The organism is Streptomyces sp. NPDC019443, from assembly GCF_044389785.1.
In the GTDB taxonomy this organism is placed as follows: Bacteria; Actinomycetota; Actinomycetes; order Streptomycetales; family Streptomycetaceae; genus Streptomyces.
The window spans coordinates 682,869-735,040 of the sequence record NZ_JBIRYJ010000003.1 but is presented as its reverse complement, the minus strand read 5'-3'; the positions used below and the strand labels follow the sequence as shown (position 1 = coordinate 735,040).

General features: G+C 69.7%; 55 protein-coding genes and 2 pseudogenes (1 of these 57 only partly in view). 26 read left to right on the top strand and 31 right to left on the bottom strand.

Annotated elements, in window-relative coordinates:
- Together ACH492_RS13720 and ACH492_RS13715 are read left to right on the top strand one after the other, a co-directional pair.
- Window positions 1–694, top strand: a pseudogene (locus tag ACH492_RS13720) (hypothetical protein); the annotation flags it as partial.
- A gap of 145 nt (window positions 695–839) precedes the next feature.
- Window positions 840–1,511, top strand: a complete 672-nt coding sequence (locus ACH492_RS13715) for a class F sortase (RefSeq protein ID WP_398985985.1) — start codon at window positions 840–842, stop codon at window positions 1,509–1,511.
- Window positions 1,512–1,533: 22 nt separating this feature from the next.
- Here the strand turns inward: ACH492_RS13715 and ACH492_RS13710 are convergent, their stop codons facing one another.
- Complete coding sequence (locus tag ACH492_RS13710; protein WP_398985983.1) at window positions 1,534–2,889, bottom strand: glutamine synthetase family protein; 1,356 nt, start codon at window positions 2,887–2,889, stop codon at window positions 1,534–1,536.
- A gap of 293 nt (window positions 2,890–3,182) precedes the next feature.
- Between ACH492_RS13710 and ACH492_RS13705 the strand changes: the two genes are divergently transcribed.
- Both ACH492_RS13705 and ACH492_RS13700 read left to right on the top strand, forming a co-directional pair.
- A complete protein-coding gene (locus ACH492_RS13705) occupies window positions 3,183–3,755 on the top strand; it encodes a MarR family winged helix-turn-helix transcriptional regulator (RefSeq protein WP_398985981.1) in 573 nt (190 codons plus the stop codon).
- 29 nt (window positions 3,756–3,784) lie between these two features.
- A pseudogene (locus ACH492_RS13700) lies at window positions 3,785–4,015 on the top strand (acetoacetate decarboxylase); the annotation flags it as partial.
- 217 nt (window positions 4,016–4,232) lie between these two features.
- Here the strand turns inward: ACH492_RS13700 and ACH492_RS13695 are convergent.
- Together ACH492_RS13695 and ACH492_RS13690 are read right to left on the bottom strand one after the other, a co-directional pair.
- Window positions 4,233–6,734 (bottom strand): SpoIIE family protein phosphatase, encoded by a 2,502-nt coding sequence (locus tag ACH492_RS13695; RefSeq protein WP_398985979.1) that lies wholly within the window; start codon window positions 6,732–6,734, stop codon window positions 4,233–4,235.
- Window positions 6,735–6,846: 112 nt separating this feature from the next.
- Entirely contained in the window at window positions 6,847–6,972 is a 126-nt protein-coding gene (locus tag ACH492_RS13690) for a hypothetical protein (protein ID WP_398985977.1), read from the bottom strand.
- Window positions 6,973–7,359: 387 nt separating this feature from the next.
- On the opposite strand from ACH492_RS13690, the gene ACH492_RS13685 reads away from it, so the two are divergent.
- The gene (locus ACH492_RS13685) at window positions 7,360–8,811 is read left to right on the top strand and encodes an APC family permease (RefSeq protein WP_398985975.1); all 1,452 of its coding nucleotides are present in this window, start codon (window positions 7,360–7,362) and stop codon (window positions 8,809–8,811) included.
- A gap of 43 nt (window positions 8,812–8,854) precedes the next feature.
- Here the strand turns inward: ACH492_RS13685 and ACH492_RS13680 are convergent, their stop codons facing one another.
- Together ACH492_RS13680 and ACH492_RS13675 are read right to left on the bottom strand one after the other, a co-directional pair.
- Window positions 8,855–9,535, bottom strand: coding sequence for an HAD family hydrolase (locus tag ACH492_RS13680; RefSeq protein WP_398985973.1), 681 nt, complete (start codon window positions 9,533–9,535; stop codon window positions 8,855–8,857).
- Window positions 9,536–9,560: 25 nt separating this feature from the next.
- The gene (locus tag ACH492_RS13675; protein ID WP_356229641.1) at window positions 9,561–10,043 is read right to left on the bottom strand and encodes an Lrp/AsnC family transcriptional regulator; all 483 of its coding nucleotides are present in this window, start codon (window positions 10,041–10,043) and stop codon (window positions 9,561–9,563) included.
- Window positions 10,044–10,229: 186 nt separating this feature from the next.
- On the opposite strand from ACH492_RS13675, the gene ACH492_RS13670 reads away from it, so the two are divergent.
- The 5 genes from ACH492_RS13670 to ACH492_RS13650 all read left to right on the top strand — a co-directional run bounded on the left by ACH492_RS13670 (window position 10,230) and on the right by ACH492_RS13650 (window position 17,787).
- A complete protein-coding gene (locus ACH492_RS13670) occupies window positions 10,230–11,915 on the top strand; it encodes a response regulator transcription factor (protein WP_398985970.1) in 1,686 nt (561 codons plus the stop codon).
- 143 nt (window positions 11,916–12,058) lie between these two features.
- Entirely contained in the window at window positions 12,059–13,444 is a 1,386-nt protein-coding gene (locus ACH492_RS13665) for an FAD-binding oxidoreductase (RefSeq protein ID WP_398985968.1), read from the top strand.
- A gap of 433 nt (window positions 13,445–13,877) precedes the next feature.
- On the top strand, window positions 13,878–15,380 hold the full coding sequence (locus ACH492_RS13660) for an FUSC family protein (RefSeq protein WP_398986227.1): 1,503 nt from the start codon (window positions 13,878–13,880) through the stop codon (window positions 15,378–15,380).
- 131 nt (window positions 15,381–15,511) lie between these two features.
- Window positions 15,512–16,663: a nitric oxide synthase oxygenase gene (locus ACH492_RS13655; protein ID WP_398985966.1), complete on the top strand. Its 1,152-nt coding sequence runs from the start codon at window positions 15,512–15,514 to the stop codon at window positions 16,661–16,663.
- 74 nt (window positions 16,664–16,737) lie between these two features.
- Window positions 16,738–17,787 (top strand): lactonase family protein, encoded by a 1,050-nt coding sequence (locus ACH492_RS13650; RefSeq protein ID WP_398985964.1) that lies wholly within the window; start codon window positions 16,738–16,740, stop codon window positions 17,785–17,787.
- 86 nt (window positions 17,788–17,873) lie between these two features.
- Here ACH492_RS13650 and ACH492_RS13645 read toward each other — a convergent pair whose 3' ends face one another.
- From ACH492_RS13645 to ACH492_RS13615, 7 genes are all read right to left on the bottom strand, one after another.
- Entirely contained in the window at window positions 17,874–18,794 is a 921-nt protein-coding gene (locus ACH492_RS13645; RefSeq protein WP_398985962.1) for a sirohydrochlorin chelatase, read from the bottom strand.
- A gap of 95 nt (window positions 18,795–18,889) precedes the next feature.
- The gene (locus tag ACH492_RS13640) at window positions 18,890–19,882 is read right to left on the bottom strand and encodes an N-acetylglucosamine kinase (protein ID WP_398985960.1); all 993 of its coding nucleotides are present in this window, start codon (window positions 19,880–19,882) and stop codon (window positions 18,890–18,892) included.
- Window positions 19,879–20,556: a uracil-DNA glycosylase gene (locus ACH492_RS13635; protein ID WP_398985958.1), complete on the bottom strand. Its 678-nt coding sequence runs from the start codon at window positions 20,554–20,556 to the stop codon at window positions 19,879–19,881. The genes ACH492_RS13640 and ACH492_RS13635 overlap by 4 nt, the downstream gene beginning before the upstream one ends.
- Complete coding sequence (locus ACH492_RS13630) at window positions 20,538–22,484, bottom strand: recombinase family protein (RefSeq protein WP_398985956.1); 1,947 nt, start codon at window positions 22,482–22,484, stop codon at window positions 20,538–20,540. Before ACH492_RS13630 ends, ACH492_RS13635 begins: the two co-directional genes overlap by 19 nt.
- Before the next feature lie 363 nt (window positions 22,485–22,847).
- Entirely contained in the window at window positions 22,848–23,180 is a 333-nt protein-coding gene (locus tag ACH492_RS13625) for a hypothetical protein (protein WP_398985954.1), read from the bottom strand.
- 213 nt (window positions 23,181–23,393) lie between these two features.
- Window positions 23,394–23,588: a WhiB family transcriptional regulator gene (locus ACH492_RS13620; protein WP_398985952.1), complete on the bottom strand. Its 195-nt coding sequence runs from the start codon at window positions 23,586–23,588 to the stop codon at window positions 23,394–23,396.
- A gap of 5 nt (window positions 23,589–23,593) precedes the next feature.
- A complete protein-coding gene (locus ACH492_RS13615; protein WP_398986225.1) occupies window positions 23,594–23,827 on the bottom strand; it encodes an HNH endonuclease in 234 nt (77 codons plus the stop codon).
- Here ACH492_RS13615 and ACH492_RS13610 point away from each other — a divergent pair.
- Complete coding sequence (locus ACH492_RS13610; RefSeq protein WP_398986241.1) at window positions 23,747–23,992, top strand: hypothetical protein; 246 nt, start codon at window positions 23,747–23,749, stop codon at window positions 23,990–23,992. The two genes, ACH492_RS13615 and ACH492_RS13610, sit on opposite strands and share 81 nt — an antisense overlap.
- Before the next feature lie 11 nt (window positions 23,993–24,003).
- Here the strand turns inward: ACH492_RS13610 and ACH492_RS13605 are convergent, their stop codons facing one another.
- From ACH492_RS13605 to ACH492_RS13575, 7 genes are all read right to left on the bottom strand, one after another.
- Complete coding sequence (locus ACH492_RS13605; RefSeq protein ID WP_398985950.1) at window positions 24,004–24,186, bottom strand: hypothetical protein; 183 nt, start codon at window positions 24,184–24,186, stop codon at window positions 24,004–24,006.
- Complete coding sequence (locus tag ACH492_RS13600) at window positions 24,183–24,425, bottom strand: hypothetical protein (RefSeq protein WP_398985948.1); 243 nt, start codon at window positions 24,423–24,425, stop codon at window positions 24,183–24,185. The genes ACH492_RS13605 and ACH492_RS13600 overlap by 4 nt, the downstream gene beginning before the upstream one ends.
- 150 nt (window positions 24,426–24,575) lie before the next feature.
- Window positions 24,576–25,661, bottom strand: coding sequence for a WD40/YVTN/BNR-like repeat-containing protein (locus ACH492_RS13595; protein WP_398985947.1), 1,086 nt, complete (start codon window positions 25,659–25,661; stop codon window positions 24,576–24,578).
- A 177-nt stretch (window positions 25,662–25,838) separates the two neighbouring features.
- The gene (locus tag ACH492_RS13590) at window positions 25,839–26,594 is read right to left on the bottom strand and encodes an SDR family NAD(P)-dependent oxidoreductase (RefSeq protein WP_398985946.1); all 756 of its coding nucleotides are present in this window, start codon (window positions 26,592–26,594) and stop codon (window positions 25,839–25,841) included.
- A gap of 92 nt (window positions 26,595–26,686) precedes the next feature.
- A complete protein-coding gene (locus ACH492_RS13585; RefSeq protein ID WP_398985944.1) occupies window positions 26,687–27,766 on the bottom strand; it encodes an NADH:flavin oxidoreductase/NADH oxidase in 1,080 nt (359 codons plus the stop codon).
- A gap of 106 nt (window positions 27,767–27,872) precedes the next feature.
- Complete coding sequence (gene ddaH / locus ACH492_RS13580) at window positions 27,873–28,685, bottom strand: dimethylargininase (RefSeq protein ID WP_398985942.1); 813 nt, start codon at window positions 28,683–28,685, stop codon at window positions 27,873–27,875.
- 127 nt (window positions 28,686–28,812) lie between these two features.
- Window positions 28,813–29,304 (bottom strand): Lrp/AsnC family transcriptional regulator, encoded by a 492-nt coding sequence (locus ACH492_RS13575; protein ID WP_307664921.1) that lies wholly within the window; start codon window positions 29,302–29,304, stop codon window positions 28,813–28,815.
- 197 nt (window positions 29,305–29,501) lie between these two features.
- Between ACH492_RS13575 and ACH492_RS13570 the strand changes: the two genes are divergently transcribed.
- Entirely contained in the window at window positions 29,502–29,852 is a 351-nt protein-coding gene (locus tag ACH492_RS13570; RefSeq protein ID WP_398985939.1) for an ArsR/SmtB family transcription factor, read from the top strand.
- 26 nt (window positions 29,853–29,878) lie between these two features.
- Here the strand turns inward: ACH492_RS13570 and ACH492_RS13565 are convergent, their stop codons facing one another.
- Window positions 29,879–31,234 carry an FAD-dependent oxidoreductase gene (locus tag ACH492_RS13565; protein ID WP_398985937.1) on the bottom strand — a complete coding sequence of 452 codons (1,356 nt, stop codon included), beginning with the start codon at window positions 31,232–31,234 and terminating at the stop codon, window positions 29,879–29,881.
- A 140-nt stretch (window positions 31,235–31,374) separates the two neighbouring features.
- On the opposite strand from ACH492_RS13565, the gene ACH492_RS13560 reads away from it, so the two are divergent.
- Window positions 31,375–32,085, top strand: coding sequence for a DUF6214 family protein (locus ACH492_RS13560; protein WP_398985935.1), 711 nt, complete (start codon window positions 31,375–31,377; stop codon window positions 32,083–32,085).
- Here the strand turns inward: ACH492_RS13560 and ACH492_RS13555 are convergent.
- The gene (locus tag ACH492_RS13555) at window positions 32,063–32,728 is read right to left on the bottom strand and encodes a DUF305 domain-containing protein (protein WP_398985933.1); all 666 of its coding nucleotides are present in this window, start codon (window positions 32,726–32,728) and stop codon (window positions 32,063–32,065) included. The two genes, ACH492_RS13560 and ACH492_RS13555, sit on opposite strands and share 23 nt — an antisense overlap.
- A gap of 176 nt (window positions 32,729–32,904) precedes the next feature.
- On the opposite strand from ACH492_RS13555, the gene ACH492_RS13550 reads away from it, so the two are divergent.
- A complete protein-coding gene (locus ACH492_RS13550) occupies window positions 32,905–34,410 on the top strand; it encodes an LVIVD repeat-containing protein (protein ID WP_398985931.1) in 1,506 nt (501 codons plus the stop codon).
- Here ACH492_RS13550 and ACH492_RS13545 read toward each other — a convergent pair.
- The 6 genes from ACH492_RS13545 to ACH492_RS13520 form a co-directional block, all read right to left on the bottom strand.
- A complete protein-coding gene (locus ACH492_RS13545) occupies window positions 34,392–35,039 on the bottom strand; it encodes a TetR/AcrR family transcriptional regulator (protein ID WP_398985929.1) in 648 nt (215 codons plus the stop codon). The two genes, ACH492_RS13550 and ACH492_RS13545, sit on opposite strands and share 19 nt — an antisense overlap.
- Before the next feature lie 171 nt (window positions 35,040–35,210).
- The gene (locus ACH492_RS13540) at window positions 35,211–35,906 is read right to left on the bottom strand and encodes an HAD family hydrolase (RefSeq protein ID WP_398985927.1); all 696 of its coding nucleotides are present in this window, start codon (window positions 35,904–35,906) and stop codon (window positions 35,211–35,213) included.
- Window positions 35,907–35,925: 19 nt separating this feature from the next.
- Window positions 35,926–36,612: a phosphatase PAP2 family protein gene (locus tag ACH492_RS13535; protein ID WP_398985925.1), complete on the bottom strand. Its 687-nt coding sequence runs from the start codon at window positions 36,610–36,612 to the stop codon at window positions 35,926–35,928.
- A gap of 34 nt (window positions 36,613–36,646) precedes the next feature.
- Window positions 36,647–37,582, bottom strand: a complete 936-nt coding sequence (locus ACH492_RS13530) for a M56 family metallopeptidase (RefSeq protein ID WP_398985923.1) — start codon at window positions 37,580–37,582, stop codon at window positions 36,647–36,649.
- A 95-nt stretch (window positions 37,583–37,677) separates the two neighbouring features.
- Window positions 37,678–38,223 (bottom strand): DUF5134 domain-containing protein, encoded by a 546-nt coding sequence (locus ACH492_RS13525; protein WP_398985921.1) that lies wholly within the window; start codon window positions 38,221–38,223, stop codon window positions 37,678–37,680.
- 138 nt (window positions 38,224–38,361) lie between these two features.
- Window positions 38,362–38,748 carry a VOC family protein gene (locus ACH492_RS13520; RefSeq protein WP_398985919.1) on the bottom strand — a complete coding sequence of 129 codons (387 nt, stop codon included), beginning with the start codon at window positions 38,746–38,748 and terminating at the stop codon, window positions 38,362–38,364.
- A gap of 74 nt (window positions 38,749–38,822) precedes the next feature.
- Between ACH492_RS13520 and ACH492_RS13515 the strand changes: the two genes are divergently transcribed.
- Window positions 38,823–39,374: a GNAT family N-acetyltransferase gene (locus tag ACH492_RS13515; RefSeq protein ID WP_398985917.1), complete on the top strand. Its 552-nt coding sequence runs from the start codon at window positions 38,823–38,825 to the stop codon at window positions 39,372–39,374.
- 24 nt (window positions 39,375–39,398) lie between these two features.
- On the opposite strand, the gene ACH492_RS13510 is transcribed toward ACH492_RS13515, so the two are convergent.
- Window positions 39,399–40,049, bottom strand: a complete 651-nt coding sequence (locus ACH492_RS13510) for a glycerophosphodiester phosphodiesterase (protein ID WP_398986223.1) — start codon at window positions 40,047–40,049, stop codon at window positions 39,399–39,401.
- A 103-nt stretch (window positions 40,050–40,152) separates the two neighbouring features.
- Window positions 40,153–40,278, bottom strand: a complete 126-nt coding sequence (locus ACH492_RS13505) for a hypothetical protein (RefSeq protein WP_307664934.1) — start codon at window positions 40,276–40,278, stop codon at window positions 40,153–40,155.
- A gap of 291 nt (window positions 40,279–40,569) precedes the next feature.
- On the opposite strand from ACH492_RS13505, the gene ACH492_RS13500 reads away from it, so the two are divergent.
- The 5 genes from ACH492_RS13500 (at window position 40,570) to ACH492_RS13480 (ending at window position 45,185) form a co-directional block, all read left to right on the top strand.
- The gene (locus ACH492_RS13500) at window positions 40,570–41,967 is read left to right on the top strand and encodes a DUF6421 family protein (RefSeq protein WP_398985915.1); all 1,398 of its coding nucleotides are present in this window, start codon (window positions 40,570–40,572) and stop codon (window positions 41,965–41,967) included.
- 26 nt (window positions 41,968–41,993) lie between these two features.
- A complete protein-coding gene (locus ACH492_RS13495) occupies window positions 41,994–42,749 on the top strand; it encodes an SDR family NAD(P)-dependent oxidoreductase (RefSeq protein ID WP_398985913.1) in 756 nt (251 codons plus the stop codon).
- Window positions 42,728–43,807 (top strand): threonine aldolase family protein, encoded by a 1,080-nt coding sequence (locus ACH492_RS13490; RefSeq protein ID WP_398985911.1) that lies wholly within the window; start codon window positions 42,728–42,730, stop codon window positions 43,805–43,807. The genes ACH492_RS13495 and ACH492_RS13490 overlap by 22 nt, the downstream gene beginning before the upstream one ends.
- Before the next feature lie 78 nt (window positions 43,808–43,885).
- Entirely contained in the window at window positions 43,886–44,464 is a 579-nt protein-coding gene (locus ACH492_RS13485) for a transglutaminase family protein (protein ID WP_398985909.1), read from the top strand.
- Between the two features lie 13 nt (window positions 44,465–44,477).
- The gene (locus ACH492_RS13480) at window positions 44,478–45,185 is read left to right on the top strand and encodes a B3/4 domain-containing protein (RefSeq protein WP_398985907.1); all 708 of its coding nucleotides are present in this window, start codon (window positions 44,478–44,480) and stop codon (window positions 45,183–45,185) included.
- Window positions 45,186–45,189: 4 nt separating this feature from the next.
- Here the strand turns inward: ACH492_RS13480 and ACH492_RS13475 are convergent, their stop codons facing one another.
- Both ACH492_RS13475 and ACH492_RS13470 read right to left on the bottom strand, forming a co-directional pair.
- Window positions 45,190–45,912 carry a lysophospholipid acyltransferase family protein gene (locus ACH492_RS13475; protein WP_398985905.1) on the bottom strand — a complete coding sequence of 241 codons (723 nt, stop codon included), beginning with the start codon at window positions 45,910–45,912 and terminating at the stop codon, window positions 45,190–45,192.
- Window positions 45,913–46,072: 160 nt separating this feature from the next.
- Complete coding sequence (locus ACH492_RS13470; protein WP_398985903.1) at window positions 46,073–46,489, bottom strand: DUF4395 domain-containing protein; 417 nt, start codon at window positions 46,487–46,489, stop codon at window positions 46,073–46,075.
- Between the two features lie 75 nt (window positions 46,490–46,564).
- On the opposite strand from ACH492_RS13470, the gene ACH492_RS13465 reads away from it, so the two are divergent.
- From ACH492_RS13465 to ACH492_RS13440, 6 genes are all read left to right on the top strand, one after another.
- Window positions 46,565–46,978 carry a TlpA family protein disulfide reductase gene (locus tag ACH492_RS13465; RefSeq protein WP_398985901.1) on the top strand — a complete coding sequence of 138 codons (414 nt, stop codon included), beginning with the start codon at window positions 46,565–46,567 and terminating at the stop codon, window positions 46,976–46,978.
- Between the two features lie 199 nt (window positions 46,979–47,177).
- The gene (locus ACH492_RS13460) at window positions 47,178–47,684 is read left to right on the top strand and encodes a flavin reductase family protein (RefSeq protein WP_398985899.1); all 507 of its coding nucleotides are present in this window, start codon (window positions 47,178–47,180) and stop codon (window positions 47,682–47,684) included.
- A gap of 209 nt (window positions 47,685–47,893) precedes the next feature.
- On the top strand, window positions 47,894–48,679 hold the full coding sequence (locus tag ACH492_RS13455) for an electron transfer flavoprotein subunit beta/FixA family protein (RefSeq protein WP_307664943.1): 786 nt from the start codon (window positions 47,894–47,896) through the stop codon (window positions 48,677–48,679).
- A gap of 58 nt (window positions 48,680–48,737) precedes the next feature.
- Window positions 48,738–49,700: an electron transfer flavoprotein subunit alpha/FixB family protein gene (locus tag ACH492_RS13450; RefSeq protein WP_398985897.1), complete on the top strand. Its 963-nt coding sequence runs from the start codon at window positions 48,738–48,740 to the stop codon at window positions 49,698–49,700.
- A gap of 152 nt (window positions 49,701–49,852) precedes the next feature.
- Window positions 49,853–51,151, top strand: coding sequence for a DUF6986 family protein (locus tag ACH492_RS13445; protein ID WP_398985895.1), 1,299 nt, complete (start codon window positions 49,853–49,855; stop codon window positions 51,149–51,151).
- 72 nt (window positions 51,152–51,223) lie between these two features.
- Window positions 51,224–52,172: the 5' portion of a serine/threonine-protein kinase gene (locus tag ACH492_RS13440; protein ID WP_398985893.1), read on the top strand. It continues 779 nt past the right edge of the window; 949 of the gene's 1,728 nt are visible here — the first part of the coding sequence; its start codon is at window positions 51,224–51,226; the stop codon falls past the right edge of the window.

Here is a 52,172-nt window from a genome sequence, read left to right as displayed (position 1 = left end):
CGACCACGACAAGCCGAACGGTGGCGTTCACACCGGTGGCGGCGCCCTGGCCATGACTCCTGCCGAGGGCGACGAGGACAGCTACGGCGACAAGTCCGAGAAGAGTGACAAGTCCGAGAAGGACGAGAAGTCTGACAAGGAAGAGAAGTCCGAGAAGGGCGACAAGTCTGAGAAGGACGAGAAGTCTGACAAGGGCGACTACGACAAGTCCGAGAAGGGCGACCACGACAAGGGCGACCACGACAAGGGCGACCACGACAAGGGCGACCACGACAAGGGCGACTACGACAAGGGCGACCACGACAAGCCGAACGGTGGCGTTCACACCGGTGGCGGCGCCCTGGCCATGACTCCTGCCGAGGGCGACGAGGACAGCTACGGCGACAAGTCTGAGAAGGGCGACAAGTCCGAGAAGGACGAGAAGTCTGACAAGGACGAGAAGTCTGACAAGGATGAGAAGTCCGACAAGGGCGACTACGACAAGGGCGACAAGGGCGACTACGACAAGTCCTGGAAGGGCGACCACGACAAGGGCGACCACGACAAGCCGAACGGTGGCGTTCACACCGGTGGCGGTGCCCTGGCCATGTCCGGCGGGAGCCTGGGTGCCGGTGCGGTGCTGATGCTCGGTGGTCTCGGCGCAGGGGCGTACAAGCTGCGCCGCCGCAACTCGTCGGGTACTTCGGTGGCCTGATGGGGTCGAACCTGTAGCAGTTCGCTTGCCGTCGCGGCCGCCGCCCCTCCCGGGCGGTGGCCGCGGCGATTGCCCTTCCCGCACCGCACTGTTCCATCGCCTGTCCGCGCCCCACTGACGCCTCGTACGCGAAAGGCACGCTCGCATGACCGCCCAGCAGCCTCCCGGTATCGCCCTTGCCTCCCGTCCCATCGGCCGTGCCCTGCTGTGGCCCGCTCTGGCGGTTGTGCTGGGTTTCCTCCTTATCTACAACTCCGTCGGCGCCTCGATGGGACTCAAGCCGCCGGCCCGCGCTGCGGTCTCCGCCCCCGCCGCACCCGGGGCTGTAGCCCCTGCCGACGATCTGGTGCTGCCCCGGTCCGCCCCGAAGCGGATCTCGATCATGGAGATCGCCGTCGACGCGCCCTTCACGGCGTTGTCCATCGGCCCCTCCGGACAGCTGGACGCGCCACCCGCAGACGACAACAACCTCGTCGGCTGGTTCGAGGGGGGTGTCACACCCGGCGAGCGCGGCACCTCAGTCATCGCGGGCCACGTCGACACCAAGACCGGCCCGGCCGTATTCCTGCAGCTCAGCCTGCTCAAGGCTGGAAGCAAGGTCGACATCACCCGCGAAGACGGCACCGTCGCCACGTTCAAAGTCGACTCCGTCGAAACCTTCAGCAAGGCGCGCTTCCCCAATGAGCGGGTCTACGCCGACACCCCCTCCCCGCAGCTGCGTCTGATCACCTGCGGAGGCGACTACGACAAGAAGGCGAAGGACTACACGGACAACGTGGTGGTGTTCGCCCACCTCGACTCCACCAAACGCGCCTGAACCGCTGCCCCGGAACATCGCTTCAGAGCAGCTGGGCGTACTCGCGGAACTCCCAGTCGGTGACATGCCGCCCGAAGCGGGCCAGCTCGTCGCGCTTGAAGATCAGGAAGGCGTCGACAAAGGGTTTGCCGAGCACTTCGGTGAGTTCGTGGTCGCTTTCGAGAGCGTCGAGCGCTTCGCCGAGACTTGTCGGCAGCTTGGGGGCGCCGGCCGGATCGTAGCCGTAGCCGCCGGTCGGGGTGGGCGGCTCGGCCCCGGACCGGATGCCCAACTGGACGGCGGCGACCAGGCCGGCGATGGCGAGGTAGGGGTTGGCGGTGGCGTCGCCGAGGCGCATTTCCAGGCGGGCGGCACTGCCGCGCTCGGGCGGGATTCGCACCATGGCGCCGCGGTGGTCCAGGCCCCAGTCGATCAGCCAGGGCGCGGTGGTGTCGGGGCCGAAGCGCTTGTAGGAGTTGATCGTGGGGTTGAACAGTGCTGCGAGTGCGGGGGCGTGGGCGAGCGGACCGGCGATGGCGTGGCGGGCTGTGTCGGACAGTCCGAAGGGCTGTCCGGGCGCGTCGAAGACGTTGCGCCTGTCCGGGTCGACCAAGGAGATGTGCAGGTGGAAGCCGGAACCGCCGCCGTCATTGAGGGGTTTCGCCATGAAGGTCGCCAACCGGCCCTCGGCGCGGGCGAGTTCCTTGACCGCGGCCTTGAAGCGGAAGGCACGGTCGGCGGCGTCCAGCGCCTCGGAGTGGTCGAGGTTGATCTCGAACTGCCCGCCGTCGTACTCCCTGTTGCCGCCGCTGACGCCGATGCCGAGGCCGTGCAGGTGGCGCAGCGTCCGCAACAGGTGTCCGTCCGGGTCGCCCTTGCGCCCGACGGTGTAGACATTGCCGGGGGTGGCGGCGTAGCGACGCCAGCCGGTGGGGGAGTCCGGGGCCGGGTCGAGCAGGACGTACTCCAGTTCGGGGCCGATGACAGCCGTGAGCCCGCTCTCGGCCAGCTGTCCGGTGACCCGGCGCAGCAGGTCGCGGGGGGATTCTGGGGCGGGCAGGCCGGTCTCGGGGTCGCGGGCGTCGCCGATGCACCAGGCCACCCCGGGTTCCCAGGGCAGCGGGACAAGGGTGCTCAGGTCGGGTCGTACGGCAACGTCGGGCATTCCGGCGTCCAGCCCGCCAGGGACGTCGGAGTGGTCGCCCAGAGCGCCGGTGTGGTAGATCGCGCGGCAGAAGGCCAGGCCGTGGCCGGTCGCGTTGGGCAGGTGGTGGAGCAGGATGTCCCGGCCGCGGTCGGAGCCCATGAGGTCGGGGTAGGTGATGCGCACGACGTCGATGCCCTGGGCGGCGAGCGCCTCGATCTTCTGCTGGATCTGTCCGGACTGATCAGTGCTCACCGTCGGTCTCCTGGGGGTACGGGCAAGGCATGGCGGTACGTGTGGAAACCCGTATCACCATGGTGCACATGCGATCTGTGCCTTGGGCGCACTGTGGAAGCCGCAGATACTTGTTTGAAGCCAAATGACTTGGGCGGGATGACATCGCCACAAGAGCCCGCCTGCAATTCGCCTGTGCATCGAGGGGGATCGGCTCCTGCGGAGCCCGCGTGAAGGCGGGGTGGGAGCGTAATATTTGGGGGCAAACGAACGAAGTGGGGCGGCGCGCTGCCAGCCGCGACCGAGGGGAGCCTGTGTCCGGCCATCGATCCATCATCGAGACCGAGAAGGCCGTCGAGGCGAAGCTCGGCGACTTCCGGCTGCAGCGGGAACAGATGGCGGCCGTCGCCGGCATTCACCGTGCGGCAGCCGCCGTCCGGCAGCACCTGGAGAACTCGGTGCTGCGCCCCGCCGAGCTGACCTGGACCGGGTTCGTGGTGCTCTGGGTGCTGTGGATCTGGGACGAGACGGAGACCCGCCATGTGGCCGAGGAGGCGGGAATCACCAAAGGCACCCTCACTGGCGTCGCCCGGACGCTGGAGTCGCGTGGCTTGGTTTCTCGAGCGCCCTGTCCCGAGGACGGCCGACGGGTACTGCTCTCGCTGACCCAGGAGGGGGAGGCGCTCATGGAGCGGCTCTTCCCGGTGTTCAGTGAGGAGGAGGCCTTCGTGGCCTCGCCGCTCAGCGCCGAGGAGTGCCTGCGACTCGCGGACGGGCTGCGGGCCATCGTCGCCCAGCTCGAGGAGCGCGGGGAGGAGCGGCGCCAGGAGTTGCTGGGCGGGGCGAAGCCCGCGCCGAGGCGCTCCGGCCGGCGGCCTCGGACCTGAACCTCCATTGGCTTCTCGGCGCCTTTGGGTACATCTGGGTGCGAGGCCTTCGCCGTCGCGCGCGGCTTCCACCAGGACTGCCCGAAGAAGCTCGGCTCGATCCACATGACGCGTCCCCATCCGTACGGGCCCGCGCCGCGGATCGAGGCCGGTTCGTCCTTCGGGGCCACTCTCGCCGCCGCCGGCGGCCGGCCGAGGCGGTTGTGACACTTCGGGAGCCGACCGTGGGCAACGGCTTCGTGAACGGCCATCCGATGGCCACCGGTACCTCCGGCGCCGGGTAGCGGCAGCCGGGTCCGCCGACGGACGCGGAATCCGGCCTCGGGGATCAAGGGAACCGTGGTTGGCGCTGAGATTGATCACGGTCGTGGGCTGAGCGTCATGGCGTCCGGGCGGGGTCGGGGGACGTCGGCGTTCTGGAGTGCGGCGAAGCCGGCGTGGGCCTGGTCGACAGCTTCGGGCCACCGGAGTGGCCGCTCACCCGGGTGAGCCCCGCAGGTCCGTTGTGAAGGCACCGTCGCCGTCGGGGAAGGGCTGCTCGGCCCAGATGGTCTTGCCACGGTCGTGGTGGCGGGTGCCCCAGAGCTGGGCGACCTGCGCGACCATGAACAGCCCGCGTCCTCCTTCGTCGGTGTCAAGTGCGCGCCGCACGTGGGGGGAGGTGCTGCTGCCGTCGGAGACCTCGCAGATCAGGTTGCGGTCGCGGATCAGCCGCAACTGGATCGGCGGAGTGCCGTAGTGGATGGCGTTGGTGACCAGTTCGCTGACCACCAGCTCTGTGGTGAACTCCAGCTCCTCCAGGCCCCAGTCGGCCAGCTTGCGGGCCGCGAGCGTGCGGGCCCGGCCCACCACCTCGGGTTCGGGCGGCAGTTCCCAGGTCACGTGGTGGTCCGGATCCAGCTCACGTACACGTACCGCCAGGAGTGCCACGTCGTCGTGCGGGCGGTACGGCATCAGCCGGCCGATCACCACGTCGCAGACATCATCGAGTCCGTGTCCGGGACGGGACAGACCGGCAAGCGGGGCGAGTTGGGCGTCGGACAATGCCTCGCGCAGTCGTCCGACACCCACATCGATGCTCTGATCCCGCGACTTCACCAGACCGTCGGAGTACAGGACGAGCAGATCCCCGTCGGTCAGAGTTACCTCGCCGCTCTCGAACGGCGCTCCGCCGAGCCCGAGGGGAGGTCCGCCGGGCAGATCGAGAACCTCGACCTTGCCGTCAGCCGTCGCCAGAGCGGGCGGCCGATGACCCGCCCGTGCCACCACGCACAGCCGTGAGATCGGATCGAAGACCGCGAACACACAGGTCGTGCCCGCGGCCGTGCCCGTCAGCCCATCAGCGTACTCGTCCTGGAACCGGCTGACCTGGTCGTCGAGATGCGTGAGCAACTCCTCGGGTGACAGATCGAGGTCCGCGAGTGTCCGTACGGCGGTACGCAACCGCCCCATGGTCACCGCCGAGTGCAGGCCGTGCCCCTTCACATCCCCTACCACCAGCGCTACCCGCGCGCCCGACAGCGGGATCACGTCGAACCAGGCACCCCCCGGCACCGTATGGCTACTCGCCGGAAGGTAGCGGGACACCGCCTCCACGGCGCCGAGCACCGGCATTCGATGGGGCAGCAGACTGCGTTGGAGCGCCAAAGCCGTCGTCCGCTCCCGGGTGTACCGGCGCGCGTTGTCGATGCAGACGGCAGCACGCGCCACGATTTCCTCGGCCAGCAGCACATCGTCCGTCTCGAACCCGTGGGCGCGCCTGCAGCGGATGAAGACCACCGCGCCGAGTACGGCACCGCGTGCGGACATCGGCACCAGCAGCCAGGAGTGGACTCCGTGTTCATGGATCAGCGCGGCACGCCGGGGATCGACCGGGGTGAGCTCGGTGGCCAGTTGCTCCCCTGTCAGCAGGAGGGGCTCGCCGCTCGTCATGGCTCCGGCGAACAGGGATCCCACTCCCGAAGCGAAAGGGTCGACATCGCCGGTCGCGACCACCGGGTCCGCCGACGCCCCGGCGGGTGGGGAGCTCGCCGCACGGCGCAGCGGCACGGCCTCGCCAACGGGTTCGGCTACCGGGTCCTCGCCGCCGAAGACCGGGTCCAGCAGGTTGACGTAGGCGTGGTCGGCGAACTGCGGGACGGCCACATCAACGAGTTCCTGCGCGGTCCGCAGCACGTCCAGGGTGCTGCCGATGCGCGTACTCGCATCGTTCACCAGCGCCAACCGCTCCCGTGCCCTGGCCCGTTCCGTCGTATCGGCCACCGCGTGCGCCAGCGCGATCACCTCCCCGGACCGGCTCCGGAGCGGAAGGATGGACTCGGACCAGACGTGCTCACGGTCGGGGTCGTCGGGTGTGCGGCCACGCACCTCCGTCTGGATCTGAGCCTCACCGCTCTCCAGTACCTGCCGCTGCCGGGCCTCGAGAGCCGCCATGTCCAACAGCCCGGGAGGCGCCACCTCGGACATCGTGCGTCCGGTGAACTCCGTGGCCACGAATCCCCCGGCGCGACGCTGCGCATCGTTCTGCGCCACGAAGCGCAACTGCTTGTCGAAGACATCGATGAGGAAGGGCGATTCGGTGAACAGTCCCCTCAGGAGCGCGTCGCCGAGTTCGTGCCGTCGCGTTGCCTCGGCATCCGTCACCCTGATCAGCCACTGCCGGTCACCGGGTGTGGACTCCAGGGGACGTGCCTGCAACGCGACCTCGACTCCGTGCCCGCTCCGGTGCCGCAGGACCGCCTGCCCCAGCTGGATGACTTCATCCAGCCCACACCGCGCTACGAGTCCGGCAGCGTCCGAGCGGTTGTGCAGCAGATCAGTCCCACGCCACCCCTGGACCTCCTGGGCCGTGTAGCCGAGCAGGCGCTCCGCCCCCGGGCTCCAGCTCATCAGCACACCATGCACATCCAGGACGGCATAGGCCTCGTCGTCCGGTTCCGACAGCACGCCGGAAGCGTCGTGGAATACGGGGTCGTGCATTGCTCCGCCCCACTTCTTGATCTGTGGCAGGCGCTCACTGCTCCGGGTCCTGGCGTAATTATCTCTTTGGTCAACTTCTGGTGCAGCCTGCTCGAAACGGGCGAGCCCGTAGCTACCGGCGGCGTGCTTCCCCGATGAGGGCCTCGAAGAGCGCTCGGCTCGTCGCGTCGGTGGCGGCGATGTCCTCGGGATGCCACTGGACGGTGACGAGCCAGCCGGGCGAGCCGGGCCGCTCCACCGCCTCGACGGTGACGCGTCCGCCACTCGGGCGGTGACGGTGAGGCCGCGGCCCAGCCGGTCCACGCACTGGTGGCAGGAGACGTCGACCTTGTCGTCGGTGAGACCGGCGAGCAGCGTGCCGGGCTGGATGTGTGTCCTCGGCGGCGTAGCGCAGTGCGCCGGCGACGCCGGGAAACGGGCCGGGAGGGCTTTCAGCGGGCGGCGCGTCACACGCCTACACCGCTGTCGGCCGATACACCGCTGTCGGCCGACGAACCCGCCACGCGGGAGGCCTGACCCGCCATATTCCGGTTGGCCTCCTGGTAAGGGTGTGACCAGGCCACTCCCTCTGTCAGCGCCGTTCCGTCACCGCCCGGCCGCGGGGCCACTCCCCATGGAGCGATTGATGTCGCGCCGCATCGCACGATCATCACCCGGTACCGAAGCCCAGCCCGGCAGACCGCCCGGCTCACTGTCGCTCGTCGACGTGGTCGCTCAGTCCGTCGGCTTCATGGGCCCCGCCTTCGCGGTGTCCTTTCTGCTGCCGATGCTCGTCGGCGTCACCACCGCCACCGGCAAGGGCGCCGGCGGTGCCGCGCCGCTCGCCGTACTCCTGGGCACCGTCGGGATGCTCGGCGTCGGCTGGATCGTCTCCGCCTACGCGCGCCGGACCCGGACAGCCGGCTCGCTGTACGACTACGTCACCTCAGGTCTCGGCACCCGCGTCGGCGCCGCCGCGGGCTATGTCTACTACCTGGGCGTCCTCGTCCTGGGGGCGGGCATCGCCGTCCTCATCGGCGGCACGCTGCACGACTTCCTCAAGACCGAGTTCGGCGTCGCCGCCCTGCCCGTCTGGGCATGGCAGCTGCTCCTGCTCGCCGTTCTCCTCACCATCGTGCACGTCGGCATCCAGGTCTCGGTCAGGGCCCAGCTGGTGCTCGCGCTCGTCTCCATCGGCGTGCTCGCCATCTTCTTCATCTACGTGATCGTCAAGGTCGGTGGCGACAACAGCCTGTCCGCCTTCAAACCCTCCAGCTCGGCGCAGGGCTGGGGCGGCATCGCCTTCTCCGTCATCTACGGTGTGCTGCTCTTCACCGGCTTCGAGGCCGCGGCCAACCTCGCCGAGGAGACCGCCGAGCCCGAGCGGTTCATCCCCAGAGCCGTGCTGATCTCCCTGTTCACCGCCGCGGTCTTTTTCCTGCTCGGCTGCTACGCGCAGATCGCCGGCTTCCACTTCAGCGTCGACGCCGTGGCCGACAACGCCGGTGCCCCGCTCGTCGCCCTGGCCTCGCCCGGAATGTTCGGCGCCCCGTGGGTCGCACGGCTCGTCGAACTCGTCATCGTGCTCGACATGCTCGCCGTGTACATCGGCGTCTCGGTCTCGGTCACCCGCGGTGTGCTGACGATGTCCCGCGACGGCTGGCTGCCGCAGCGGCTCGGCAAGCAGAGTGCACGCCGGGGCACCCCGGTCGGCGGCACGGTCGTGGTCGGCGTCGCCTATCTCGCCACCATCCTGGTCAGCCAGGTCTTCGGTGGTGCGGTCGCCGTACCGGGACTCCCGGACCATGTCAGCTGGTTCGCCTGGCTGTCCGCCTTCGGCGTCTTCAGCCTGGCCGCCATCTACTTCGCCATGTGCCTCGGCGCACCGCGCGGGCTGCGCGACCATGTGAACAGGCCTCTGGTGTGGGTGAGTTCCCTCGTCGGCATGGCGATCACCGGCGGTGCGCTGTTCGGCGCCGTCTACGAGGTTCCAGCGCCCACCATCTGGGCGGCGTGGACCGCGATCTGCGCCATCGTGGTGGCGTTGTCGGCAGGCTTCCTGAGGGCACCGCGGGCGCCGGCGAGCCCCGAGCCGTAGCCCGCCTCCGCCAAGGTCCGCAGGTGTGGGCACCGGCCGCCCGCTACGCGACGAGCCAGTCGTACGCGGCCCGCGCCGTGAACTCGCCCTGCCCGCCCGCGAAAAGCAGCCCCGCTGCCCGGAACGCCGGGTCGTCGGCCGTCGCGGGCACGTAGGGAATGGCGATGCAGCGCATGCCGGCCGAGTGTGCGGCCGCCGCGCCCGGAGGCGCGTCCTCCAGCACCACGCAGTCGCCGGGACCGGCCCCCAGGCGGCGCGCGGCCTCAAGGAAGATGTCGGGCTCCGGCTTGCCCTGCGCAACCTCCTCGGCGGAGACGACCGTCTCAATGAACGCGTCAAGGCCGGTGCCCGCCAGCACCGCCTCGATGGCGGCGCGGGACGAGCCGGATGCCACCGCCATCGGCACTTCTTCCGTGTGCAGCAATTCCACGAACTTCCGCATCTCGGGGAAGACCTCCGTCGAGGCGCGGGCCAGCTCCAGATAGTTCCGGTTCTTCCCGGCCAGCAACTCGTCGATCGGCGCCTCGATCCCGTACTCCCCGCGCAGAATCTCCAGCGTCTCCCGCGTGCTGATGCCGATGAAGCGCGTGTGGTGCTCCCAGGTGAAGTCCGGCACGCCGTGCTGGGCCAGGAGCCTGCGCCCTGCCTCGTAGTAGTTCGGCTCGCTGTCCACGAGTGTGCCGTCGAGATCGAAGATGACCGAAGGGGTGCGCGAATTGCTCATGCGGTCCAGCATGCCAAGGCGCGGCTCAGCGTGAGGTGCCGGCCGTCCTGCCGACCGATTCGACCAGCGGCAGCAGCCGGTGCGGCACCCGCTCCCGGAGCGCCATCTCGGTGCGTGTGCGCACCACGCCCGGCAGTTGGATCAGCCGCTGGATGACGTCCTCGAGATGTCCGTTGTCGCGCGCGGCGACCCGGGTCAGCAGATCCCCGCCGCCGGTGATCGAGAACGCCTCGATGATTTCCGGTACGGCCGCGAGCGCGTCGCCGACCTCGTCCAGATGGCCCTGGGTGACCTCGATATGGACGAAGGCGAGGACCGGGTGTCCGAGGGCCGCGGGGGAGAGGTGCGGTCCCATGCCCGTGATCACGCCGTCCCGCTCAAGCCGGTCGATCCTGGCCTGCAGGGTGCCGCGGGCGATGCCAAGGATCCGGGCGTACTCGCGCACGCTGGTGCGCGGCTGCTCGATCATCAGCCGCAGGATGCGGGTGTCGAGCGCGTCCACCGCCATGGTCCGCTGGCCTCCGTCTGGTCCGGTACTCCAGTGCATGACTGTACCAATGGCCAGCCTGCGTCGATCGAGTTGAGCCATTGTGCAGAGGGATGTGCGAAGAGGATGGTCGTCGCCCGTCGGAGCTGCCCGCTCCTATCCTGGTGAGGGGTGGTCCGGCTCGCGGAGAGCGGGAAGGGAGCCGCGGTGGCTGAGCAGATCACCGGCACCGAACGGGCGATCGAGCAGGCGAGGGACGCTGTCGCCCGCGAGGCATGGGCCGATGCCTACGCCGCTCTGAGCGACCTCGACCATGACCGGATGACCTCCGACGACCTTGCCGCACTCGCCGATGCCGCCTGGTGGACCAGCCGCGTCGAGGAATCGATCGCAGCGCGGACAAAGGCCTACTCCGGCTACGTGGCGGCGGGCGCCGCCCGGCAGGCCGGATTCAGCGCCTGGATGCTGTTCTACGAATATCAGCTTGCGGGACGTACGGCCGCGGCCGCCGGCTGGCTGCGCCGGTCCCGGCAGCACCTCAGCAGCGAGCCCGAGTGTGTCGAGCAGTGCTATCTCGCTTGGGTCGAAGCAGAAGAGGCACAGCAGCGTGGCGCATTCGACGAGGCCATGAGCTGCGCCCACCGCATGGCCGGCATCGCGCGGCGCTGCGGCAGCCCGGATCTCCTCGCCATGAGCACCCAGGCGCAGGCGAGCGTGCTGCTGGCCCAGGGGCGGGTCGCCGGCGGGCTCGCACTGCTCGATGACGCCATGTGCTCGGCCATGGCGGGTGAGCTCAGCTCGTTCTTCACCGGGTGGATCTACTGCCTGGGACTCCAGCAGTGCATGGCCTCCGCCGACCTGAAGCGAGCCGTCGAGTGGACCGACGCCGCCATGACCTGGTGCGCGTCGATGCCCGAGGAGAACAACTTCCGGGGTCTGTGCCGGGTACACCGGGTGGAGGTGCTGGAGCTGTGCGGTGACTGGCCCCGGGCCGAGACGGAAGCCGCCCTCACCTGCAGGGAGCTGCTGCCGTACGAGGCGAGGATCGCCGCGGAGGCGTTCTACCTGACCGGGGGTATCCAGCGGCGGCGCGGTGAGTTGGCCGAGGCCGAGGCATCGTACGACCGCGCGCACGAACTCGGCCGCGACCCGCAGCCGGGCCTCGCGCTGCTGCGCCTGGCTCAGGGCAAGGCCGACTCCTCCGCTGCCGCCCTGCGGGTCGCACTGGCGGCCGAGGACAGTGGGGATGGCGGCGGTGGTCCTGGCCGCCTCGGGCGCTGCCGGATGCTGGCGGCCCAGGTCGAGGTCTCGCTCGCCCTCCGACAGCTCGACCAGGCACGTACGGCAGCGGACGAACTGGAGTCGACCGCTCGCGAGTGGCAGCAGCGGCGCGAGTCCGAGAGCACGGTGCTGCATGCGACCGCCGCGGCGGCGGGCGGCGCGGTGGCATTCGCCGACCGTGACCTCGAACGTGCGCTGCCCCTGCTGCACCGGGCGCTGTCGCTGTGGCTGGAACTGGGAGTCCCGTACGAGGCGGCGCAGGTCCGTATGACCCTCGCCGCTGCCGACCGCGCCGCGGGGGACGACGAAGGCGCACGGCTGGAACTCCAAGCCGCGCAGGCGGTCTTCGCGCATCTGGGCGCGGTGCCCGACGCGCGGCGGGCGGCGGCCCTGCTCAGCGCCGTGCACCATCGGCTCCCCGGCGAACTCACCGAGCGCGAGGTCCAAGTGCTCCGCCTCGTGGCCGCGGGCAGGACCAACCGGTCCATCGCCTCCGAGCTGGTGATCAGCGAGCACACCGTCGCCCGGCACCTCAACAACATCTTCGCGAAGCTCGATGTGTCATCGAGGGCAGCTGCCACGGCGTACGCGTACGCGCACGGCCTTGCGTGATCCCGTACGCGATGCGGAGCATGGGCTGTTCTGCCCATGCCCGCTTCGGCGATATGGGCGGTTCCGGCGATGAGCGTCGGCCGGCCCCGTGGCTACAACAGTGCTGTGCCCATGTCCGAAGACGCGGAAAGCCGGTGGCGGCCATGATCACCTACACACCAGCCCTCGACGACACGCTGTTGGAGCGGCTGCAGGGGTCCGTACGCGGCGACATCATCCAGCCCGGCGAACCCGACTACGACGCGGCCCGCAAGGTCTACAACGCGATGCACGACAAGCGGCCCGCGATCATCGTCCGGGCCGTCGACGCTGGCGACATCGTCGCCACCGTGGACTTCGCCCGGGAGCAGAATCTGCTACTGGCGGTGCGCGGCGGCAGTCACAGCGTCCCTGGCCACGGCACCTGCGACGGCGGCGTCGTGCTCGACCTCGGGCGCATGCGCGGGATTCGGGTCGACCCCGAGACGCGTACGGCCAGGGCCGAGGGCGGCTGCACCTGGGCCGATGTCAACCACGCCACGCACGCCTTCGGTCTGGCCACCACGGGCGGCGTGGTGTCCAGTACCGGTATCGGCGGGCTCACCACGGGAGGCGGCATGGGCTATCTGGCCCGGCGCTGCGGGCTGGCCTGCGACAACCTGATCTCGGCCGACCTGGTCACGGCCGACGGGTCCTTCCTGACCTGTACCCAGGAGCACAACGCCGACCTGCTGTGGGCACTGCGCGGCGGGGGCGGGAACTTCGGGGTCGTCGCGTCCTTCGAGTACCGGCTTCACCCCGTGGCCGACATTCTTGGCGGGCCGACGTTCTACCCGCTCGACGGGGACGTGATGCGGAGATACCGGGAGCTGATCGCCGACTCGGACGAGAAGTTCAGCGCCCTGCTCGTCGTCGCGCTCGGCCCGCCTCTCCCGTTCCTGCCCGAGCGGTGGCACGGACGGCCGCTCTGCGGAGTGGTCACCTGCTGGACCGGTCCCGAGGCCCAGGACGACCAGGTCCGTGCCCGTCTCGACGAGCTCGGCCCGGTGGTGGGGCAGCACGTCGGGCGCATACCGTATCCGCTGATCAACACCCTCTTCGACGAACTGCTGCCCGCGGGCCTCTTCCACTACTGGAAGGGCACCTTCAGCCAGGGCCTGCCGGACGGGGCCATCGACGCGTACGTCGAGTACGGCGCCACGACGCCCACCATCCAGAGCGCGACGGTGGTGTTCCCCATCGACGGCGCCTGCCACAGAGTGGGGCCCGAGGAGACCGCATTCACCTACCGGGACGCCGACTTCGCAACCGCACTCAGCCCGACCCTCCCTACCCGCGCCGACTGCGAGGCCAACGTCGGCTGGGCGCGCGCCTTCGCCGCGGCACTCGAGCCTTCCTCCTTGGAGGGCGGCTACGTGAACTTCATGGACCACGACGACCAGGACCGGGTCCGGGCCAACTACCGTCAGAACTACGACCGACTGACGGCGATCAAGCGACGCTACGACCCCGGCAACCTGTTCCGTCTGAACCACAACATCGCGCCCTGAGGAACATCCCGGGCCCCGGTCCGGCCGTACAAGCGGCTCCGCGGCCGGACAAGGACTCCGGATGACCGGGGCCGGTCGAGCTGCCGGGACACGTGCCGGTGCCGCTACGGCCTACCGCGGCGTTCAGGCTCCCCCGGGTGGCCTCCGGCGCTGGACCTTGCCCTCCTGGTCCGTTGGCCTCCTCGTGGCTGAAATTTTTACCTTGTGGTGCGCCAATGGCACAGCCCATCGAGCATGTGTTGAGCCGCTGCCCCTACAGATGCTTATCTGTGTCGCATCCATGCACAATCGGCGCCGCGCAGCGCCGGACGGCAACGAGGCCGGATCCGGACCGCGGCGCCTTCGCCGTGCCTGCGGACGCCCCACCACCCCCGGCGGCCCGCGGCGGGCGGTGAGGCAAGACAAAGAGGGGCGGCCGACCGCCGTGAAGAGGATGTTTGTGGCTCCGGATCCGGGGCGTCTGCGTCTGAGGAACTCGCTGCGCGCCGTCATCGGCGTGAGCCTCGCCGTCGCGGCGGCCGAACTGGCCGGGCTCTCGCTGACCGCCTCCATCACCGGGGGCCTGGCGGCTCTGCTGGCACTCTTCACCGTCACCGACGTGTCCGTGCGTGCCCAGGCGCTGACCACCGCCCTGCTCCCGGCCGCCGGATTCCCGGTCCTGGCCCTGGCGACCACCCTGCACAGCGAACCGCTGCCGCGCGCCGCCGCCTGGCTCGCCGTGGTCTTCTGCGGCGTCTACGCCCGGCGCTGGGGCCCGCGCGGGCACGCGCTGGGGATCTTCGCCTTCATGATGTTCTTCGTCACCCAGTTCCTGCACGCGGTCCCGGCCCAGCTGCCGGAGCTGTACGCATCGGTGGCGCTGGCCCTAGCCACCTGTTCGGCGGTCCGCTTCGGCCTGTGGTGCATCGAACGGCGCACGCCGCCGCCCGCGGCTCCCACGCCGCTCCCCGGACGCGGACTCGCCCGCCCCACCACACGGCAGGCCTTCCAGGCGACCTTCGCCTGCGGCCTCGCGCTCGCGGCCGGGCAGCTGATCTCGCCGGACCGCTGGTACTGGGCCGTCGGCACCGCCTGGTGGATCTTCGTCAATACTGCATCGCGCGGCGAGGCCCTGGTGCGCGGCTTCCGCCGCGTCGTCGGCACCGTCACCGGCATCGCCGCCGGTCTGCTGATCGCCATCCCGATCGCGGGCGCGCCCGTGCCTACGGCAGCCCTGGTCGCCGTCTGCGTCTTCGGCATCTTCTACACGGCCGCCCCCTCGTACAGCTGGATGATGTTCTTCGTCACCGTCATGGCCGGCCTGCTGTACGGGCTGCTTGGCGTGCTGCACCCCGGGCTGCTGCTGCTCCGGTTCGAGGAGACGGCGGTCGGCGCGCTCGGTGCGGCGCTCGGCGTCGCCCTGATCCTGCCCGTCACCACGCATGCGGCGACCGACGCCTGGATCCGGCGCGCCCTGCACTGCGTTCACGGCTGCACCACCGCTGCGGCGCGCAGGCTGGCCGGGGACGAGCAGGCCGACCCGGCGCCGCTCGCCGCCGAACTGGAGCTGCTGCTCGGCCGGGTACGACTCTCCCTCGCCCCGCTCGTCCACCCGCTCAGCCCGCTGCGGGCCCGCAAGGCGCGCGCCCGCCAGGTGATCGTGCTGCTGGACGAATGCGCACGCGAGGTCCGTGGCCTCGCCGCCGTCGCCGCCGACCCGGATGCTTCGCACGACGCGCGGCTGGCTGCCGCCTGCCACCGAGTCGAGGCCGCGGTGCACGCCCTGGTGCCGCCCGCCACCCGCCAGGCGAAGGCCCACAGCGACTCCGTACCGGTGCCTCAGCACCACCCCGGTGCCGAGGCGGCCCTCACGCATCTCCAGGCACTGGAGCGGGCGCTCGCGGAGCTGGACGCGCCCCTGCGTACCTCTCCGCGCGCTCCTCTCGTGCCTGCCTGACCTGGGGAATAGTCGCAAAGCCCTTGAATGAGGCAAATTCCCCCGGCACACACAGGGTGGATCAGGCCGTTCAAGGGGTAACCACAGCGGCATCCATGTACGTCCCTCCACGAGCCCGGGGGTTGCGCACCATGCCCAAGTCTCTGTTCAGACCGTTGTGCCTGACCGGCGCACAGGTGGACCGGCAGGAGGCCGAGGACTTCATACGTCTCCACCACCTGGAGGAGCGAGCGGCGGGCGACCCGGCAGCCCGGATCGCCGCCGTCCTCGCGGAGATCGACGAGACCGGCACATACCGCCACACCCGCGCGGAACTCGTCTACGGTGCACGCGTCGCCTGGCGCAACAGCAATCGCTGCATCGGCCGCCTCTACTGGCGCTCCCTGCGGATACGCGACCGAAGACACATCGACAACGCCGACTCCGTGGCACGCGAGTCGGCGGAACACCTGCGCCAGGCCACCAACGGCGGCCGCATCCGCCCGATGATCACCGTCTTCGCCCCGGACGCGCCCGGCCGCCCCGGCCCGCGCATCTGGAACGAGCAGCTCGTACGGTACGCGGGCTACGGCTCCGCCCACGGGCCCACCGTGGGCGACCCCCGCAACGTCGCACTCACCGACGTCGCCTTGGGGCTCGGCTGGCAGGGCGGCCCCGGCACGCCCTTCGACCTGCTGCCGCTCGTCATCGAGGACGGCGACGGCAAGCCCCGCTGGTTCGAGCTGCCGCGCGACGCCGTGCTCGAAGTGGAGCTGCACCATCCGGAGGAGAGCTGGTACGCGGAGCTGGGCCTGCGCTGGCACGCCGTACCCGCCGTCGCGAACATGTGCCTGGAGATCGGCGGTATCTGCTACCCCGCAGCTCCCTTCAACGGCTGGTACATGGGCACCGAGATCGGCGCCCGCAACCTCGCCGACACCGACCGCTACGACCTGCTGCCGCGCATCGCCGACCGGCTGGGCCTCGACACGACGAACGACCGCTCGCTGTGGAAGGACCGCGCGCTGGTCGAGCTCAACCGCGCCGTGCTGCACTCCTTCGACCGCGCGGGTGTCACCGTCACCGACCACCACACCGAATCCCGCCGCTTCCTCACGCATCTGGACCGGGAGGCGAGCCGGGGCCGCTGCGTCGGCGCCGACTGGTCGTGGATCGTGCCGCCGATCTCGGGCTCCGCGACGCCCGTCTTCCACCGTACGTACGACCCCACCCAGCGGCGGCCCGCCTATGTCCACCACCCCGAGGCGCAGGCGCGCGCTCTCGGTGAACGGGGCGGGCAGTAGACGGACTTGGTCTAGACCGCACCTGCTACCGTCGGCCGGGCAACAAGCGATCAGACGGCGGAGAGGGAAACGCTGTGGGTGACAAGGGCGCCGGGCGAGCATTCATCGGGTCGTTCACCTCGGCCGGAGGCCGCGGGATCATCGCCGCCGCCGTGGACGGGGAGACCGGTGCGCTCGCCGAGACGGGGGCGAGTGACGCAATCGCCGACCCGTCGTATCTCGCCATCGCGATCGGATCCGGCGGCCCGGTCCTCTACGCCGTCTCGGAGACCGCCGAGGGCGCGGTGGCGGCCTTCGACGTCAACGGGCCATCGCCGAAGCCGATCGGCGCCCGGATCCCGGTGTGCGGCGCAGGCCCCACCCATCTCGCGCTCGCGGCGGGCCATCTGGTGACCGCCAACTACGGCTCGGGCAGCGTCACCGTGCTCCCCGTCGGGGCCGGTGGAGAGCCGGGCGCCGCCAGTGGCGTACTGCAGCACGAGGGCGCGGGACCGGACCCGGAACGGCAGCGCGGCCCGCACGCTCACCAGGTGCTGCCCGATCCGACCGGGCGCTGGGTGCTCGGCGTCGACCTCGGCACCGACTCCATACGGATCTGCGAACTGGACCCCGATGCGGGTGAGCTGACCCTGCACGGCGAGACCGCGCTGCGCCCCGGAACAGGCCCGCGCCATCTCGCCTTCCACCCCGCGGGCAGTCATGCCTATGTGCTGAACGAGCTCGAGCCGACCCTCACCGTCTGCCGCTGGGACGCGGACGCGGGTGTGCTCGAACCGGTCGGCGAGACGCCGGTGCTGCCGGACGGCGTCGATGGGCCCGTCTACCCGTCCGAGGTGGTCGTCTCGCACGACGGCAGGCATCTGTGGACCGCCAACCGCGGCCACGACAGCATCGCCGTACTCGCGCTCGACGAGACGCGCGAGAAGGCGGAGCTGGTCACCACGGTGCCGTGCGGCGGGCACTGGCCGCGCGACCTCGCCCTGGACCCGACAGGACGCAGGCTGTACGCCGCCAACGAGCGCTCCGGGGACGTCACCTGGTTCGATATCGACCCTAAGACCGGCGTGCCGCGCAGGGCGGGCTCCCTTGACGCCCCCGCGGCCTCCTGCGTGATCTTCGCCTGATCACCGGGCCGTAGCGCGAGGGCCCGCACCGTTCGAGTGGTGCGGGCCCTTCTGCGCATCTGCTCTGCGTACCTACGACCGTGCCGTCAGTGCGAGGGCGAGCCCTGCGGCTGCGGGGCGATGCCCAGCGCGGTCGTGTACTGCGACAGCACCAGCTTGCCGATCGCCGGGTAGGCGCCGAGCGCCTCGGCGGCGGCACAGCCCGCCTCCTTGACGGCGGCCTCCAGCAGGCCCTCGGGCAGCTCCGGGCCGACCAGATACGGGGCCAGGGCGAGCTGCGCCGAGCCGGAGCCGCGCAGCTGCTCGGCGATCGCGGCCACCGCGCCCTCCTGGTCGAGCGCCGCGGCCATCACCGGCACCGCGAGGCGCGCGGCCAGCAGCATGCCGGTGATCCCGGCAGCCTGGACGGCCTCCTCACCGCCGACCGTGGCCAGGATGATGCCGTCGGCCGCCGTGGCCACGGTGAACAGCCGGGCGCGGTCGGCGCGCGCCAGGCCGGCCTCCGAGAGCCGGACGTGCAGTGCTTCGGCGAGCAGCGGGTGCGGGCCCAGGACGTCGGTCAGCTCGGCCCTCGCGCGGCTGTCCATGACGGCCTGGCGGATACGCCGCATCAGGGCGTTGTCAGGGCCCGCGAGGAGCGGTACCACGACGGCGGCGGGACCCTCGGGAGCGGCCACCTCACGGCCGGCGGCCTTCGCGATCTCGTACCGCTCGGTGCGCCGGGCGGCGGTGTGCGCGAGGACGCTCTCGAGCGTGGGGTACTCGGCGTCGTCGCCGTCGAGATACCCGATGGCCACGTCGAGGCCGGGCAGCTCGGAACGGGCGATGCTTATGACCTCTTCGGCCAGGCTGCGCGTGGCGTACGCGGGAGCGCCGGGAACGGCGAGCACCAGCGCGGGCGCGCCCTCAGGAGCCGCCACGGGTTCCGGGCGGCGGTGCCGCCCGGACTGGCGGGGTCGCGGCATTCGTACAGGCAGGCCGGATGCGGGCCCAGTGGGGGAGCTCATGGCGCCGCATGCTACTGGTTTTGGGGGTGCGGCTGTTCGGGGAGGGGGCACTCAAGTGTTATCTGTCCGTATTTATCCGGTGAATGTCGTACGCCTCAACTGCCCTGCTCTGTCGGTACATGCAGCAGCGTCGGATGGCGTGGCAGTCGCAGCGAATCGGTGGCGAGCGCCGCCGCGAGAAGCACCGCGCCGGTGAGCGGATCGCCCGCCGCGGACACCGGCCGGGCGTGCGGCAGCTGCCCGGCCAGCTCACTCCTCAGTGGTACGAGCAGTGGGTCGCCCATCTTGAACAGCCCGCCGGTCAGGGCGACTTCACAACCACCGGGTGCACTGGCGGCCGGTGGACACACGGCCGCGGCCGCTTCCGCGATATGCCGGGCGGCCCCGGCGAGGATGGTCGCGGACACCGCGTCGCCCTCCGCCGCGCACCGCCCGACCTCGGGCGCGAAGGAGGCGAGCACCGCGGGCCGGTCCGGGCGCGGATACAGCATTCCCGGCAGCTCCTGCGCCGCACCGAACACCGACTCCATCCTGGCCAGCAGCGCGGCGGAACCGCCGCGCCGCCCGTCGTGGGCGCGCAGCGCAGCCTCCAGACCGGCCCGGCCGATCCAGGCGCCCCCGCCGCAGTCGCCCAGCAGATGGCCCCAGCCGTCAGCCCGGTGCCAGGCGGACAGATCCGTACCCATCGCGATCATGCCGGTGCCTGCCGAGACCACGGCCCCGGGACGCTGGCCGAGCGCCCCTGTGTATGCGGTGACCGCGTCCGCGGCGAGCGCGAGACGGTGTACGCCCAGTGACTCGGCCAGTGCGGCGGGGAGTTCGGCGCGCAGCCGGCCGCCGAGCGTCGCCATCCCGGCCGCGCCGATCGCGACCGCGGACACGGTGCCGCCCCCGGCCCGGTCCAGCAGTGTGCGCGCCATCGGCAGCAGCTGGTCCAGCAGATGCTCCGCGTCGATGCCCCCCTCGCCGGTGCGCACCGGCTCGCGCGACTCGACACTGTCGACGCGTGCCGGGTCGGAGGCGTCGGCAAGTGCCGTACGCAGACCGGAGCCGCCGGAGTCCACTGCGAGGACCCAGCTCACCGTCACGGAAGCCGCCAGTCGACCGGCTGCGCCCCCTGGCGTTCGAGGAGTTCGTTGGTCCGGCTGAACGGGCGGGAGCCGAAGAAGCCGCGGTCCGCGGACATGGGGGAGGGGTGCGAGGACTCGATCGCCGGGAGGTCGCCGAGAAGCGGACGCAGATTGCGGGCATCACGCCCCCACAGCACGGACACCAGGGGTTTGCCGCGCGCGGCGAGGGCCCGGATGGCCTGCTCGGTCACCTCCTCCCAGCCCTTGCCGCGGTGCGCGGCGGGCTTGCGGGGCGCGGTGGTCAGCGCCCTGTTGAGCAGCAGCACGCCCTGCCGGGTCCATGGCGTGAGATCGCCGTTGGCCGGTCGGGGGTGCCCCAGGTCGGCGTGCATCTCCCGGAAGATGTTGTCCAGGCTGCCGGGCACCGGCCGCACTTCGGGCGCCACCGAGAAGCTCAGCCCCACGGCGTGCCCGGGCGTGGGATACGGATCCTGACCGACGATCAGGACGCGCACGTCCTCGAAGGGCTGCTGAAAGGCGCGCAGCACATTCGGTCCGGCCGGCAGATAGGTGCGTCCCGCGGCGATCTCCGCCCGCAGGAAGTCCCCCATCGCGGCGACGTGTTCGGCCACGGGAGCGAGGGCGTCCGCCCACCCAGGCTCGATGATTTCTTTCAAGGGTCGTGCTGCCACGAGCGCATCTCTCCAGGTGCCACTTGTTCGCCAATAAGCAATCGCGGGTCAAGCCGTCCCTCAACCCGAAGGGGCGGCAGTACGATGACCTCCGGCAGCGGCGTGCCGGGCAGGCCCGCCAGCAGATCCAGGGATTGCTCCCAAAGGCCTGAGCGCTGCCAGCGGTTGAAGGCGCTGGCCACCGTCCCGAAGCGGCCGTAGTGCTCCGGCAGATCCCGCCAGGTGCAGCCCGTGCGGGCCTTGTGCAGCATGGCGTCCAGCGCCGTGCGTGGGTCCAGAGTCGGCCGCCCCGGCCGCTTGGCGGTCAGGACCGGCGCAACCAGCGCCCAGGCGGTATCGGTCAGGTCAGGGACGATCCGCTTGCGTGAGCGGAACCAGCCGCTTACGCGGTCGTCCTCGCGCACCCGTACCGGCACCTCGCCCAGGATGGTGACCTTCACATCCAGCAGCGCCAGGACTTCGGCCTGCTCCTGTGGCTGCATGTCGTGCAGCCGCTCGCGGGCCATCTCGGCCAGGGCCTGAAGGTCCCGGGCCCTCTGTCCGGCGGCCAGGGACTCGGTGTGCCACGCCTTGGCCTCCTCCAGGAGGTCATTCAGGCGGGCCCGCTCGTCCTTCAACTGAGCCACCGCCGCACCGATGGCAGCAGCAGCGTCCGGTTCCTTGGCGGCAGCGACGACCGCCGCGGTGATCGCGGCGTCTTGCCCGCTGATCTGCTGCTCCAGCTCGGCAATGCGGTCCTCGTAATTCACGCCGCTCCGTGCTGCGAGGTCGGCCCAGTCGCCAGCCATGGCCTGAAGGCGCTCCGGGTCCTGAAGGAGCTTGCAGACCTCACCCCAGACCCTGGCTTCCAGGCCCTGGGCATCCACCTGGGAGCAGCCGCAGCGCGGCTGTCCGGCGTAAGCCTCGATCTTTCCCGAGCACCGGTATGAACGGCCGTACCGGTCGGTGCGGTTGACCCCGGTGTAGTGCTTGCCGCAAGCGCCGTAGAGGCGCTTGCTCAAGGGGTGGGCGGCTCCGCCCTTCTTGAAGGGCTTGCGTGCGGTGCGCTCCATGGCGGCGTTGAGCTTGGTCACCTCCTCTTCGGTGAAGATGCGGTCCAGCTCCACGGTGACGGTCTCGCCGTAGACCGGGCGGCCGTCGGCGTCCAGCTTGGTGCCGCGCGTGCCGGTGGAGCTTCTGGAGCTGCGGTAGATGCGCACGCCCTCCTGAACGGGCGCGCCTTTGAGGATCTTGCGGAGGCTGTTGGCGGACCACTTGCCGCCGCGTGGGGCTGGATGGTTCTGCAAGATGAGCTCCTGGGCGGCCTCGCGCATGTTCATGCGCTCGCCCGCCATGAGGCGATACGCCTCGCGCAGTACCTTGGCCGCGTCCTCGTCAATGACTAGACGGCTGAGCTTCAGCTTGCCCTTGTCCTCGATGCGCCAGCCGTACGGGGCGTTACCGCCGAAGTGGCCGCCCTCTTCAGCCTTCTCCTGGATGCCGCCCTGTGTGCGCTCGCGGATGATCTCGCGCTCTTCTTCGGCATAGTCCGCATCCTTGCGCATCTTCTTGCGCCCGTCCTGAGTGGAGTTGTCGTAGTCGCCCTTGACGACAGCGACGTACACCCCGAGCTCTTCGAGCTCCCACACCCAGCGCCAGAAGGCGCGGCCGGTGCGGCCGATGGCCCGGCCTTCGGAGACCACGACCATGTCAAAGGGGCGGGGGGTGGATCGGGCCTCCTCCATGAGGCGCTTGAGGTCGGGGCGGTCGTGAGCCTCCAGAGAGCCGCTGAGCCCTTCGTCGGCAAAGGTGCCGATGTGCTCCCAGCCCTTCCTGCCAATGTGCTTGGTGGTCTTCTTGGAGGCGGCCTGCACGCCGTAGCCCTTGGCCTGCTCCTCGGTGGACACCCTGAGGTAGTCCACTGCTCTCAGCGTGAGAGTCTTGGTCACTGTCGGTCCCTTCACGACTGACAGATCCCGGCCGGTGTTGCTGCACCGCCGGGATCACCCATGTGGGCCGCATCCTATGCGGCGGGTCTGTCAGCGCGGGGCAAGAACAGCAGCTTCAGCAGGCGACCGTAGGAGTCTGGGTCGTGCTCCTGATTGACGACCCAGTCAATGCGGACCTCCGGGCCCTCCTGGCCGGAGAATCGTCTATTGAATCTGGCCGACTACGGCCAGGCGATGTGTTCTTGATCTGACGTCATCCAGTGCCTGGATGACATGGGGGCTCCTGCGATGCGGCCCAAGAAATAGCTCTTGGCGCATCTCTCCAGGGTTTCCCTGGCGCTGTGCGAGATGTGTTTCGGGGCCTCAGCCCGCCTTTTGGGCGGGCTCTTGCTCGGCACGATCGGGCCTCCCGATGTACTCAATGATCATCACGGGCTTGGGATCGTGGAAGCGGACGTCTTCGCGTCGCACCCACTTGATGGCGTTGCCCTTGCCGGTCTTGACCTGGACGCGAATCCACTGCCCGTCAGAGGTCTCGCCCTGGTAATAGCCGCTGGCCACCAAGCCGTTGTGGCGCACCCACATGTCACTGTCGCCACGGCCGGGCGGGAAGGGGGGCGTGTCGTGCTCCGGTAGCGGCAGGTCGATGACAGCGCTCCGGCCTGCTCGGTCTGGACCCGGCAGTGCTCCCGCCATTCGGCAATGAGCTCTTCACCAAGAGGCTTGGTAATGCCGGTCATGCGCCTGATGTCGGCCCAGTCCATGGGCAGGTTCTTGGGTCGGAGCCGAGACAGCTCCTTGCCCCAGGCAAGGCGTAGCGACGGCTCCCAGCTCTTGGCCTTGCGGGGCAGCTTGCGGCGCTCCAAGTGCCGCTCATGCTCGTCCTTGCCGCCCCACACCCCGAACTCCTCACCGAGGGTGTCCCGTCGGCATTCCTCCAGGACAGGGCTGCGCGCAGATCTCCTTGGCCTTGTTCCAGGACTCCTGCACATGCGGGAACGGCGTACGCCCCAACTGGCTGGCGTTCTCAGCGAAGAAGAGCGCTGGACTCACGTCCTGACACAGAGCCCGGTCTATCCAGCGCCGCTCCGGGGCATACAACATCCGAATCACCGCCTTCGCTCACGGCGGCAGCTGCGGCAGCTGCGATGGTTCTTCGGGGAGCGGTACGTGTTCTCCGTGTTGTACGGATGGCCCCGCAAGCAGTGGGTCTTTATGGCGCGCCGGGCGGGGATCGTGTCACCTCTCAGAGTGTTTTCTCGATGCGTTACCGCCTCCAGGTGATCCGCACGTACGCATGCGCGCACTCGGCAAAGGTGGTCCAGCTCCGTGCCCTCCGGCACGGACCCGTACGCCAGCTCATAAGAGAGGCGATGGGCGTACGCGGCCTGGCCGCCCAGCTTGAACTGGCCATAGCCGGACTGTGTCCGGCAGCCGAGCCACAACATGCAGCCCTGCTCATTCGGCAGGGCGACCTTGGCGTAGAAACGCCGCTCGTCCCGCTCTAGCACATCGCCTCCTATCGGTATTCGCAGTACGCCGCGATGGCGAGGACGCCGACACCCGCACCAATGACGGCCTCGGCGAACGCCCAGGCGATGCGATTGCCGTTCTTCCGCAGGAAGCGGAGGAGGTGTAGCCGGTCGCGGATACGAGAAAGGCCGCCCTGAAGGCGGCCAGGCGGTGTTTCGTCAGTCGTCACGTCAGTCCCTTCTTGACCAACTCCAGCTCGCGCCGGAGACGCTCGTTCTCCTGCACCACGCGGTATCCGGCGCGGCTGCCCGCGGCCTCCTGGCCGCGCTTGTACGCCAGCTCGAAGTGGGGCAGCACCGCCGTCACCACGGCGGTGACCGCCGGGTAGCTGGACTCCGTGTCCATGTACGGCGCGAGGGCTTCGCGTATGTCCACGCGAAGATCCACGCGTCCCTTGTCTCTGGCCATGGGGCCTCCCAACGAGAAGAGCCACCGCGCTTGGCGGTGGCTCTTGGGTATTCGCGCTGGTCAGGCGGCCAGGCGCATTTGAAAACGAATGACACCTTGCGGTGCCCGCTCGCACGGGGCGTCACTCTACTGGTGCGGCGGCCATGTCTCTCAACCCATGGCCGCCGCCCGTACGCAGAGCACATCCGGCAGGTGGGAGGCGAGCAGCTGCCAGCTGTCTCCGTCGTCCGCGCTTGCATACACCTCGCCGTTGCGATTGCCGAAGTACACACCGGCCGGATCCGCGTCGTCCGTGCGCAGCGCGTCCCGCAGCACAGTGCCGAAGTGGTCGCCCTCGGGCAGCCCGGCCGACAGCGCCTCCCAGCTGCCGCCCGCGTCGCTCGTACGGTAGACGCGACAGCGACGTCCGGCAGGCACTCGGTCCGCGTCGGCCGTGATCGGGAAGACATAGGCCGTGTCGGGGCGGTGCGGATGTGCGGCGACCGCGAAACCGAAGTCGGACGGCAGCCCCTCGCCGATGTCGGTCCACTTGGCGCCCGCGTCGTCGCTGCGGTACACACCCCAGTGGTTCTGCAGATACAGCCGGTCCAGATCGCCCGCGTCCTGTGCGATCTTGTGGACGCACTGCCCGAACTCCGGGTTGGGGTCGGGCAGGAAGACCGCCGACACCCCCTGGTTGGAGGGTGCCCAGCTTGCGCCGCCGTCCTTGGAGCGGAACACCCCGGCCGCCGACACCGCGACCGTCACGGCCTGAGGGTCCCGGCGGTCGGTCACCACGGTGTGCACCGCCTCACCGCCGCCGCCCGGTTCCCACTTCGAGCGGGTGGGATGCTCCCACAGGGGCCGTACGAGCTCGAAGGTCGCGCCGCGGTCGTCCGAACGGAACAGCGCGGCAGGCTCCGTCCCCGCGTACACAACGTCCGGCGCGGCGGGACCGGCCGGATGCAGCTGCCAAACGCGCTCCAGTGACGCCCCGGTGTCCTTGGGGAACTTCACGGCCGGTTGCTCCGGCTCGATCCAGGTCTTGCCGAGGTCGTCGGAGTGGAACACCGAAGGGCCCCAGTGCGCGCTGTCGCCGCCCACCAGCAGGCGGGGCACGGACCGGCGCGTGTCGATCCCGATCGAGTACACGGCCTGCGCATTGAAGTGCGGGCCGTCGAATTCCCATGTGCCGCCACGCCTGCGGCCGATGAAGAGCCCTTTTCGAGTGCCTACGGTCAGAAGAACATCGGTCATGGCCTTTTACCTCCAGGACGCCGCTGTCTCGGATACGGGCCAGTCTGCACCCGCCCACTGACAGCGGCCCGTGGGGCGGGTCTTTTCGCAGCTCAGCCCGAGTGTGAAACGGTCTTCGGGAACGGTCTTCGGGAACGGTCTTCGGGGGCGATCTGTGCAGACGGTTGGGCGGACGGTTCAGTCGACGACCGACCCGCCGGTGATGTTGAGAGCTGTCGCGGTCATCGAACGAGCCAGGTCCGAGGCGGCGAAGACCGCCACATTGCCGACGTCGGCGAGCGAGGCCGCCCGGCCCAGCATGGTGTTCCCTGCGATCTCCTCGGTGATGGCCTTGCCCCACTCGAATCCCTCGGGGATCGTCTCGGGCACGCCGCCGGTCTGGAGTGTGAGGACTCGGATACCGTGCGGGCCCAGCTCGCAGGCCAGATTCCGGCGGAGGGACTCCACGGCGCCGAACGCCACCTGGAATCCGCCCATGTAGTGGTCGCGCGGCGGGTCGCCGTAACCGCCGAAGGCGAGGATCACGCCGGACTTCTGCCTCATCATGTGCCTCGCGGCGGCCCTGGAGGTCAGGAACATCGTGCGTACGGCGTTGTGGACCGGCCGCTCGAAGTCCGCAAGCGCCATCCCGGCGAGCGGCGTCCCCTGGACTTCGGCGTACGAGATGAGATTGAACGAGATGTCGAGGCTCCCGGCCCGCTCGGCCACGGCATCGGCGTGCCGGTCGACCGCCTCCTCGTCGAGCGCGTCGACCTGATCGGTCTCGGCCGTGCCACCCGCGGCGCGGACGGCATCGGCGACCTCTTCCAGGCTCTTGCGGGTGCGTCCGGCGAGATGGACCCGCGCACCTTCGCGGGCGAAGGCGCGGGCGACCGCCCCGCCGATGGCACCTCCACCTCCGTAGATGACGGCGTTCTTGTTTTCGAGCAGCACGATGTGCCTCCTGAGTACGTACGTACTCAGTGCAGACCGGCCGGGGCCCCTGAACTCATCGGTCGCCGGAGTGCCGGGATCTCACGGGGATCTCAGACCGAGCGGTGGTACTGCTCCGGGATGCGCATCTCGCCGCCCAGCTCACGGGCCGCGTGCCGGGCCCACGACGGGTTACGCAGCAGCTCGCGGCCGAGCAGCACCGCGTCGGCCTCGCCGTTGCCCAGGATCTTCTCCGCCTGCCCGGCGTCGGTGATCATGCCGACCGCGGCGACCGGGAGCCCGGTCTCCGCCTTCACCTGCGCGGCGAACGGCACCTGGTAGCCGGGTCCGGCCGGGATGCGCACCCGCGGTGCGTTGCCGCCGGTGGAGACGTCGAGGAGGTCGATGCCGTGCTCCTTGAGCAGGGTGGCGAAGCGGACCGTGTCGTCGGCCGTCCAGCCGGCCTCGTCCAGCCAGTCGGTGGCGGAGATACGGAAGAAGAGCGGCAGCTCGTCGGGCCACACCGCGCGCACAGCGTCGACAACCTCGAGTGCGAAGCGGGTGCGGTTCTCGAAGGACCCGCCGTACTCGTCGTCCCGCTGGTTGCTGTGCGGCGACAGGAATTCGCCGATCAGATAGCCGTGTGCACCGTGGATCTCGGCGACCTCGAATCCGGCGTCCAGCGCGCGGCGGGCGGCGGCCGCGAACTGGCCGGTGATGTCCCGTATCTGAGTGGCCGTCACCTCGGTGGGGACGGGGTGCCCCTCGTCGAAGGGGAGCGGGCTTGGCCCGAGCGGCTGCCAGCCGTAATCGTCGGCGCCCACCGGTGCGCCACCCTTCCAGGGGCGGTCGGTGGACGCCTTGCGCCCGGCGTGCGCCAGCTGGATGCCGGGGACGGTGCCCTGGCTCCCCAGGAAGCGGGTGATCCGGCGGAACGCCTCGACCTGGGTGTCGTTCCAGATCCCGAGGTCAGCGGGGCTGATCCGGCCCTCCGGGCTGACCGCGGTCGCCTCGGTGAGGATCAGGCCCGTGCCGCCGGTGGCGCGGGCGGCGTAGTGGGCGAAGTGCCAGTCGTTCGCGACGCCGGCGTTCGGGCCGAACACCTCCGCGCTGTACTGGCACATGGGTGCCATCCAGACGCGGTTGGGGACGGTAAGCGACCGCAGGGTGTAGGGCTGGAACAGCGCGCTCACGGCGGACTCCAATCGGGGTGGGGCCGGTGTACGACTCGTACGATACCCATCGTAGTACGGGGAGTGTCAAACTACGAGAGTTCTCGTACATTGCACCGGCGACGCCCTACTCGCGGAGCTCCTGCGTGCAGCACTTCGCTCCGCCGCCAGCCTTGCGGAACTCCGAGAGGTCCACGGAGACGGGGACGTAGCCGAGCGCTGCCACGTCCTCCATGAGGCCCGTCGCGTCCTGCGCCATCACCACATTGCGTCCGTCGGAGACGGAGTTGAGCCCGAAGGCCAGCGCATCCTCCCTGGTGGCAACGACGGCGTGCGGGAAAAGAGTCCGCAGGACCTGCTGACTGCCTTTGGAGAAAGCGCCCGGGTAGTAGGCGATATTGCTGTCGTCGAGAGCGAAGAGGGCTGTGTCCAGGTGATAGAAATGCGGGTCGATCAAGTGAAGACTCACTGTCGGCGTGCCGAAGAATTCCTGGACTTCGGGATGGGCTGCCGGAAGCGTGCGGAACCCGGTGCCGGCGAGGATGTATCCGCCGACCGGTGTGAAGTCGCCTTCTCCTTCGCAGGTATGGGACGGGATCCGAGTCTCGAATCCGGCCCTCTGGAACCAGGTCCGGTAATGGGCGGCTTCCGGTTGCCGCTCCGGTGCATGGAATTGTGCGCCGAACGCCTTGCCGTCGAGCACCACTGCCGAATTGGCCGCGAACACCATGTCGGGGAGATCCTCGACCGGATCCACAACCTCCACGGTGTGACCCAGCTCGCGATACAGGGATACGAGCCCGTCCCACTGCTTCCGCGCCAGGCCGATGTCGACCGGCTCCCCCGAGGTCATCCAGGGGTTGATGGCGTAACGGACGTCGAAGTGCTCCGGCGGGCAGACGAGATACCGGCGCTTCCTCGCGGTTCGGATGGACGGCATCCGCGTCTTCCTCTCATCGGACCGGGGGTACCCACCACGCTAGAGATGGTGACGGACAGCGACAAGACGAATGAATTGCGTCTACTCGCAACAATGTTGCGTGTAAGGGATGTGGAGCCACTACTTGTTAGGTCAGGTCCGGCGTGATGCTTCCCGATCCGGCCTCGGGGCTGCTCGGCAGAAGGTGCGAGAGCACGATGAAGCTGTTGGTGGCCTTCACGAAAGACTCGGACCGGATTCGTTCGAGGACGTCCTCGAAGTGCGCGACGTCCAGCGCCCTGATGTGCAGGATGGCGTCGGCTCGTCCGGTGACCGTCACGGCTGACTGGACCTCGGGGTGATTTCGGACCACCTCCGCCAGTCTCCTCGGCGGAGCGGCTCCGTCACAGAACACCTCCACATACGCTTCGGTGTGCCAGCCGAGCGCCGCGGGCTTCACCACCGTGGTGAAACCTGTGATCACCTCCTGCTCCCTGAGCCGGTCCACCCGGCGCTTGACGGCGGGCGCCGACAGGCCGATCGACACGCCGATCTCCCGCAGACTCGCCCGCGCGTCGGCCATCAGGGCCGAGATGATCTTGCGGTCGAGTTCGTCGAGGTCAGCTCCGCGCCGGGACATGGAGTCAGCTCCTTTCGCGCACTGCACCGCGCCTCACGGCTGTACGAGGAGCACGGTTCGCGGCGATCATGCCATCCGTCGTCCCGCATTGCCTGTGCGGCTCGGCTCTTCGGCTCGTACGGCATTCACCGTATTACGGCGAGTGTCAAACTACGAGAGCCCTCGTACAATGGAGACCCCGATGAAGTGGAGCCGCCGTGACCACCGTGACAAGCCCCCGCGTGCTTGCCCATCCCACGCGCGAAGAGATCCGTCTGGAGAATGTGCTCCACGCGCTCTCCGACCCGATGCGGCTGCGTGTGGTGCGTGAGCTCGCGAGGGCCGAGGACAAACTGTCCTGTTCGCACTTCGACCTGCCCGTCACCAAGTCGACGACCACCCACCACTTCCGCGTCCTGCGTGAGAACGGCGTGATCCAGCAGACCTACCAGGGCACCGCCAAGATGAACGGACTGCGGCGGGACGACCTGGACGCGCTTTTCCCCGGGCTGCTCGACAGCGTCCTCGCCGCCGCCGGCGGCCAGGCGGAGCGCCTCGGCGAGGGCTGAGGCGCGGGCGCGCCCGCGCCCGTCGCTCAATCGCCCGCCGCGCTCAACAGCCCTGGCCAGTCAGGGATTTTGACGGTACGCCGGCCGAGCGTGCGGCCCAGCACCGACTCCGCCGTCTCGATCGACAGCCAGCCCGGCCACTGCACGGGGCGGTGTCCAGACTTACGCAGTTCGGCCAGCGGATCCTCGGCGACGGGCCGAAGTGCGAGCGTCGCGGCATCGTCGAGAAGCGAGGCCACCGTTTCCTTGGCGCACGGCCGGTTGGTGCCGATCACCCCGGTCGGGCCGCGCTTGATCCACCCCGCCACGTACTCCCCGGGCGACGGTACGCCGTCCCGCAGTATCCGCCCGGCCGCGTGTGGCACCGTGCCGCGGCCCTCGTCGAACGGCAGCCCGGGCAGCGGGACACCGCGGTAGCCCACTGCCCGCAGCACCAGCTGAGCCTCGATCTCCTCGTACGCTCCGGTGCCCCGAATGCCTCCGTCACCGTCCGGAACGGTGCGCTCGAACCGTACGCCGGCCACCTGCCCACCCTGCTCCAGCAGCTCCACCGGACGCAGGAAGAACCGTAGATGGATCTGGCGGTCCCGGCTCTGCGCAGGCTGCGCCGCCCAGCCGCGTACGACATCGAGGTTGCGCCGGTTGACCGCGGGCAGCGCGGACACGGCGGAAGCAGATGGATCCGCGTACGCGGGGTCGAGCGCGAGGTCCGCGGGATCGACCAGTACCTGGGCCGCAGGCAGCGAGCCGAGCTCCCGCAGCTCCTTGGTGGTGAACTTCGCCTGCGAGGGGCCGCGTCTGCCCACCATGTGCACCTCGCGCACCTGGCTGAGCGCCAGCGCCCCGAGTGCCGTCTGCGGCACATCGGTGGGCCGCAGCTCGTCCGCGCCCCGCGCGAGGATGCGGGCCACGTCGACGGCCACATTGCCGACGCCGATGACCACGGCCGAACGGGCCCCGAGAGCGAAGCCGTTGCCCGCCGAGTCGGGATGCGCGCTGTACCAGGAGACGAAATCGGTGGCCGAGCGGCTGCCGGGCAGATCCTCGCCGGGAATGCCGAGCCTGCGGTCCTTGGCGGCCCCGACGCAGTAGACGACGGCGTGGTAAAGCTCCAGGAGCCGCTCGGGGCCGAGCCCGTGCCTGCCCACCTCCACATTGCCGATGAAGTCGATCCGCTCGTGCTCCAGCACCGTGCGCAGATTGTTCTGCAGGGACTTGATCTTCTCGTGGTCGGGCGCGACTCCGTAGCGCACGAGTCCGTAGGGGCAGGGGAGCCGGTCCAGTACGTGCACCCGCACATCCGGAACCCGGCTCTGCTGGACGAGGTCCTGCGCGGCGTAGACCCCGCTGGGTCCCGATCCGACGACAGCGACGCGAAGCACAGCTGCGCTCCTTCCCGCAGGGGATTCCAGCATCGCACCGGTATGCGCAGATCGGGGAGATGCTCTAACGGGGTGTCTTGTGTCGTCACGATGTGCGTGCCGCCGCGGAAGGTCCGGATTTGGCTGGTTACGTGCTAATTGTGCAAGAAACTACGTTTCTTAACGCTAATGATCAGTATGACCTGGGTGGGGCGCTGCCCTACCCACCCGTCTGGGAGCTACAAGGTGCCGGCACGGTCACCTCGGAGCCCAGCGGCCCCGACCCCGAGATCCCCGACCCCGAGATCCCCGGCCCTCAGATCCCCGGCCCTCAGATCCCCGGCCCTCAGATCCCCCCGCCCTGGTTCAACGTCCGGCTGACCTTTGCCGACGGTGCCCGCATCGACGTCCTTGCCGTCGTCGACGACGGGCAGATCGCCATTGAGGATCTGCATGCCGATCCGCCGCTGCCGCTCGGGGGCTTCGCGGTGCTCGCAGAGCGGATCGAGGACCCGCTCGAGGACGCCTGCCGGGTGGCCACGCCGCCACCTGCCCCCGATGAACCGGAGCCCGCCCCACCCTGCGCCGGCGGGCACGCGGACGCGCCGGGTCCCGACCGCCGCCGGGCCCGCCCAGCAGTGCCGCGCGGCAGCGCCGGGCGGCGGATGGCGGCCGACGCCTACCGGGCCGCGCAGCAGGACGGGCGCGACCCGGTGCTCGCCGTGATGGCCGCGACCGGGCGGAGCCGCCGCAAGTCGCTCCGGCTCATTGCGGGCGCCCGAGACGAGGGCTATCTCGCGCCACGCCACAACCGCCGCCGGCCCGAGCCAGGCGCCGTCCAGCGGAAGGTCACAACGCGCGCATCCGGTTGATCTCACTCGTCTGCTGAGCGATCACATCGCTCGCCATCTCCTCGATCAGGATGTTGTTGCCCTTCGACAGGGCGTCGGTGGCCATGGTGATGGCCCCCTGGTGGTGAGTGATCATCAGCTTCAGGAAGAGTTCGTCGAACGCCTTGCCCTTCGCCCCGCGCAGCTGGGCGAGTTGGGCCGTGGTGGCCATTCCGGGCATCGGGGCCTGCCCGTGGTCGTGACCGCCCTTTCCCTTCGCCCCGCCGTTCGTTTTCAGCCACCCCTGCATCGCGCCGATCTCCGGCTTCTGTGAGGAGGCAATCCGCTCCGCCAGCCGCTTGACCTGTGTGGATCCCGCGCGGTCCGGTGCCAGGGCGGTCATCTGCAGCGCCTGGCCGTGGTGCGCGATCATCATCTGCGCGTAGGAGAAGTCCGTCACGTTGGGGGAGTCGTCGGGGGCGGCCTTCACGGCTTCCTCGGGGGAGAGGGTCCTGGCCGGCTCACCCGGTTTGCCCGGTGCCACCACGGAGGGTCCGGCAGCGCCCTTGGCCCTGGCGGGAGTGCCGGAGTCCGACTCGCAGGCACCCATAGCGAGTACGGCGGCCGAGACCGCGGCCAGGGCGACCGACCTGCGGACACACGCGGCCCTACGGCGGTTCAACACGGTGACCTCCTGTGGCACTTGGGGTGTTTGGGGACGTTCCTAGCACGCTTCCGCACGCCGTTGATCAAAAACTTTCATTACGTCCGTGTTGCCATCTGTTGAGATGTACATGGAAGGGAAGATACTGCCGAGGTCCGTGAACCGTTCAACTGCGAACGGATACAAGGGAGGACGCAGTGACCCTGTTGCACCCCACCCGAGTGCGGCGCAGACGTCTGGGCGTGGCGGCAGCCGCGGCCGGGCTCCTCGCCACACTGCTGACGGCCGGACCAGCGGTCGCCACACCCGACCCCGGGGACACCCCCGCCCAGGGAAAGGTCTCATCGGGGCAGGCCGCCGACACCAAGGCGGCTATCAAGAGCGGCGAGATACCTCCAGTGGACGCGGTCGTGCACAGCGACAACGTCGAACACCTCGTCAACATCCCCAAGGAAGCCCTCAAGGGCACCAATTCGGACCTGGCCTTCCAGGGCAAGTACGCCTACGCGGGCAACTACGACGGTTTCCGGATCTTCGACATCAGCGATCCGCGAGCCCCGAAGACCGTCGCACAGGTCCTGTGTCCCGGCTCGCAGAACGACATCTCCGTCTCCGGTGACCTGCTCTTCCTGTCCACCGACTCCTCGCGCAGCGACAACTCCTGCAACAGCACCACGCAGCCCGCGACGGAGAAGTCGTCCTGGGAGGGCATGAAGATCTTCGACATCAGCGACAAGCGCAACCCGAAGTACGTCGCCGCCGTCGAGACCTTCTGCGGCTCCCACACGCACACGCTGGTGCCGGAGCGCCGCAACGTCTACATCTACGTCTCCTCGTACTCGCCGAGTGCGACCTTCCCGGACTGCCGGCCGCCGCACGACGGAATCTCCGTCATCAAGGTGCCGCGCAAGGCCCCCGAGAAGGCGGCGGTCGTGAACTTCCCGGTGCTCTTCCCGGGCGAGGGCCCGGACGGTGGCGGCAACCCGGGCTCGCCCACCAACCCGGGCGTCTCCAAGACCACCGGCTGCCACGACATCACCGTGCTCCCGTCCAGGGACCTGGCCGCCGGCGCCTGCATGGGTGACGGCATCCTGTTCGACATCAAGGACCCCGAGCACCCGAAGGTCATCGACCAGGTCCAGGACAATGTGAACTTCGCGTTCTGGCACTCGGCGACCTTCAACCAGAAGGCGAACAAGGTCGTCTTCACCGACGAGCTCGGCGGCGGCGGCGCGGCCACCTGCAACGCCACGATCGGCCCGGACCGCGGCGCTGACGGCATCTACGACATCGTTGGCAGGGGCGACCACCGCAAGCTGGTCTTCCGCAGCTACTACAAGATCCCCCGCCATCAGGCGGACACCGAGAACTGCGTGGCCCACAACGGTTCGATCATCCCGGTCAAGGGCCGCGACCTCATGGTCCAGGCCTGGTACCAGGGCGGCGTCTCGGTCTGGGACTTCACCGACTCCTCGAAGCCCAAGGAGATCGCCTACTTCGAGCGCGGCCCGCTGAGCGCGGACACGTTGATCGGAGGCGGTGCCTGGTCGGCGTACTACTACAACGGCTACATCTACGCGAACGACATCGCCAAGGGCTTCGACGTGCTGAAGATCAAGGACAGGCGCACGGATCCGGCGAAGCGGGTGCGGCTGCACGAGCTCAATGTGCAGACCCAGCCCGACTACTTCGACCGCGACTGATCCCCTGCCTCAACACGCGTTCCGCCGGGCGGTCTCTCGCCCGGCGGGACGCCGAGCTCCCAGTCGAGCTCGTACCGCTGGAACAGTTCCGCGCGCAGCCGAGCCAGCGGCATAGGCACCCCCGGCAGCAGGATCGCGAAAACCGCTCCCATCAGCAGGGCGCGCAGCAGCGGATAGTCGGCGTCGACATCCTGTGATCCGTAGCGCTCCACCGTGTCGCGCAGCAGGGCTGCAAGACGCTGCTGTTCCGGGCACTGCCAGAACCCCTCGGCCTGCAGGACCCCCGACATGTGCGTCCGCATCAGCATGGGCCGGTCGACCGCGAGCCCGAGGATGGCGTCGATCGCCCGCGCGAGCCGCTCGCGCCCGTCATCGGTTCTGGGTTCGCGCTCCAGCGCCGCTTCCAGTGTGCGATGCATCAAACGGTGCACGGCCGACTGCAGCAGCTGCCGTTTGCCCGGGTAGTAGTACGAGACAAGCCCGCGTGCCGAGCCCGCTCTGTCGGCGATGTCGGCCAGTGTCGTCGCCTCGTACCCGCGCTCTCCGACCAGCTCCACGGTGGCCTGCAAAAGCCGCTCCCGGGAACGCCGACGAAGCTCTTCATTGACCGATGCGCTCCGCGGGGACATGCTTGACTCCTGCGTTGACTGGCTCCGAGCCAATATACTCAGGGTGCCCCGGTGCGAGGCTTTCAGGGCCTGGTCAGCGGGGTGCTGCCCGAACCGGGCGACGCGGGGGATCGTCCGGTTTGGGTGGCTTTGTCATGCCTTAAGTGTGCCTCCGTGAGCCTCCGGTCGGTTTCAGTCGATGAGCCCGAGCACCGGGCGCAGCCCCGCCGGACGCTCCTCCACCGGCAGATGGTCCACGAAATGGACCGCACATCCCAGATTCGCGGCCCCGCCGTCCGCATATGTGTCGTCGCCGACCATCAGGACCTCGCCCGGATCCTTGCCCAGCGCCTCACAGGCCGAGCGGAAAAGGCGTACGTCGGGCTTCTGTACGCCGTGCTCGAACGAGAGGGCATACGCGTCCACCCAGGCATCCAGACCGTGGGCGCGGAAGACCGGCCGCAGGTCCCAGCCGATGTTGCTGACCACGGCGATGCCAACTCCCCACTCCCGCAGCGTGCGCAGCACGTCGGCGGCGTCGGGGTACGGGCGCCAGGCGGCGGGCGTCATATGGCGTTCGTAGAGCGCGTCGTACAGACCCGGGTCCGGAAGCTCCACCTGGCGGGCGAGACCGGTGTACGCGGCACGGTGCCGTTCCGCGCTCTCGTCGCGGGTCTCCCACAGCTCGGCGAGACCTGGTGGCATCCGCTGTGGCGACGAGCCGCCGGGGAGCGCTCCTGCCGCCGCCAACTGTTCGGCGTACCGGGCCAGTTCGGCCTCGGGGAGACTGCTGCCCCGTGCGTCGAGGACCGCGCGAAGCCAGTCCCGCGCGGGCTCGATGCGAAACAGCGTTCCGGAGAAGTCGAAGAGCACACCCTTGATCGCCATGACCGCGATCCTTCCGGGGTCAGCGCTGCCGGGACAAGACCACACGCTCGTACGCGGCGATCGACAGCGCCACCCAGCAGGCGCCGAGCAGCCAGCCGCCCACCACGTCCGAGGGCCAGTGCACGCCAAGGTAGAGCCGGGTGAGGCCGACCCCGACGACGGAGACTACGGCGGCCGCGATGCTCCAGTGCCACAGCCACCCCTCTCCTCCGTGCCGCCTGAGCAGCCACAGCAGCAGAGTGCAGCTGATCATGGCCGTCATCGCGTGGCCGGAGGGGAAGGCCGCGTAGTGCGCGGAGTCGACGGGATCCGGCCATTGCGGCCGCTCCCGGCCCACGGCGGACTTCAGCCCCTGCTGTAAGAGGGTGCCCACCGCGCTCGTTACCACGACCCACACCGCCAGCAGCCACTCCCGCAGCCACCACAGCCAAAGGACGGCCGCAGCGAGCAGTGCGCGCATCGTCCACGGGTCCCACACCCAGTCGGTGAGCACCTGGTTCACCCGGGTGAGCCCCGGCTCGGTCACAGCCCAGCCGTGCAGGCCGTCCGCGACCGTGTGGTCGAAGGAGACGAGGGGGGCCCAGGAAACCGCGACCAGGGTCAGCAGCACCGCCGAGAGGGCGGCGAGCAGCGCGCTCGTACGGGCGGCTGCGCCGACCCGGGTGTGCGCCGGCGGAGTGGGAGGCGCAGAGCGCTGGAAGTGCATGGGGGAGATCTTCGCCGCTCACCGGCTCATACAGCTATCCCAGCGCGCGCAGCGCGGGCACGAATGCCACCAGCAGGGGGATCACAGGCACCAGGGCGGCGGCCGCGGTCAGCCGCAGCCGGCGGCCCGCGGTGAGCCGCGGCACGGGTGTCAGCAGCCGGTTCACTCGCTGCGGCAGTTGGGCGTCCGGCGTGGGGCAGGGTCCGAACACGCCACGGTCCTCGTTGAGTTCGACCAGTGCCAGGGCGATCGTCAGCCGGCCGAAGCGCCTGGACGCGACATCGTCGGCCGCCAGCTCGACCAGCCGGTGCATCTCGTCGCGGAACGCCGCGAACACCGGGATCTGCGGAAAGCCGTTGGCGAGCGCGGCGGAACAGTGCAGCAGCCAGTCGTGCCGTGCCTGCGCGTGCCCCTGCTCGTGCGCCAGTACGGCATCGAGCTGTCCGTCTTTCAGGCGGCGCAACGCGGCCGTGGTGACAACCAGTTGGGGTGCCGCGCCCGGCAGCCACCAGACGTCGGGCCGCACGCCCTCCAGGACGACCAGAGGTTCGCTGCCCGGCTCCTCGCCCGGCATCAGAGGGGCACGCACCAGAAGCTCTGTGCGCCGCCGCTTGCGCCGGACATGAGCCCCATGGATCTCGCGGGTGAGCATCGCACCGGTCCACAGGCCCCCGCAGGCCAGGACGACAGCGAGGACGGCGGACCACGGTTCGTTCGCGCCGAGGGCGTACGCCTCCACCACCCCGTGCGGCGCGGGCGCGAAGACATGACCCCGGACAAGCTGCCAGGCCGCCGCCGCGCTGAACGTCATGGAGAGCGCGAAGCACAGCAGTACGGCCGCGACCACGCACTGCCAGACCCACAGTGCCACCACGGGCTCGCGCTCCGGCCAGTCGGCACGCGACACAAGTCGCGGGGCCACGACAGCGGCCAGTGCGCCGAGAAGCAGCAGCACGAGGGAGACCAACATGCTGTCAGCCTATGAGCGCGGGGCTACTTGCGGGTATGGCCGCGCGCTCCAAGTGACGTACGACACGGTTTCGGTGCGCCCCGCCCGCAGACGGCTCAGAGAGCGAGCAGCATCGCCAGCATGGCGAGGCCCATGGCGAGCCGGCAGGCCGGCGCCAGTTCGGGCCGCGCGCTCCAGGAGACCGTCGCCACACCGCCCGCGGGGGACGGCGCAGGCATCAAGCGGACGCCGGAGCGCAGCACGTAGACGGCGTAGTACACCAGCAGCCCGCCGGTGAGCAGGGGGATTCCGGCGGCCGCATGCCCGGGGTGGCCGCCGCCGGACGTCATCGCCACCGCCATGTAGACCATCGCGAGGGAACCCACGACGTGATGCAGATGGTGAGCGCCCCGGCGGGCCGGCCACAGGGCGCGCAGCGCCGCCGCCCCGAAGACAACCGCGTACACCACCCACCCCCAACTGGGCGGCGCGAACACGGCGGCGGGCACCGCCATCGCCGCCATCCCCCACCCCATCAGGGCTTCGCCGCCGGCCGCCTCGCGTGCCTCGCCGGAGCAACTGCGCATCCGCACCAGGCAGTACGCGCCGGTCCCGCCACACAGCGCGACGAGCAGCCAGCCGGACATGGCCGGTCCGTGCACGGCGCACCTCCCCCTTCGACGGTGTCAAAGAGTCGATGCCCGGCGGCTCGGGGGCCTACGCGAGCGCACGGAGGTGCACGGAGGTGCACGGGAAGCACAGCGCGGCAATCCGGCCCGCCCCGGACGCCCTGTGGCGGCTCAGGGGCGATACCGCAGCGGATGATCGGCCGGCACTTCGACGATCGCGATCCGGTGGCCGTCCGGGTCGGCGATCCACATCTCGATCAGGCCCCACGGCTCACGCCTGGGCGGCCGCAGCACCTCGACGTCCCGCGCGGACAGCTCGGCGTGGACCGCCGCCGTGTCCTCGACCTGGAGCCACAGCTCGGGACCGGTCGCGGCCGGGGCCGTTGAGCGCCCTGACACTTCCAGAAACCCGCCGCCCAGGAAGTAGACCGTGCCCCGCTCGGGACCAGTGCCGAATTCGCGGTAGACGGGGAGTCCGAGTGTCTGCCCGTAGAACCGCCGCGACCGCTCGGGGTCGGTCGGGCGCAGCAGGATCCGGCTGCTCAGCACATGCACCATGGGCAAACCCTAGGGCGGAGAGGTCCGGGTTAGTCTCGGGACACCTGTACACCGTCGAGATGGGAGTGCCCTCAATGGACACCGCACCGGCCCGGGAATCCGGCGAGCTCACCTACCGTGACGCGGTCGAGACCGATGTGCCCGCCCTCGTTCCGCTGATCGAGTCCGCGTACCGAGGCGATGCGAGCCGCACCGGCTGGACCACCGAGGCGGACATTCTCGACGGACAGCGCACCGACCCGGAAGGCGTCCTGGAGGTCATCAATGCCGCAGGCGGCACCCTCCTCATAGTGGAGCGCGGCGGCGAGCCGATCGCCTGCTGCCAGCTCGAGCACCGGGGTGAAGCTGTGTACTTCGGCATGTTCGCCGTCCGCCCCGAGCTGCAGGGCGGGGGCCTCGGCCGCCGGATCATCACGGAGGCGGAGCGCATCGCGCGCGAGCGCTGGGGGGCGCGCGAGATGCACATGACCGTGATCTCGGTACGGGACGAGCTGATCGCCTGGTACGAGCGCCGCGGCTACCGCCGTACGGGAAAGCTGAGCCCCTTCCCGTACGGCGACGAGCGCTTCGGCGTCCCGCAGCGCGACGATCTCGCCTTCGAGCTGCTGGTGAAGGAACTGTCCTAGAGGACGGTCCCGAGAACACGGTCTTCAGGCCGTGAACCGGCCGGTGCGCCGGATCTCGGGGAAGTCGGTGGTCGCGCCGTCGAGTTCGAGGGCGCGCACCAGCCGCAGATGCTCCTGGGTGTTCACCACCCAGCCGATCACATGAAGGCCTTCGCCGTGCGCGTGCTCGACGGTCTCCAGGGTCAGCCTGCGGATGTTCAGCGCGAGGGAGGCGGCGCCCACCGCCTTGGCACGGTCCACGACGTCGGCGCCCCATCGGCTGGCGATGAGCACCGTGCGTACACCGGGCACCAGACCCGCGATCTCGGCGACCGCGTCGTCGTGGAACGACGACACCTCGACGCGGTGCACGAGATCGCGGCTGAGCATCACCTCGGCCAGTGCCCGGGCCGCGGCCACGTCCTTGATCTCCGCCTGGAGCGGTGCCCGCACGGCGTCGAGTACCTCCTCGAAGACCGGCACCCGCTCGCCACCGCCCGCGTCGAGCTCCCGCAGCTCGGCGAGGGTCTTGTCGGCGATCGGGCCCTTTCCGTCGGTTGTACGGTCCACGTCGGCGTCGTGCATGACGGCGAGCGCGCCGTCCTTGGTGAGATGCAGATCCAGTTCGATGGCGTCCATTCCGGCCTGTTCGGCGCGGACGAAGGAGCGCAGGGTGTTCTCCGGCTCGACGCCCATGACCCCGCGATGACCGATGGTGAGGAAAGTCAAGATTCTCTCGCTTCCGTCGACGGCGGCTCCCGCGAGGCGCATCCCGGCAGCCGCGCGGCAATCACGCAGCCTAACGGCCCGCCTCCGCGATGGGACCGGTCTCGCGAGGGGGAGTGGAGTGGTCCGCTCTGGCCCCCGCGATCCCCAGGACGAAACCGGTGATGAGGGCTGCGACAAGGACGGCACGGGTGCTCACGCGATAAGGCTCCTGGAGAGGCGGGCGAGGGGTGGACCCTTCTGTCCTACCCATGGCGGGCCGCCCGCAGCCGGTCGCGTCACCCGCTCGTGGGCGCGTCCTGCACGGCTTGACGCGAGGTTGCGCTCAGCTGACGGCTTGGTCGAAGCAATCGCCTGAACGACCCCCGACCGCAAATAATTCGGTGATCATGGGGGTGGGACGGGATAATTTCCCAAGGTCCTACTTGTACGGGAGAACCACACACAGATACGGTGTCTTGACGCGAGGTTCTCCTGTGAAGGAAGTGACATGACGGAAATTCTTGTGCAGACCGCTGCCCCAGAGGGCATATCCCAAACCGCCCGGGTGATCGACCACCCGGCATGGCCGACGCTCAAGAATGCCGTCGAGGAGATCCGCCCCTGGCAGTCCAAGGACGGCTCCATCGACTTCGACGCCGAGGGCGCCCCCGCCCGCGTCACCGCCGAAGCCGCGCTCGGCCGCGTGATCGACGCCGTGGAGGAGCTCGCCGCGCTGCTCCCGCACGACGCCGCGTACCACCGCGCGCTCGTCGCCGATCTGCACAAGTGGGCCGACAGCGCCTTCGGTGTCCCCGACTTTCTGGACTCGCTGCTTGCCTTCCAGCCCGCCGCCACCCGCGCCGACGGACTGCAGCACCTGGTCCTTTTCCCCATGTACACGCAGAACGGCAACCCGGACCGCAATCTTGAGGCAGTCGTGCTGCGCATGGTCTGGCCCGAGTGGCTCGCCGAGCTGGAGCGCACCCGCTACGACAACCCCCTCTTCTGCGGCATCACCTTCGAGGACTTCACCGCGGGCTACGACACCAACTCCGCGGTTCTCTTCCCGGAGACCATCGCCGTGCGCGAAGCCCCCGAGCGATTCACCTGGGGCGGCATCTTCTGCGACCGCGAGGCCGCCCGTTTTCGCGCAGTCACCACGGAGGCCGTACGCATCCTCGGCCTCGAACTCCCTGACGACATCCGGGAGATGATCGGCGACCAGGCGCGCTGCGAGCAGGCCTTCGTGCTCTGGGACATGGTCCACGACCGCACCCACAGCCACGGCGACCTGCCCTTCGACCCGTTCATGATCAAGCAGCGCCAGCCGTTCTGGATGTACGGCCTGGAGGAGCTGCGCTGCGACCTCACCGCCTTCAAGGAGGCCGTGAAGCTGGAGGCCGAAGGCAACCAGCACGGCCGTGATGTGCAGTACGCGGTGCTGTTCGACCGGATGTTCCGCTTCCCGGTCACGGGTGACCGGGTGCGCAACTACGACGGGCTCGGCGGCCAGCTGCTCTTCGCGTACCTCCACAAGCACGATGTGGTGCGCTGGACCGACAACACCCTGAAGATCGACTGGGAGCGCGCACCGCAGGTCACCAACGAGCTCTGCGCCGAGATCGAGAAGCTCTACCGCGACGGCATCGACCGCCCCAAGCTGGTCCACTGGTTCGCCGCGTACGATCTGGTCTCGACCTACCTCGCACCACACCCCGGCTCGCGCTGGGCCAAGGGCCCGGACGCCCTCGATCTGTCACAGCCTCCGCGCAAGCTCGTCGACGACGTGCTTCCTGACGAGTTTCCGCTCAGCATGTTCTATGAGGCGCTCTCCAAGAAGCTGAAGTCGGTGATCGCCTCCACCAAGGGGATCACCGCGGAGACTGCCGAGCAGGTGGCTGCGTGAGCTCTCGTACGGAGGAGACTGGGACCATGAATGGAAACGGGAGCAGTCGGCTGGAGGGCGCCGTGGTCGCGGTCGCCGGAGCTGCGGGCCCGGCGGGCCGGGCCGCCTTGCTGCGGCTGGCCGAGGCCGGTGCGACAGTCGTGGCCTCGGACGCGGACACCGAGCGTCTTGCCGAGGCGGTCGACGCCGCCCGCTATGCGCACGGTGGCGCGACCGTAACCGGCGACACCGTCAATCTCCTCGACCTGGACGCCACCCGCGCATGGGCCGAGCAGACCGAGAAGGAGTTCGGCAGGATCGACGGTCTGGTCCATCTCGTCGGCGGCTGGCGCGGCAGCGCCACCTTCGCCGAGACCGAGCTCGCCGACTGGCAGTTCCTCGAGAAGCTGCTGATCCGCACGGTCCAGCACACCTCCCTCGCCTTCCACGAGCCGCTGAAGCGCAGTGACAGGGGCCGCTTCGTCCTGGTCAGCCAGTCCGGGGCCACCAAGCCCACCGAGGGCAACGCCGCCTACGCCGCGGCCAAGGCGGCCGCCGAGGCCTGGACCCTGGCGCTCGCCGACTCGTTCCGCAAGGCAGGGGGCGAAGAAGGTCCGAAGGCCGCGGCTGTCATCCTGGTCCTCAAGGCACTGGTGCACGACGCCATGCGCGCCGAGCGCCCGAATGCGAAGTTCGCGGGCTTTACGGATGTGACGGAACTGGCCGAGGCCATCGCCGGAGTCTGGGACCGGCCCGCCGGGGAAGCGAATGGACAGCGTCTGTGGCTGACCCCCAAACCGTGAAGACCGACGCCCGACGCCATCACGACCCCGAGGTACGCGGCTTCGCCAGCGACAACTACGCGGGCGCGCACCCCGAGATCCTCGCGGCGCTCGCCGTCGCCAACGGCGGTCACCAGATCGCCTATGGCGAGGATGTGTACACCGAGCACCTCCAGCGGGTCATGCACAGCCATTTCGGGCCGACGGCCGAGGCCTTCCCGGTCTTCAACGGCACCGGCTCCAACGTCACGGCGCTCCAGGCGCTCACCGACCGCTGGGGCGCGGTGATCTGCGCCGAGACCGCGCACATCAACGTCGACGAGGGCGGCGCGCCGGAGCGGATGGGCGGGCTGAAGCTGCTGACCGTACCGACCCCGGACGGCAAGCTCACGCCAGAGCTCATCGACCGGCAGGCGTACGGCTGGGACGACGAGCACCGGGCGATGCCGCAGGTCGTGTCGATCACCCAGAACACCGAGCTGGGCACGGTTTACACCCCCGCCGAGATCCGTGCGATCTGCGAGCACGCCCATGCGCGGGGCATGAAGGTCCATCTGGACGGGGCTCGGATAGCGAACGCCGCGGCGTCGCTGAACGTCCCCATGCGGACCTTCACCAATGCCGTCGGCGTCGACGTGCTCTCCTTCGGGGGCACGAAGAACGGCATGGTGTTCGGCGAGGCCGTCGTCGTCCTCAACCCGGACGCGGTGAGCCATATGAAGCATCTGCGGAAGATGTCGATGCAGCTCGCCTCCAAGATGCGTTTCGTATCGGTGCAGTTGGAGGCCCTGCTGGCGCGCGATCTGTGGCTGCGCAACGCCCGGCACGCCAACACCATGGCCCAGCGGCTGGCCGCGGGCGTCCGCGGCGTCGACGGTGTGGAGATCCTCCACCCCGTCCAGGCCAACGCCGTCTTCGCGCGCCTCCCGCACGATGTGAGCGAGCGGCTGCAGAAGCGTTTCCGCTTCTACTTCTGGAACGAGGCGGCCGGCGACGTCCGCTGGATGTGCTCCTTCGACACCACCGAGGACGATGTGGACGACTTCGTGCAGGCGCTGAAGGAAGAGATGGCCAAGTAGCCTCGAGTATTGCATAGATATGTGGCCGACCGGAAAATGATTGACTTCCGGTCGGCCACTTCCTTAGGGTCGGCGGCCATGGAGCTGATCCAGCAGAACCCTGAACTAGCCGCCTATCTAGCCGTCGACGAGGCGATCGACCATGAGCACCCGCTGGTACGCGAGACGGCCGGCCGCCTGCGTACCGATGCTGCTGATGCATACGCATACGCCAAGGCGGTCTTCGAGTTCGTACGCGACACCATCCCGCACTCGCACGATGCGGGGGATATGCGCGTCACCTGGCGCGCCTCGGACGTGCTGGAGCAGCGGACCGGCATCTGCCACGCAAAAGCCCATGCGCTGACCGCACTGCTGCGCGCCGAAGGCATCCCTACCGCCCTCTGCTACCAGCGACTGGGTGTCGTCCACGGGCTCGTGGCCGTGCAACTGCCGGGGCAGGGGCGGTGGTCGCGGCAGGATCCGCGCGGGAACAAGCCCGGAGTCGACGCGCAGTTCTCCCTCGATGTGGAGCGGCTGGCCTTTTCGGTGCAACCGGGGTCCAATGATGTGGACTATCCGGTACTCTATGCTGCACCGCACCCGGCCGTGCTCCAAGCGCTCCAGACCGCGTCGGACCGTGAGTCGCTATGGCTCCAACTCCCCACCGAACTGTGAGGCATCCCCGACCATGACGCTCACACTCACACTCACCGTCTCCGACGAGGTCAGGGACCTCGCGCCCGGCTTCATCCATCTCGCGGTCGAGGCGCGCGGCCTGGTCAACGGGTCCAGCAACGCCGACAGTTCGGCCCTGCTCGACGACGCCGCCCGCCGGCTCGCCGAGCGCCTGGACGGACGCGCCCCGCACGAGGACCCTCACATGGCCGCCTGGCGCGCCGCGTACTCCGCCTTCGGCGCCAAGCCGTCCCGTACCCGCAACTCCGCCGAGGCGCTGGCCAAGCGGGCGCTCGCCGACGGCGGGCTGCCGCGCATCAATGTGCTGGTCGACCTCTACAACGCGATCAGCGTGGCTCATCTCGTCCCGGTCGGCGGCGAGGACACCGACCACATCAAGGGCGGGATGCGGCTCGTACGCGCCACCGGCCAGGAGCCGTTCGTCACCGTCGCGGGCGGCGAGGAGGCCGTGGAGCAGCCGGACGCCGGCGAGGTCGTCTGGTGCGACGACGAAGGCGTCACCTGCCGGCGCTGGAACTGGCGTCAGGGAGTACGCACCCGGCTCACCGAGGAGTCGGTGAACGCGCTCTTCCTGCTGGAGGGTATGGCCCCCACGACGACCGGCGAGCTCGAGGCCGCAGCCGCCGAACTCGCCGAGTCGCTGGAGAAGTTGAGCCCCGGAGCGCGGATCACCGTCCGGCCGCCGCAGGCAGGGGTGTGACGCTTCAGCCGGCCTCGCGGACCTCGGCCGGAGTCGGCGCCGTACCCCCGAGGTGCGCGGGCACCCACCAGGTGTCGCTCGCGTCCTTGGGGCGTACGGGATAGGCGCGCTGCGCGGCTTCGAGAAGTTCCTGCACCCGCTCGCGCAGCCGCCGCGTGATCGCGCCCGCGTACTGGTCGGCAGGAGCCTCCACGGGCTCGCCCACCCGGATCGTCACCGGGATGTGGCTGCGCCTGAAGTTGCGCGGGCGGCCCTTCGTCCAGATCCGCTGGGTACCCCACAGCGCCATCGGGATCAGCGGAACGCCGGCCTCCTGGGCCAGCCGGGCCGCACCCGACTTGAAGGACTTGAGGGTGAACGACTGGGAGATCGTTGCCTCGGGGAAGACACCGATGATCTCGCCCGAGCGCAGCGAGTCCAGCGCGTGCGAGTAGGCCGCCTCACCCTGCTTGCGGTCCACCGGGATGTGCTTCATGCCGCGCATCAGCGGGCCGGAGATCTTGTGCCGGAAGACGGATTCCTTCGCCATGAAGCGCACCAGGCGCTTCTGAGGCAGCGCCGCGAGGCCGGTGAAGATGAAGTCCAGATAGCTGATGTGATTGCTGACCAGCACAGCACCGCCAGAGCGCGGGATGTTCTCCGATCCCTGAGTGTCGATCTTCAGGTCCAGCGCCTTGAACAGCGTGAGAGCGGCGCCGACGACCGGCCGATAGACGAGCTCTGCCATCAGGAGAGGGCCCTTCTGTTGTACCCGGGGAGGGTTCTCCCGGCGGAAGTTACGCAGCCGTAGGTTTTCGGCATTGGGCAGATCGTGCCCCATACGGGGCGTGCTGACCAGTCCTGGCGCCTTGGGCGCGCGAGATTCTTCTCACGCCGTTCTTGTCACATCATGACCGGACAGCACTCGCCCGGCGCAGCACCAAGTACATCTCGCACCCCAGGCAGTACCCGAATACGGCGTTGAGGAACGCGGCGGCCAGCGCGCATCCGGTGGCGACGAGAGCGAGCCACGACGGTCCCCAGAAGTACCCGACCAGACCGACCAGGGCGAAGGCGAGCCCCACACCCTGCGCGAACCGCGGCGGCGCGGGCGACTCCAGCTCCGCCGACGGCCCGAGCCGCGGCCGTACCGCCGTGCGGTAAAGCCATCCGTACGGAGAACGCCGCACGCCGAATGCCGCACCCGCGGCGAAGCAGAGCGCCTGCCAGCCGAGCAGGGCGCCGCTGCCCGTGACGAGAACGGCGGCGAGTACGACCGTGGTGACGGCGGCCCCGAAACGCGGCCCCCTGACGTCGATGTCCATGCCCTCAGCATCGCGCAGCGGATCCGTGGTGCGGGCGCGGGAATCTTTACGGTCCTGTGAACGCTGCACGCGGGGATGACTGGACTTGTGGTGTGTGCGGTGGTGCTCGCGGCGGCGAGCGCCTTCGGGCTGTGGCAGCGGCGAAACGGCGGGAGGCTGAAGGTGCGGGGTCGGGACGCTGACAGACGGCTCGGCGTGGCCGAACTCGGCGCGGACCTGGGGCAGCGGGCGACGCTCGTCCAGTTCTCCAGCGCGTTCTGCCAGCCGTGCCGGGCGACGAGGCGCACCCTCGCCGAAGTCGCGGACATGGTCGAAGGAGTCACCCATGTCGAGATCGACGCGGAGGAGCGGCTCGCCCTGGTCCGGGAGCTCGGCATCCTCAAGACGCCCACCGTGCTGGTGCTCGACGCGGGCGGCAACATCGTCACCCGGGCCTCCGGCCAGCCGCGCAAGGCGGATGTGATCGCCGCGCTCGGACAGGCGGTGTGACACCTCGTGACCCATGTCGCACATGCTGGAACGCACTTGACTGCACGCGCCATGCATCGTCACGCTGACGCTGTGCTTCCAGAACTCCTTCTCTACGGGCGGGCTCATATCGACCTCGCGCGGAACGCGAGTGCGCGCTGTCCGGCTGTCTGAGCAGCCACGGCCGCCCCGTTCGCATCCCTTGCAGAAGGACAACTCCATGACGGCTTCGCCCGAACTAAGCACACCTCAGCTGGCCTCTCCCGACCTGCTCCGCTCCGTCTTCCGGCAGCACGCCGCGGGGGTAGCGGTGATCACCGCCCAGGGTGACCACCCCGTCGGATTCACCGCCACCTCTCTCAACTCGGTAGCCGCCGAGCCGCCGTTGATCTCCTTCGGCGTGGGTACGTCGTCCTCCAGCTGGCCGGTGATCGCCCGGGCCGAGCACATCGGCGTACACATACTCGGCGACCACCAGCAGGATCTGGCCGCCACCTTCGCCCGCAGCGGTGCCGACCGCTTCGCGCCGCCCACCGGCTGGCGCAGCGGCCCCGAGGGCGTTCCGGTGCTCGACGGCGTACTGGCGTGGCTGGTGTGCCGGATCATCAACCGCGTCCCGGCCGGGGATCATCGCATCGTGATCGCCGAGGTCGTCGTCGGCGACCCCGCCGGAGGCGGCCGGCCGCTGCTGTACCACCAGGGACGCTTCAACGGGCTGAAGGACTGAAGCGTTTTTCTGGGAGCCGCCGGTTACGGAGCGTTGGCAAGGTCACAGTACAAAGCGCTTGCTTACTGGGGATGAACTGGATGTACTGGGAGTACTGGCGAGTAATATTTCGTTCGGAGCGCGGCCCGCCCCGACCGGGATCCGCCCCGTCAGACGCCTATGCTGCGTGCAAGGCAGCCCAGTAGAGACGATGCAGTAGGAGAGCCGGCGTGAGCTTGAGGATCGTTGTCTGTGTGAAGTACGTGCCCGACGCCACCGGCGACCGGCACTTCGCCGATGACCTGACCGTCGACCGCGACGACGTCGACGGCCTGCTGTCGGAGCTGGATGAGTACGCGGTCGAGCAGGCGCTGCAGATCGCCGACGAGGCGGACGACGCGGAGATCACCGTGCTGACCGTCGGTCCCGAGGACGCCAAGGACGCGCTGCGCAAGGCGCTGTCCATGGGTGCCGACAAGGCCGTCCACGTCGAGGACGACGACCTGCACGGCAGCGACGTCATGGGCACCTCGCTGGTGCTCGCCAAGGCGATCGAGAAGACCGGTTACGACCTGGTCATCGCCGGTATGGCCTCGACGGACGGCACCATGGGTGTGCTGCCGGCGATTCTCGCCGAGCGCCTGGGCGTTCCGCAGGTCACGCTGCTCTCCGAGGTCTCCGTCGAGGACGGCGTCGTGAAGGGCCGCCGTGACGGCGACACCGCGAGCGAGCAGCTCGAGGCGTCCCTGCCGGCCGTCGTGTCCGTGACGGACCAGTCGGGCGAGGCTCGCTACCCGTCCTTCAAGGGCATCATGGCCGCGAAGAAGAAGCCGGTGGAGTCCCTGGACCTGGAGGACCTCGAGATCGACGCCGACGAGGTCGGCCTCGAGGGCGCCTGGACCGCTGTGGACTCGGCCGCCGAGCGTCCGGCCCGCACCGCCGGCACGATCGTCAAGGACGAGGGCGAGGGCGGCAAGCAGCTCGCGGAGTTCCTCGCGAGCCAGAAGTTCATCTGAGCTTCGGTCATATCCCCAACCGCCCCCAGATACTTCGCATTCGCAGGAGAGCAATCCCATGGCTGAAGTTCTCGTCTATGTCGACCACGTGGACGGCGCCGTCCGCAAGCCCACCCTCGAGCTGCTGACCCTCGCCCGCCGCATCGGCGAGCCGGTCGCCGTCGCCCTCGGCTCCGGCGCCGAGGCCACCGCCCCCGCGCTCGCCGAGCACGGCGCGGTCAAGGTCCTGACCGCCGATGCCCCCGAGTTCGCCGACTACCTCGTCGTACCGAAGGTGGACGCGCTGCAGGCCGCGTACGAGGCCGTCTCGCCGGCCGCCGTGCTCGTCCCGTCCTCCGCCGAGGGCAAGGAGATCGCGGCCCGCCTCGCGGTCCGCATCGGCTCCGGCATCATCACCGACGCCGTCGACCTCGAGGCCGGCGACGAGGGTCCGGTGGCCACGCAGGCCGCGTTCGCCGCCTCCTTCACCACCAAGTCCCGTGTCTCCAAGGGCACCCCGGTCATCACGGTCAAGCCGAACTCGGCCGCTGTGGAGGCCGCTCCGGCCGCGGGCGCCGTCGAGGCGCTCGCCGTCTCCTTCTCCGAGAAGGCCACCGGCACCAAGGTCGTCTCCCGCACCCCGCGCGAGTCCACCGGCCGTCCCGAGCTGACCGAGGCCGCGATCGTGGTCTCCGGTGGCCGCGGTGTCAACGGCGCCGAGAACTTCCACATCATCGAGGCGCTGGCCGACTCGCTCGGCGCGGCTGTCGGCGCCTCGCGCGCCGCGGTGGATGCCGGCTGGTACCCGCACTCCAACCAGGTCGGCCAGACCGGCAAGTCGGTCTCCCCGCAGCTGTACATCGCCTCGGGCATCTCCGGCGCGATCCAGCACCGGGCCGGCATGCAGACCTCGAAGACCATCGTGGCAATCAACAAGGACGCCGAGGCTCCGATCTTCGACCTGGTCGACTACGGCGTGGTCGGCGACCTCTTCGAGGTCGTCCCGCAGCTGACCGAAGAGGTCCAGACGCGCAAGGGCTGACCTCCGCTTTCTGTACGGCCTGGGGCCGCGCGGTGATCTTCACCGCGCGGCCCCAGTCTGTTACGGGGGACCATTGACGCAGGTCGTAACCGCCGACTAACTTCGCCATACGGATTGTTAATTCCGTGCTGCGGAAAATAGGAGGGTGCAGGATGGGTCAGCAGGAGAAGGTGGCAACGAGCCTCGCCGGAGCGGTCAGCGAGGAAATCAGCGCCTCCCTCGCGCCGGTGGACGCGGAGCTCGCCCGCCGCTACCCGGGAGACCCCGGCACTCGCCAGCCCGTTCACACGGTCTACGTACCCGGTGATGTCTTCGCCTCCGACACCATCCGTTCCTGGGGCGACCAGGCGCTCGCCGCGCTCGACGAGCACGCCCCGGACGCCGCGTCCCTCGCAGCCGTCCTCGGCCTCTCCGGCGAACTCGCGGCCCCGGTGTACGACCGCGTACGGGCCAAGCTGGAGCGTGAGCCCATCGAGGACCTGCGCATCGACTTCGAGGACGGCTACGGCGGCCGCGGCGACGCCGAGGAGGACGCGCACGCCGCCCGCGCCGCCCGCCTGGTCACCGAGGCATACGCGCAGGGCACCGCCGCCCCGTACATGGGCATCCGTATGAAGTGCATGGAGGCCGCCGTACGCGACCGGGGCATCCGCACCCTCGACATCTTCCTCACCGGCCTCATCGAGGCCGACGGGCTGCCCGACGGCCTCGTCCTGACCCTCCCCAAGGTCACCTACACCGAGCAGGTCACCGCGATGGTGCGGCTGCTGGAGGAGTTCGAGAAGGCGCGCGGTCTGCACGCGGGCCGGATCGGCTTCGAGATCCAGATCGAGACCAGCCAGTCCATCCTCGCCGCCGACGGCACCGCCGCCGTGGCGCGGATGATCGACGCCGCCGAGGGCCGGGCCACCGGACTGCACTACGGCACCTTCGACTACAGCGCCTGCCTCGGCGTCAGCGCCGCCTACCAGGCCAGCGACCACCCCGCCGCCGACCACGCCAAGGCCGTCATGCAGGTCGCGGCCGCGGGCACCGGCGTTCGCGTCTCGGACGGCTCTACAAACGTCCTTCCGGTCGGCACCACCGAGAAGGTCCACGACGCCTGGCGGCTGCACTACGGCCTGACCCGCCGAGCCCTGGCCCGCGCCTACTACCAGGGCTGGGACATGCACCCCGGCCACCTGCCGACCCGCTACGCCGCCGTGTTCGCCTTCTACCGCGAGGGCTTCGAGCAGGCCGCCGCGCGGCTGTCCGCGTATGCCAACCACGCGGCCGGCGACGTCATGGACGAGCCCGCCACCGCCAAGGCGCTGAGCAGCTATCTGCTGCGTGGCATCGACTGCGGCGCCCTCGACACCGCCGAAGTCGCCCGGCTCACCGGACTCACGCGCGCTGATCTCGACGGCTTCGCCGCACCGCGCCGCGGGGACCTCACGGCCACAGCCAAGTAACAGTCGGCGCTGCTCTCACCGCTGCCCTCTAGTCTGTGCGCGACCACAGTCGCAACAAGGATCGGGGCAGCCGTGTCTTCGGGGGAGAACGAGCGGCTCGCCGGCCGTTACCGGGTGATCGAACAGCTGGGCCGCGGCGGCATGGGCGTCGTCTGGCGCGCCGTCGACGAGGTACTCGGCCGCGAAGTCGCCGTCAAGGAACTGCGCACCTACAGCGACTCGTCGGGCCCCGAACTGGCCGACCTCAGAGTGCGGATGCAACGCGAGGCCCGCGCGGCGGCCCGCGTACGCCACCCCGCGGTCATCGCCGTCCACGACGTCACCGAACACGAAGGCCGTCCGGTCATCGTGATGGAGCTCATCGACGGCCCCTCGCTGGACGATGTGCTCAGTGAGCGCGGCGTCATGGACGCGCGCGAGGTGGCCGCCATCGGAGCCAAGGTGATGCAGGCGCTGGGCGCCGCCCACCGCGCCGGGGTGCTGCATCGCGACGTGAAGCCCGGCAATGTGCTGCTGGACCGCGGGGGCCGGGTGGTGCTCACCGACTTCGGCATCGCGGCGATGGACGACCCCGGCGACGGCGCGACCACCCATCTGACGCGCAGCGGCGAACTGGTCGGCTCGCTCGACTACTTGGCGCCCGAGCGCGCCCAGGGCCAGGACCCCGGTCCCGCGTCCGACATCTGGGCGCTCGGCGCCACGCTGTATGCGGCTGTGGAGGGCGCGGCTCCGTTCCGCCGCACCTCCACCTGGTCGACGCTCAACGCGATCGTCGTGGAGCCGCTGCCCGAGCCGCTGCGGGCCGGCGCGCTCGGACCCGTACTGCGGGAGCTGATGCACAAGGACCCGGCGCAGCGGCCCGACGCGGACACCGCGGCGCGGCTGCTCTCTGCCGTGGCGGCGGGCCAGGACACCGGCACCTCGACCGTGTCGCTGGGGACAGCGCCGCCGGCCGCACCGGATCCGGCGACCCGGGTGCCGACCGTGCTCAACGCGGCGCCGCACCGGCCCGACGGCTTCG

Bases quoted from the DNA above. Each gene is read 5' to 3' on its own strand.
- ACH492_RS13715 (WP_398985985.1), top strand. From the start codon at position 840: ATGACCGCCCAGCAGCCTCCCGGTATCGCCCTTGCCTCCCGTCCCATC.
- ACH492_RS13695 (WP_398985979.1), bottom strand. From the start codon at position 6,734: ATGCACGACCCCGTATTCCACGACGCTTCCGGCGTGCTGTCGGAACCG.
- ACH492_RS13685 (WP_398985975.1), top strand. From the start codon at position 7,360: ATGTCGCGCCGCATCGCACGATCATCACCCGGTACCGAAGCCCAGCCC.
- ACH492_RS13680 (WP_398985973.1), bottom strand. From the start codon at position 9,535: ATGAGCAATTCGCGCACCCCTTCGGTCATCTTCGATCTCGACGGCACA.
- ACH492_RS13675 (WP_356229641.1), bottom strand. From the start codon at position 10,043: ATGGCGGTGGACGCGCTCGACACCCGCATCCTGCGGCTGATGATCGAG.
- ACH492_RS13665 (WP_398985968.1), top strand. From the start codon at position 12,059: ATGATCACCTACACACCAGCCCTCGACGACACGCTGTTGGAGCGGCTG.
- ACH492_RS13660 (WP_398986227.1), top strand. From the start codon at position 13,878: ATGTTTGTGGCTCCGGATCCGGGGCGTCTGCGTCTGAGGAACTCGCTG.
- ACH492_RS13655 (WP_398985966.1), top strand. From the start codon at position 15,512: ATGCCCAAGTCTCTGTTCAGACCGTTGTGCCTGACCGGCGCACAGGTG.
- ACH492_RS13645 (WP_398985962.1), bottom strand. From the start codon at position 18,794: ATGAGCTCCCCCACTGGGCCCGCATCCGGCCTGCCTGTACGAATGCCG.
- ACH492_RS13625 (WP_398985954.1), bottom strand. From the start codon at position 23,180: ATGGCGGGAGCACTGCCGGGTCCAGACCGAGCAGGCCGGAGCGCTGTC.
- ACH492_RS13620 (WP_398985952.1), bottom strand. From the start codon at position 23,588: ATGTTGTATGCCCCGGAGCGGCGCTGGATAGACCGGGCTCTGTGTCAG.
- ACH492_RS13610 (WP_398986241.1), top strand. From the start codon at position 23,747: ATGCGTTACCGCCTCCAGGTGATCCGCACGTACGCATGCGCGCACTCG.
- ACH492_RS13600 (WP_398985948.1), bottom strand. From the start codon at position 24,425: ATGGCCAGAGACAAGGGACGCGTGGATCTTCGCGTGGACATACGCGAA.
- ACH492_RS13595 (WP_398985947.1), bottom strand. From the start codon at position 25,661: ATGACCGATGTTCTTCTGACCGTAGGCACTCGAAAAGGGCTCTTCATC.
- ddaH (WP_398985942.1), bottom strand. From the start codon at position 28,685: ATGCCGTCCATCCGAACCGCGAGGAAGCGCCGGTATCTCGTCTGCCCG.
- ACH492_RS13575 (WP_307664921.1), bottom strand. From the start codon at position 29,304: ATGTCCCGGCGCGGAGCTGACCTCGACGAACTCGACCGCAAGATCATC.
- ACH492_RS13545 (WP_398985929.1), bottom strand. From the start codon at position 35,039: ATGTCCCCGCGGAGCGCATCGGTCAATGAAGAGCTTCGTCGGCGTTCC.
- ACH492_RS13540 (WP_398985927.1), bottom strand. From the start codon at position 35,906: ATGGCGATCAAGGGTGTGCTCTTCGACTTCTCCGGAACGCTGTTTCGC.
- ACH492_RS13535 (WP_398985925.1), bottom strand. From the start codon at position 36,612: ATGCACTTCCAGCGCTCTGCGCCTCCCACTCCGCCGGCGCACACCCGG.
- ACH492_RS13530 (WP_398985923.1), bottom strand. From the start codon at position 37,582: ATGTTGGTCTCCCTCGTGCTGCTGCTTCTCGGCGCACTGGCCGCTGTC.
- ACH492_RS13520 (WP_398985919.1), bottom strand. From the start codon at position 38,748: ATGGTGCATGTGCTGAGCAGCCGGATCCTGCTGCGCCCGACCGACCCC.
- ACH492_RS13515 (WP_398985917.1), top strand. From the start codon at position 38,823: ATGGACACCGCACCGGCCCGGGAATCCGGCGAGCTCACCTACCGTGAC.
- ACH492_RS13510 (WP_398986223.1), bottom strand. From the start codon at position 40,049: ATGGGCGTCGAGCCGGAGAACACCCTGCGCTCCTTCGTCCGCGCCGAA.
- ACH492_RS13500 (WP_398985915.1), top strand. From the start codon at position 40,570: ATGACGGAAATTCTTGTGCAGACCGCTGCCCCAGAGGGCATATCCCAA.
- ACH492_RS13495 (WP_398985913.1), top strand. From the start codon at position 41,994: ATGAATGGAAACGGGAGCAGTCGGCTGGAGGGCGCCGTGGTCGCGGTC.
- ACH492_RS13485 (WP_398985909.1), top strand. From the start codon at position 43,886: ATGGAGCTGATCCAGCAGAACCCTGAACTAGCCGCCTATCTAGCCGTC.
- ACH492_RS13480 (WP_398985907.1), top strand. From the start codon at position 44,478: ATGACGCTCACACTCACACTCACCGTCTCCGACGAGGTCAGGGACCTC.
- ACH492_RS13475 (WP_398985905.1), bottom strand. From the start codon at position 45,912: ATGGCAGAGCTCGTCTATCGGCCGGTCGTCGGCGCCGCTCTCACGCTG.
- ACH492_RS13470 (WP_398985903.1), bottom strand. From the start codon at position 46,489: ATGGACATCGACGTCAGGGGGCCGCGTTTCGGGGCCGCCGTCACCACG.
- ACH492_RS13465 (WP_398985901.1), top strand. From the start codon at position 46,565: ATGACTGGACTTGTGGTGTGTGCGGTGGTGCTCGCGGCGGCGAGCGCC.
- ACH492_RS13460 (WP_398985899.1), top strand. From the start codon at position 47,178: ATGACGGCTTCGCCCGAACTAAGCACACCTCAGCTGGCCTCTCCCGAC.
- ACH492_RS13450 (WP_398985897.1), top strand. From the start codon at position 48,738: ATGGCTGAAGTTCTCGTCTATGTCGACCACGTGGACGGCGCCGTCCGC.
- ACH492_RS13445 (WP_398985895.1), top strand. From the start codon at position 49,853: ATGGGTCAGCAGGAGAAGGTGGCAACGAGCCTCGCCGGAGCGGTCAGC.